General features: G+C 46.2%; 55 protein-coding genes (1 of these 55 running past the window's edge). 39 read left to right on the forward strand and 16 right to left on the reverse strand.

Going from position 1 to position 57,671, the window contains the following annotated elements:
- Positions 1–734, forward strand: a 734-nt coding sequence (locus ACTRWF_RS09270; RefSeq protein WP_462835451.1) for a DUF4136 domain-containing protein, incomplete at its 5' end; no start/stop codon positions are given.
- A 380-nt stretch (positions 735–1,114) separates the two neighbouring features.
- On the opposite strand, the gene groL is transcribed toward ACTRWF_RS09270, so the two are convergent.
- The 3 genes from groL to ACTRWF_RS09285 all read right to left on the reverse strand — a co-directional run bounded on the left by groL (position 1,115) and on the right by ACTRWF_RS09285 (position 3,912).
- On the reverse strand, positions 1,115–2,755 hold the full coding sequence (groL, locus tag ACTRWF_RS09275) for a chaperonin GroEL (protein WP_462835452.1): 1,641 nt from the start codon (positions 2,753–2,755) through the stop codon (positions 1,115–1,117).
- A 40-nt stretch (positions 2,756–2,795) separates the two neighbouring features.
- Entirely contained in the window at positions 2,796–3,086 is a 291-nt protein-coding gene (locus ACTRWF_RS09280) for a co-chaperone GroES (protein ID WP_015068434.1), read from the reverse strand.
- Positions 3,087–3,375: 289 nt separating this feature from the next.
- A complete protein-coding gene (locus tag ACTRWF_RS09285; protein WP_015068435.1) occupies positions 3,376–3,912 on the reverse strand; it encodes an FxsA family protein in 537 nt (178 codons plus the stop codon).
- Between the two features lie 213 nt (positions 3,913–4,125).
- Here ACTRWF_RS09285 and cutA point away from each other — a divergent pair, with 213 nt between their 5' ends.
- The 8 genes from cutA (at position 4,126) to ACTRWF_RS09325 (ending at position 11,738) form a co-directional block, all read left to right on the forward strand.
- Positions 4,126–4,440, forward strand: coding sequence for a divalent cation tolerance protein CutA (gene cutA, locus ACTRWF_RS09290; protein ID WP_462835453.1), 315 nt, complete (start codon positions 4,126–4,128; stop codon positions 4,438–4,440).
- Positions 4,441–4,478: 38 nt separating this feature from the next.
- Entirely contained in the window at positions 4,479–6,359 is a 1,881-nt protein-coding gene (locus tag ACTRWF_RS09295) for a protein-disulfide reductase DsbD (protein WP_462835454.1), read from the forward strand.
- Complete coding sequence (locus ACTRWF_RS09300) at positions 6,343–7,242, forward strand: peptidoglycan DD-metalloendopeptidase family protein (RefSeq protein WP_462835455.1); 900 nt, start codon at positions 6,343–6,345, stop codon at positions 7,240–7,242. Before ACTRWF_RS09295 ends, ACTRWF_RS09300 begins: the two co-directional genes overlap by 17 nt.
- A 218-nt stretch (positions 7,243–7,460) precedes the next feature.
- Positions 7,461–7,901 carry a type II 3-dehydroquinate dehydratase gene (aroQ, locus tag ACTRWF_RS09305; RefSeq protein ID WP_462835456.1) on the forward strand — a complete coding sequence of 147 codons (441 nt, stop codon included), beginning with the start codon at positions 7,461–7,463 and terminating at the stop codon, positions 7,899–7,901.
- A gap of 14 nt (positions 7,902–7,915) precedes the next feature.
- The gene (accB, locus tag ACTRWF_RS09310; RefSeq protein WP_015068439.1) at positions 7,916–8,383 is read left to right on the forward strand and encodes an acetyl-CoA carboxylase biotin carboxyl carrier protein; all 468 of its coding nucleotides are present in this window, start codon (positions 7,916–7,918) and stop codon (positions 8,381–8,383) included.
- Positions 8,384–8,397: 14 nt separating this feature from the next.
- Complete coding sequence (gene accC, locus ACTRWF_RS09315; RefSeq protein ID WP_012520095.1) at positions 8,398–9,741, forward strand: acetyl-CoA carboxylase biotin carboxylase subunit; 1,344 nt, start codon at positions 8,398–8,400, stop codon at positions 9,739–9,741.
- Positions 9,742–10,120: 379 nt separating this feature from the next.
- Positions 10,121–11,059, forward strand: coding sequence for a hypothetical protein (locus ACTRWF_RS09320; RefSeq protein ID WP_012520097.1), 939 nt, complete (start codon positions 10,121–10,123; stop codon positions 11,057–11,059).
- A 238-nt stretch (positions 11,060–11,297) separates the two neighbouring features.
- A complete protein-coding gene (locus ACTRWF_RS09325; RefSeq protein WP_462835457.1) occupies positions 11,298–11,738 on the forward strand; it encodes a hypothetical protein in 441 nt (146 codons plus the stop codon).
- A 70-nt stretch (positions 11,739–11,808) separates the two neighbouring features.
- Here the strand turns inward: ACTRWF_RS09325 and ACTRWF_RS09330 are convergent, their stop codons facing one another.
- Both ACTRWF_RS09330 and ACTRWF_RS09335 read right to left on the reverse strand, forming a co-directional pair.
- Entirely contained in the window at positions 11,809–12,072 is a 264-nt protein-coding gene (locus ACTRWF_RS09330) for a TIGR03643 family protein (protein WP_041703668.1), read from the reverse strand.
- Positions 12,073–12,168: 96 nt separating this feature from the next.
- On the reverse strand, positions 12,169–14,316 hold the full coding sequence (locus ACTRWF_RS09335; protein WP_462835458.1) for an exonuclease domain-containing protein: 2,148 nt from the start codon (positions 14,314–14,316) through the stop codon (positions 12,169–12,171).
- Positions 14,317–14,331: 15 nt separating this feature from the next.
- Here ACTRWF_RS09335 and ACTRWF_RS09340 point away from each other — a divergent pair, with 15 nt between their 5' ends.
- The 4 genes from ACTRWF_RS09340 to ACTRWF_RS09355 all read left to right on the forward strand — a co-directional run bounded on the left by ACTRWF_RS09340 (position 14,332) and on the right by ACTRWF_RS09355 (position 16,207).
- A complete protein-coding gene (locus ACTRWF_RS09340; protein WP_462835459.1) occupies positions 14,332–14,586 on the forward strand; it encodes a hypothetical protein in 255 nt (84 codons plus the stop codon).
- Positions 14,587–14,864: 278 nt separating this feature from the next.
- Positions 14,865–15,056, forward strand: coding sequence for a zinc ribbon domain-containing protein (locus tag ACTRWF_RS09345; RefSeq protein WP_012520102.1), 192 nt, complete (start codon positions 14,865–14,867; stop codon positions 15,054–15,056).
- On the forward strand, positions 15,049–15,678 hold the full coding sequence (locus ACTRWF_RS09350; RefSeq protein WP_024017228.1) for a flavin reductase family protein: 630 nt from the start codon (positions 15,049–15,051) through the stop codon (positions 15,676–15,678). Before ACTRWF_RS09345 ends, ACTRWF_RS09350 begins: the two co-directional genes overlap by 8 nt.
- A 235-nt stretch (positions 15,679–15,913) precedes the next feature.
- A complete protein-coding gene (locus tag ACTRWF_RS09355) occupies positions 15,914–16,207 on the forward strand; it encodes a high-potential iron-sulfur protein (RefSeq protein ID WP_012520104.1) in 294 nt (97 codons plus the stop codon).
- A 96-nt stretch (positions 16,208–16,303) separates the two neighbouring features.
- Here the strand turns inward: ACTRWF_RS09355 and ACTRWF_RS09360 are convergent, their stop codons facing one another.
- Positions 16,304–17,938 (reverse strand): amidase, encoded by a 1,635-nt coding sequence (locus tag ACTRWF_RS09360; RefSeq protein WP_462835460.1) that lies wholly within the window; start codon positions 17,936–17,938, stop codon positions 16,304–16,306.
- A 140-nt stretch (positions 17,939–18,078) separates the two neighbouring features.
- Complete coding sequence (locus ACTRWF_RS09365; RefSeq protein ID WP_015068446.1) at positions 18,079–18,834, reverse strand: substrate-binding periplasmic protein; 756 nt, start codon at positions 18,832–18,834, stop codon at positions 18,079–18,081.
- A gap of 219 nt (positions 18,835–19,053) precedes the next feature.
- Between ACTRWF_RS09365 and prmA the strand changes: the two genes are divergently transcribed.
- From prmA to ACTRWF_RS09400, 7 genes are all read left to right on the forward strand, one after another.
- Positions 19,054–19,932 carry a 50S ribosomal protein L11 methyltransferase gene (gene prmA, locus ACTRWF_RS09370; protein ID WP_012520107.1) on the forward strand — a complete coding sequence of 293 codons (879 nt, stop codon included), beginning with the start codon at positions 19,054–19,056 and terminating at the stop codon, positions 19,930–19,932.
- Positions 19,933–20,280: 348 nt separating this feature from the next.
- A complete protein-coding gene (dusB, locus tag ACTRWF_RS09375) occupies positions 20,281–21,279 on the forward strand; it encodes a tRNA dihydrouridine synthase DusB (RefSeq protein WP_012520108.1) in 999 nt (332 codons plus the stop codon).
- Positions 21,280–21,309: 30 nt separating this feature from the next.
- Positions 21,310–21,603: a DNA-binding transcriptional regulator Fis gene (fis, locus tag ACTRWF_RS09380; protein ID WP_012520109.1), complete on the forward strand. Its 294-nt coding sequence runs from the start codon at positions 21,310–21,312 to the stop codon at positions 21,601–21,603.
- 82 nt (positions 21,604–21,685) lie between these two features.
- Positions 21,686–23,284 (forward strand): bifunctional phosphoribosylaminoimidazolecarboxamide formyltransferase/IMP cyclohydrolase, encoded by a 1,599-nt coding sequence (gene purH, locus ACTRWF_RS09385; protein ID WP_024017231.1) that lies wholly within the window; start codon positions 21,686–21,688, stop codon positions 23,282–23,284.
- A gap of 285 nt (positions 23,285–23,569) precedes the next feature.
- A complete protein-coding gene (locus ACTRWF_RS09390) occupies positions 23,570–24,385 on the forward strand; it encodes a class I SAM-dependent methyltransferase (RefSeq protein ID WP_015068450.1) in 816 nt (271 codons plus the stop codon).
- A gap of 27 nt (positions 24,386–24,412) precedes the next feature.
- Positions 24,413–25,705, forward strand: coding sequence for a phosphoribosylamine--glycine ligase (gene purD / locus ACTRWF_RS09395; protein WP_348669995.1), 1,293 nt, complete (start codon positions 24,413–24,415; stop codon positions 25,703–25,705).
- Between the two features lie 457 nt (positions 25,706–26,162).
- Positions 26,163–26,915 carry a glucosaminidase domain-containing protein gene (locus tag ACTRWF_RS09400; protein ID WP_462835461.1) on the forward strand — a complete coding sequence of 251 codons (753 nt, stop codon included), beginning with the start codon at positions 26,163–26,165 and terminating at the stop codon, positions 26,913–26,915.
- A gap of 170 nt (positions 26,916–27,085) precedes the next feature.
- Here the strand turns inward: ACTRWF_RS09400 and ACTRWF_RS09405 are convergent, their stop codons facing one another.
- On the reverse strand, positions 27,086–27,847 hold the full coding sequence (locus tag ACTRWF_RS09405) for a sugar-binding protein (protein ID WP_015068453.1): 762 nt from the start codon (positions 27,845–27,847) through the stop codon (positions 27,086–27,088).
- A 157-nt stretch (positions 27,848–28,004) separates the two neighbouring features.
- On the opposite strand from ACTRWF_RS09405, the gene ACTRWF_RS09410 reads away from it, so the two are divergent.
- The 5 genes from ACTRWF_RS09410 (at position 28,005) to envZ (ending at position 33,582) form a co-directional block, all read left to right on the forward strand.
- Positions 28,005–28,940, forward strand: a complete 936-nt coding sequence (locus ACTRWF_RS09410; RefSeq protein WP_462835462.1) for an ion transporter — start codon at positions 28,005–28,007, stop codon at positions 28,938–28,940.
- Between the two features lie 110 nt (positions 28,941–29,050).
- Positions 29,051–29,956, forward strand: coding sequence for a phosphoribulokinase (locus ACTRWF_RS09415; RefSeq protein WP_012520116.1), 906 nt, complete (start codon positions 29,051–29,053; stop codon positions 29,954–29,956).
- Between the two features lie 138 nt (positions 29,957–30,094).
- A complete protein-coding gene (locus tag ACTRWF_RS09420) occupies positions 30,095–31,213 on the forward strand; it encodes a DUF2855 family protein (protein WP_012520117.1) in 1,119 nt (372 codons plus the stop codon).
- Between the two features lie 213 nt (positions 31,214–31,426).
- Positions 31,427–32,149: an osmolarity response regulator transcription factor OmpR gene (gene ompR, locus ACTRWF_RS09425; RefSeq protein ID WP_012520118.1), complete on the forward strand. Its 723-nt coding sequence runs from the start codon at positions 31,427–31,429 to the stop codon at positions 32,147–32,149.
- A gap of 98 nt (positions 32,150–32,247) precedes the next feature.
- Complete coding sequence (envZ, locus tag ACTRWF_RS09430; RefSeq protein WP_012520120.1) at positions 32,248–33,582, forward strand: two-component system sensor histidine kinase EnvZ; 1,335 nt, start codon at positions 32,248–32,250, stop codon at positions 33,580–33,582.
- Between the two features lie 34 nt (positions 33,583–33,616).
- On the opposite strand, the gene ACTRWF_RS09435 is transcribed toward envZ, so the two are convergent.
- The 5 genes from ACTRWF_RS09435 to hslR all read right to left on the reverse strand — a co-directional run bounded on the left by ACTRWF_RS09435 (position 33,617) and on the right by hslR (position 40,982).
- Positions 33,617–34,795, reverse strand: a complete 1,179-nt coding sequence (locus tag ACTRWF_RS09435; protein ID WP_012520121.1) for an MFS transporter — start codon at positions 34,793–34,795, stop codon at positions 33,617–33,619.
- Positions 34,796–34,893: 98 nt separating this feature from the next.
- Positions 34,894–37,359, reverse strand: coding sequence for a TIM-barrel domain-containing protein (locus ACTRWF_RS09440; RefSeq protein ID WP_462835463.1), 2,466 nt, complete (start codon positions 37,357–37,359; stop codon positions 34,894–34,896).
- A 243-nt stretch (positions 37,360–37,602) separates the two neighbouring features.
- A complete protein-coding gene (locus ACTRWF_RS09445) occupies positions 37,603–39,165 on the reverse strand; it encodes a phosphoenolpyruvate carboxykinase (RefSeq protein ID WP_020744528.1) in 1,563 nt (520 codons plus the stop codon).
- 489 nt (positions 39,166–39,654) lie between these two features.
- Positions 39,655–40,554 (reverse strand): Hsp33 family molecular chaperone HslO, encoded by a 900-nt coding sequence (gene hslO, locus ACTRWF_RS09450; RefSeq protein ID WP_015068461.1) that lies wholly within the window; start codon positions 40,552–40,554, stop codon positions 39,655–39,657.
- Between the two features lie 23 nt (positions 40,555–40,577).
- Positions 40,578–40,982, reverse strand: coding sequence for a ribosome-associated heat shock protein Hsp15 (hslR, locus tag ACTRWF_RS09455; protein ID WP_012520125.1), 405 nt, complete (start codon positions 40,980–40,982; stop codon positions 40,578–40,580).
- A 129-nt stretch (positions 40,983–41,111) separates the two neighbouring features.
- Here hslR and gspC point away from each other — a divergent pair, with 129 nt between their 5' ends.
- The 13 genes from gspC (at position 41,112) to ACTRWF_RS09520 (ending at position 54,164) form a co-directional block, all read left to right on the forward strand.
- A complete protein-coding gene (gene gspC / locus ACTRWF_RS09460; protein WP_012520126.1) occupies positions 41,112–42,035 on the forward strand; it encodes a type II secretion system protein GspC in 924 nt (307 codons plus the stop codon).
- Between the two features lie 99 nt (positions 42,036–42,134).
- The gene (gene gspD / locus ACTRWF_RS09465; protein WP_015068462.1) at positions 42,135–44,180 is read left to right on the forward strand and encodes a type II secretion system secretin GspD; all 2,046 of its coding nucleotides are present in this window, start codon (positions 42,135–42,137) and stop codon (positions 44,178–44,180) included.
- A gap of 1 nt (position 44,181) precedes the next feature.
- Positions 44,182–45,741 (forward strand): type II secretion system ATPase GspE, encoded by a 1,560-nt coding sequence (gspE, locus tag ACTRWF_RS09470; RefSeq protein WP_015068463.1) that lies wholly within the window; start codon positions 44,182–44,184, stop codon positions 45,739–45,741.
- Positions 45,742–46,968 (forward strand): type II secretion system inner membrane protein GspF, encoded by a 1,227-nt coding sequence (gspF, locus tag ACTRWF_RS09475; protein WP_015068464.1) that lies wholly within the window; start codon positions 45,742–45,744, stop codon positions 46,966–46,968. It abuts the gene before it with no gap.
- Entirely contained in the window at positions 46,968–47,405 is a 438-nt protein-coding gene (gspG, locus tag ACTRWF_RS09480; RefSeq protein WP_012520130.1) for a type II secretion system major pseudopilin GspG, read from the forward strand. Before gspF ends, gspG begins: the two co-directional genes overlap by 1 nt.
- A gap of 5 nt (positions 47,406–47,410) precedes the next feature.
- On the forward strand, positions 47,411–48,037 hold the full coding sequence (gene gspH / locus ACTRWF_RS09485) for a type II secretion system minor pseudopilin GspH (RefSeq protein WP_012520131.1): 627 nt from the start codon (positions 47,411–47,413) through the stop codon (positions 48,035–48,037).
- Positions 48,034–48,513 carry a type II secretion system minor pseudopilin GspI gene (gene gspI, locus ACTRWF_RS09490; RefSeq protein ID WP_015068465.1) on the forward strand — a complete coding sequence of 160 codons (480 nt, stop codon included), beginning with the start codon at positions 48,034–48,036 and terminating at the stop codon, positions 48,511–48,513. The genes gspH and gspI overlap by 4 nt, the downstream gene beginning before the upstream one ends.
- A gap of 1 nt (position 48,514) precedes the next feature.
- A complete protein-coding gene (gene gspJ / locus ACTRWF_RS09495; RefSeq protein ID WP_015068466.1) occupies positions 48,515–49,141 on the forward strand; it encodes a type II secretion system minor pseudopilin GspJ in 627 nt (208 codons plus the stop codon).
- Positions 49,138–50,211 carry a type II secretion system minor pseudopilin GspK gene (gene gspK, locus ACTRWF_RS09500; RefSeq protein WP_015068467.1) on the forward strand — a complete coding sequence of 358 codons (1,074 nt, stop codon included), beginning with the start codon at positions 49,138–49,140 and terminating at the stop codon, positions 50,209–50,211. The genes gspJ and gspK overlap by 4 nt, the downstream gene beginning before the upstream one ends.
- The gene (gspL, locus tag ACTRWF_RS09505) at positions 50,211–51,410 is read left to right on the forward strand and encodes a type II secretion system protein GspL (RefSeq protein WP_015068468.1); all 1,200 of its coding nucleotides are present in this window, start codon (positions 50,211–50,213) and stop codon (positions 51,408–51,410) included. The genes gspK and gspL overlap by 1 nt, the downstream gene beginning before the upstream one ends.
- Positions 51,407–51,886 (forward strand): type II secretion system protein GspM, encoded by a 480-nt coding sequence (gene gspM, locus ACTRWF_RS09510; protein ID WP_012520136.1) that lies wholly within the window; start codon positions 51,407–51,409, stop codon positions 51,884–51,886. The genes gspL and gspM overlap by 4 nt, the downstream gene beginning before the upstream one ends.
- Positions 51,883–52,638, forward strand: a complete 756-nt coding sequence (locus ACTRWF_RS09515) for a type II secretion system protein N (protein WP_015068469.1) — start codon at positions 51,883–51,885, stop codon at positions 52,636–52,638. Before gspM ends, ACTRWF_RS09515 begins: the two co-directional genes overlap by 4 nt.
- Positions 52,639–52,730: 92 nt before the next feature.
- The gene (locus tag ACTRWF_RS09520) at positions 52,731–54,164 is read left to right on the forward strand and encodes a YdgA family protein (protein WP_015068470.1); all 1,434 of its coding nucleotides are present in this window, start codon (positions 52,731–52,733) and stop codon (positions 54,162–54,164) included.
- A 142-nt stretch (positions 54,165–54,306) separates the two neighbouring features.
- Here ACTRWF_RS09520 and ACTRWF_RS09525 read toward each other — a convergent pair whose 3' ends face one another.
- The 3 genes from ACTRWF_RS09525 to yrfG form a co-directional block, all read right to left on the reverse strand.
- Entirely contained in the window at positions 54,307–55,695 is a 1,389-nt protein-coding gene (locus tag ACTRWF_RS09525) for an NAD-dependent succinate-semialdehyde dehydrogenase (protein WP_015068471.1), read from the reverse strand.
- Positions 55,696–56,025: 330 nt separating this feature from the next.
- The gene (gene yjjX, locus ACTRWF_RS09530; RefSeq protein WP_012520140.1) at positions 56,026–56,571 is read right to left on the reverse strand and encodes an inosine/xanthosine triphosphatase; all 546 of its coding nucleotides are present in this window, start codon (positions 56,569–56,571) and stop codon (positions 56,026–56,028) included.
- A 13-nt stretch (positions 56,572–56,584) separates the two neighbouring features.
- A complete protein-coding gene (gene yrfG / locus ACTRWF_RS09535) occupies positions 56,585–57,298 on the reverse strand; it encodes a GMP/IMP nucleotidase (RefSeq protein WP_015068472.1) in 714 nt (237 codons plus the stop codon).
- Positions 57,299–57,369: 71 nt separating this feature from the next.
- Between yrfG and nudE the strand changes: the two genes are divergently transcribed.
- Positions 57,370–57,671, forward strand: the 5' portion of a protein-coding gene (gene nudE, locus ACTRWF_RS09540) for an ADP compounds hydrolase NudE (protein ID WP_012520142.1). 262 nt of this gene lie beyond the right edge of the window; only the first 302 of its 564 coding nucleotides appear in the window; the start codon lies at positions 57,370–57,372; its stop codon lies off the right edge, out of view.

The raw sequence follows: 57,671 nt of genomic DNA on the forward strand, positions 1-57,671 counted from the left end.
TAACCATGCGTTTAGTATTACTCTTATCGGTTTTGTTTATTCAGGCTTGTGTCGTCAAAGTTGGTGACCACACTCCACGAGTTAACACTTCTGTTAGTAGCCTAGCCTCAGAAGATTCTTCTACTTTCAAAAGTTTCATCTTAATACCAAGTTCCAATAGTGTTTCAATTAACGACCTTCAGTTCAAAGAGTATTCAAGCTACGTCAAAAAGTTACTCCAGAAGAATGGTTATAAGAATTCTCAAGAGAAAGAGAATCCAGACTTAATTATCTTTGTGGGGTATGGAATAGGTGAGCCAGAACAGAGCCAGTATACTTACAGTATGCCCATCTTTGGTACAACCCCAACTGGTGTATACACTATTAATGCAACTTCAACTCATAACGGTGGGACTACACAATTAAATGGGACTTTGACTCAACAAAGAGCCTTGGCTGTCACTGGTTATTCTACACATACTAACACCAGAACTAACTACACTCGTCACCTTGAACTATATGCGGTAAACCTTTCTGAATATCAACTAACTGGCGAAGTATTACCCGTTTGGCAGTCTACTGTTGTTAGTCGAGGAAGCAATGGAGATCTTAGATACGTGTTCCCTTACCTTGTAGCTGCTCTGGATGGTTTCGTTGGAATCGATAGTGGCACTTCTGTCGACGTAACTGTTAGACAGGACAGTTTGGTTAAACGCTATGTTCAAGGTTTAGAGTCAATAATGCCTTCTGACTAAGGTTGAGTGGCGGTGAAAAAGTGAGCAAAAAGTAAACTACGTTTTTTTTGAGAATCACGGAACGCCGCAATCGCATAAGAAGGGTATTACCTCGCCCCCTCCCTCCTGTACCCCACGAGAGATCCTGAGAAGCTCGATGAGAAGACTTTGAGAGTCACTGAGCCATAGGCATACCCGACCCATTACGAGATCGTAGAGACGCTTACAGAGCTTATTTTATAGAGTGAAATTTAAGGGTAGCTAATGAGGAGCGGATGGAATATTGTAAAAAGAGATTAAGGAAATGGTGTGAAACTAACCGTGATACAAAACGTACCACAGTTAGTCTCAGAAGGCTTGTAAGCCCTTGATTTATAAGGGCCTAGAAAGCAGGGCGATTCTTACATCATGCCGCCCATTCCGCCCATGCCGCCCATATCAGGCATTGCTGGCGCAGCTTCGTCTTTAGGTAGTTCAGCTACCATTGCTTCAGTAGTGATCATTAGTGAAGCAATTGATGATGCGAACTGTAGTGCAGAGCGCGTTACTTTAGTTGGGTCAAGAATACCCATCTCTAGCATGTCGCCGTAAGTGTCGTTACCAGCATTGTAACCGTAGTTACCGTCGCCGTTCTTCACTTCGTTAACCACTACTGATGCTTCTGCACCTGAGTTGATAGAGATTTGACGTAGAGGCGCTTCCATTGCACGTAGTGCAAGCTTAACACCTACTGTTTGGTCTTCGTTGTCGCCAGTTAGCTCAGAAAGCTTCGCAGCTGCGCGTACTAGTGCAACACCACCACCAGGTACCACACCTTCTTCAACCGCTGCACGCGTTGCATGTAGTGCATCTTCTACGCGGTCTTTCTTCTCTTTCATTTCAACTTCAGTTGCTGCACCAACTTTAATTACTGCAACACCGCCTGAAAGCTTAGCAAGACGTTCTTGAAGTTTCTCTTTGTCGTAGTCAGACGAAGACTCTTCAATTTGACCTTTGATTTGTGCACAACGGCCTTCAATTGCTTCTTGGTCGCCGTTACCGTCAACAACAGTGGTGTTGTCTTTGTTGATAACTACGCGCTTAGCAGTACCAAGGTCTTCTAGCTGAACTTTTTCAAGCTCAAGACCAATCTCTTCAGAGATTACAGTACCGCCAGTTAGAATAGCGATGTCTTGAAGCATTGCTTTACGACGGTCACCAAAACCAGGAGCTTTAACCGCTGAAACTTTAACAATACCACGCATGTTGTTAACTACTAGTGTAGCAAGCGCTTCGCCTTCAACATCTTCAGCGATGATCATTAGCGGCTTACCCGCTTTCGCTACGCCTTCAAGGGTAGGCAGTAGTTCGCGGATGTTAGAAATTTTCTTGTCAACCAATAAGATGAACGGGTTGTCTAGTTCAACGGTGCCGTTTTCTTGGTTGTTGATGAAGTATGGCGATAGGTAACCGCGGTCGAACTGCATACCTTCAACAACGTCTAGTTCGTTTTGAAGTGCTTGACCTTCTTCTACGGTGATAACACCTTCTTTACCCACTTTTTCCATTGCTTGAGCAATGATGTCGCCAACTTCTGCGTCAGAGTTTGCAGAGATAGTACCTACCTGTGCGATAGACTTGCTGTCTGCACAGTCAGTAGAAAGGGCTTTAAGCTCTTCAACAGCCGCGATAACCGCTTTGTCGATACCGCGCTTAAGGTCCATTGGGTTCATACCCGCCGCAACGCTCTTAAGGCCTTCAGTTACGATAGCTTGCGCTAGAACGGTTGCAGTAGTTGTACCGTCACCCGCTTCGTCGTTCGCTTTAGACGCGACTTCTTTTACCATCTGCGCGCCCATGTTTTCGAACTTGTCTTCAAGCTCGATTTCTTTCGCTACAGACACACCATCTTTAGTGATAGTTGGTGCACCGAAAGACTTGTCTAGAACAACGTTACGGCCTTTTGGACCTAGTGTTACTTTAACTGCATTAGCTAGTGTGTTTACGCCTTTTAGCATTTTGCTGCGAGCGTCATCACCAAAACGTACTTCTTTAGCTGCCATGATTAAATTCCTCTAAAATTCGTTTTAACGTTAGTTGTAATTACTCAACAATCGCTAGAATGTCGCTTTCGCTTAGGATAAGTACTTCTTCACCATCCAGCTTTTCTGTTTTAACGCCGTAACCGTCGTTGAAAATAACGGTGTCGCCAACTTTAACGTCTAGCGCTTTAACTTCGCCGTTCTCAAGAATGCGACCGTTACCTACTGCGATTACTTCGCCGCGTGTAGATTTTTCTGCTGCAGAACCAGTCAGAACGATACCGCCTGCAGATTTGCTTTCTTGCTCTGCGCGCTTAATGATTACGCGGTCGTGTAAAGGACGAATTGCCATTTTCAAGTCTCCTGAAAATTCCACTATTCAAAGTTGTGTGATTACCAACACTCAGACTGCCTGAATGTTGTGTGCCTGGGTTGCTCATTGCTGAGCAGTTAAAATCGTTTCTGCACGGATAGATGGGGTAGTACCCTGATAACTTCAAGGGTTTTTAAACAAAAAAATGTAAAAAAATTGATTTTTTCACTAAATACTTATTTTTCTTAAACAAGTAAACGCCGTTTATCGTGGTAAACGACGCTAATAACGTGAGTAAAAAGGAAAGTTGAGAAAAGCGGTGGACGCGTTATTTTAAACGCTTATCTCGGTCGTTAGTGGTATTGTCTGTGTACTCCCCCTCAATGACATCATCACCTTGTTGGTGCGATTGAGGACCGTTGCCGAATGGGGTCTGTCCAAAAGGGGATTCCCCCTGATTGAAGCCTGCGCCATTAGGGCCCATACCCGGCCCCATGCCCGGAGCCACGACGCGCATCTTCATATGCTTACTCACTTGTGCGGCGAAGAAGTGGCGAGACCCCGGCATAGCTAATAAGAAACCGAAAATGTCGGTAATAAAGCCCGGCGTAACCAAAAGAACCCCAGCCACAACCAACATTAAACCTTCTACTAACTCTTTTCCTGGCACTTCATTTCGCTGCATTTTTTCTTGCGCGGTTTGCAGCGTACTCACGCCTTCGCGTTTAACAAAATAAGCACCAATAAACGCCGATAGAATAACTAAACCCACCGTATTCCAGCCACCAATAATGCTACCTACATTGATCAATAGCGCTATTTCTAAAATAGGCAGTATGGCAAACAGTAAAAATAAAACCCGCAAAACGCTTCCTCTTTCATGTATTCATAACCTGTTATAGGGTCTTTGTACGTAATAACAAGAAAAGGTGCCCACCCTTTCGCTTAATTAGCCACTTAAAGCGACCGATAACGAGCGTGGTATACTGAGTCGTGAAAGAATAAGGCCCGTATTAAGGTCTAATAAACCGCCGTATACGCCATACCGAGGCTTGCGGAAAATCGCTAGGATTAGCCAATGACAATTAAACTTGTGTTGTGTACCACACCCGATGAAAAGTCAGCGCAAGACATTGCTACTGCACTTGTAAAGAGTAAGCTTGCGGCATGTGTGAACATAATTAAAGGCATTCAGTCTGTTTACGAATGGCAGGGCAAGGTAGAAGTTGATGCGGAATGCCAGCTGTTAATTAAAACCAATACCCAAAACGTATTGCAGGCATTTGAAAAAGTGAGTGAAATACACCCTTATGACGTGCCTGAATGGTTGGAACTAAATACAGAAGCAAGCAGCGCATATGGCCAATGGTTGCAAACGACACTACAACAATAATGCTTGAATAAAACACGATAAAAATGAGCTGTAACTTTATGACTACCCTTACTCAATTTTCAAGTAAATCGGCACCACTTTGGCGCCGGTTTATGGCACTGATAGTGTCGGTGTTGTGTTTATCACAACTGCTTAGTGCACCAGCCTTCGCTCAGATGCCTAGCGCCTTTGACGACCCTTTTGTAGATGAACCACAATTTTTAGACGTCGATCAGGCCTTTGTTTTCGATTTTAATCAGCAAAGAGACACACTTACCCTCACTTTCGATATCGCCGACGGTTATTACCTATACCTTAAGCAGTTTAAGTTCGTTTCAAAACAAGCAGAGATAGGCGACCCGACTTTTCCCCGCGGCGTCATGATTGAAGATGAATTTTTTGGCGAGTCTGAAGTATTTTACGACAGGGTATCTATCACTTTGCCTATCAGCTATGCCAATAGTGATGGCGTAGTAAAAGTTCGCTATCAGGGCTGCGCCGATGCGGGTCTTTGTTATCCGCCCACCATTAAAGTGGTGTACTTAAACGAGGTGGGAAGTAACGCATCAACAACGCAACCGGCAGGTGACGAGAACAACGCCGCTTCATCCCTGCAAAGTGAACAGTTTAATTTAGCGCAAAAGCTTATCGATAAAGATAACCTGCCCCTTACCCTCGCCCTCTTTTTTGCCTTAGGCGTGGGCTTGGCGTTTACTCCTTGCGTGTTCCCTATGTATCCCATTGTGTCGGGCATTGTGATTGGTCAGGGTAAACCAAAAACCGCGTCCCATTCATTTTGGCTAACCTTTATTTATGTGCAGGGTATGGCAATAACGTATTCGCTGTTGGGGTTGGTGGTCGCCGTAGCAGGCGCGCAGTTTCAGGCCGCACTGCAACATCCCGCGATATTGGGTGTGTTTATTGTGCTCTTCGTGGCCCTCGCCATCGCCTTATTTGGTGGTTTCGACATCCAGCTTCCGGCGAAGTATCAAGAAAAACTCACTCACATGAGTAACAGCCAAACGCCTGGCAGTTTCGCAGGCGTGTTTGTTATGGGTGTGCTGTCGGGTCTTATTGCTTCGCCCTGTACTACCGCCCCGCTCACCGGCATATTGTTATTCATTGCGCAAACTGGCGATATGACGCTGGGCTTCATTTCCCTTTACTTACTGAGTATTGGTATGGGCGTACCGCTTATTTTGTTTGGCATGACAGGGGGTAAGCTTTTACCAAAAGCCGGTAATTGGATGAATGTAGTTAAGGTGACATTCGGCTTTATGATGCTTGCTGTGGCTATTGTGTTTATTGAGCGCTTATACACCAGCCCATACACGGCATTTTTGTGGGCGCTACTTGGCTTTGGTTTATTCGGCTATTACTGGGTTATTAATCGCGCTTCGCCAAACTCGTTAATGAAACTTGCCCGCGCGGTTATTGTGGCCATGGGTATTATGGGCAGCGCCGGGCTTACCTATCAGGCGGGTATCAATACTGGTCTTTGGGGCGAGCACGCTGAGATAGTCCACTCGAGCCACCCAGAGTTTGTTGTGGCAAGAGATTTGACTGATTTACGCCATAAAATAGCGGCAGCCAACGGGGAAGGAAAAACCGTGATGGTCGACTTGTACGCCGACTGGTGTGTGGCGTGTAAAGAGTTTGAGAAATACACCTTCCCAGACGAAAAAGTGGTTTCAGCGCTTAGCAATACGGTTTGGATGCAAATGGATCTTACCGACAACACCCCTGAGCGGCAGGAGATTTTTGATACTTTTAACGTGCTCGGCCTTCCCACTATTTTATTTTTCGACGCAAACGGCGATGAACTGACTAAAGCCCGGGTGACAGGTTTTATGAAAGCAGATGCTTTTGCCCGTCACGTAAACGAATGGCTTAACGATGCACCCGTAACTCGTGACAGCAAGCATGAGCCCGGTAACTAGGTTGTCATCACACAGTACTTGCCATCCGGCCTTTATTGTTAGCGATAAGGGCCGCCTTAGAGCGAGCTTCTTATTTTTAGCCTTTTTGTGTGTTTCACTTTTACGGCCTTCGCCCACTTTCGCTGAAACAGAGGTGAAAACGTCGGGGTGCTTTGATAAGGCTCGGTTCTGCTTTGAACTTACCCCTTCGTCGGATTCACTTTATTTAGTCTCAGTAAAACGAAAAATTGCGATGCCCGTCGCGCTTACTTTGTATTCAGATAAGCTGTTTCAAATTCCATCTAGCTTAGAAGCCCTTAAGCCCAAGGCTCACGTAAATGCATTTTTAAATACGGATGATGCGGTGCCTTTAGGTGTGGTAAAAAACGCGAACGCTTTCTGGCACACTATGCGCGTTAAGTGGACGGCAGGGCAAATTGATGCCCAGCATGACCCCGATTATGCTTATTACTCCCCTTTACAGCCAGCGAGCGCATACCGCATTGTTCAAGGCTTTAACGGCAGCTTCAGTCATTCGGGAGCATCGCGGTATGCATTAGATTTTGCCGCGCCCGTGGGTACGCCTATTTTGGCCGCGCGAGCCGGAGTGGTAATAGATACCAAAGACGATGGCACGAAGGGTGGGCCGCACAGTCGATTAGCTAAACACGCCAACTATGTCGCCATTTTGCATAGCGATGGCACTACGGGTGAGTATTACCACCTCAAGCACGAAGGCGTCGTGGTAGAACGAGGGCAAACCGTACAGCAAGGCCAGTTGATTGGCTATACGGGAAATACGGGCTTCTCTTCTTTGCCTCACCTTCACTTTGGTATTTATGTAGCCAAATTCCACGGTAAATACGTCAGTGTTCCCTTTTCACTCACCGACACCTCTCAATAAGGCAGCATGCTGCGCTTTCAGGCCAAATCCGCACACAAACTTTGCGGCGAAAACACCTGATTAGACCAGTATTTTGCTGCGAAATCTTTATCTATCACTATAATCAGCAGTTAATCTAATAAACGAGCAAATAAATTGGCTTTTTTTCGTGCAACTGTCATAAAAGTTTGTTGAAATGGCAATAACAATGACATTTTCCCGAAGATAGCAGCAAACTAATGAATATTTTGTTATTAAACGGCCCTAACCTAAACATGTTAGGCCAAAGAGAACCCGACAAATACGGCACACAGACCCTGAAAGACATCGTGGATGATTTGCAGGCGCAAGCTGAGTCGAGCAACGTGACGTTAACGCATTTTCAGTCTAACGCGGAACACGCGCTGATCGAACGTGTGCACGCCGCTATGGGTTCTGTCGACGCCATTATCATTAATCCTGCTGCCTTCACGCACACCAGTGTCGCCCTTCGCGACGCGTTGTTAAGTGTCAATATCCCGTTTATTGAAGTGCATTTGTCGAACGTTCACGCCCGTGAGCCGTTTCGTCACCATTCCTATTTTTCTGATGTTGCAGCCGGCGTCATTGTTGGCCTTGGTGCCATGGGTTACTCGCTCGCGCTAACTGCAGCAATCAATTTAACGAAATCGCAAAAATAACGCAGAGACAGAACATGGATATTAGAAAGATTAAAAAACTCATCGAGCTAGTTGAAGAATCTGGCATTGCCGAGCTAGAGATCACAGAAGGCGAAGAGTCTGTACGCATCCACCGTGGTCCTACTGGTGTTCAGGCACCTATGAATTACAGCTTTGCTGCCCCTGCTGCACCACAAATGGCCCCAGCGCCAGCTGCGGCTGCAACTACCGCGTCAGAAGCGCCCGCTGCCGAGCCTGCTCAGCCAGATGGTCACGTAGTTAAGTCTCCAATGGTAGGTACATTCTACCGTGCGTCTTCTCCTACGGCTAAACCGTTCGCAGAAGTAGGCCAGCAAGTAAAAGTTGGCGATACGCTGTGTATCGTTGAAGCAATGAAGATGATGAACCAAATTGAAGCAGATAAAGCAGGTGTGGTTAAGGCAATCTTGGTTGAAAACCAAGACCCTGTAGAATTCGACCAACCTATGTTCATCATTGAATAAGCGAGTGCTTAACTATGCTAGATAAAGTACTTATAGCTAACCGTGGCGAGATTGCCCTACGTATTTTGAGAGCCTGTAAAGAACTAGGCATCAAAACCGTAGCCGTGCACTCTACGGCGGATAAAAACTTGAAGCACGTGTTGCTAGCTGATGAATCAATTTGTATTGGTAAAGCATCGGCAACCGAAAGCTACCTTAATATTCCTCGCATTATTGCGGCGGCCGAGGTCACAAATTCAATCGCTATTCACCCTGGTTACGGTTTCCTAGCGGAAAACGCAGACTTCGCTGAAGCGGTGGAAAAGAGCGGCTTTATTTTCATTGGCCCTAAAGCTGAAACTATTAACCTTATGGGCGACAAGGTTTCTGCTATCAACGCCATGAAAAAAGCTGGCGTACCTTGTGTACCTGGCTCAGACGGCCCGCTAACAGACGACGCCGAGCGCAACAGAGCCATTGCAAAGCGCATTGGTTACCCAATCATCGTTAAAGCCGCTGGCGGCGGCGGTGGTCGTGGTATGCGCGTAGTTCGCAGCGAAAGTGAACTTGTAAAGGCCATTGAGACCACGCAAGCGGAAGCTGGCGCAGCCTTTGGTAACGCAACGGTTTACATGGAAAAGTTCCTTGAAAACCCGCGTCACGTAGAAATTCAGGTACTAGCCGATGGACAAGGTAACGCCATTCACCTAGGTGAGCGTGACTGTTCAATGCAGCGTCGTCACCAGAAAGTGGTTGAAGAAGCACCGGCACCGGGTATTTCTGAGCAAATGCGTGCAAAAATAGGCGATCGCTGCCGTCGAGCCTGTATCGAAATTGGTTATCGCGGCGCAGGTACTTTCGAGTTCCTATACGAAAACGGCGAGTTTTATTTCATTGAAATGAATACCCGTATTCAGGTAGAACACCCAGTATCTGAAATGATCACTGGCGTTGACCTTATTAAAGAGCAGCTTCGCATTGCCGCAGGTCAGCCACTGTCAATTGATCAGTCGCAAATTCAAATTCGTGGCCACGCTATTGAATGTCGAATTAACGCAGAAGACCCACAAACCTTTATTCCTAGCCCTGGTCCTATCGATATGTTCCATGCGCCGGGTGGTTTAGGTATTCGCTGGGAGTCGCATATTTACGCGGGCTATCACGTACCGCCTTACTACGATTCAATGATTGGTAAGCTTATCACTTATGGTGAAAGCCGCGACGAAGCGATTGCTCGTATGCGCCATGCACTTGAAGAGATTGTGGTTGAAGGTATTAAAACGAATATCCCGCTTCAGCGCGCCATTATGGCCGATGAAAACTTCTTCGCAGGTGGAACCAACATCCACTACCTAGAGAAGAAGCTAGGTTTAGCCTAATCCCCCCTTTGGGCTACACGGTGTTTTTTGTGTAGCCCAATTTTCTCCCTTTCATACCCCTATTCGCTATTCGCTATTCGCTATTCGCTATTCGCTATTCGCTATTCGCTATTCAGCGTGTTCTATTTTTCCGATTAGCACAATCAAATTTTAACGATTTTACTATTTAATATACCGCTTTATACTGCATACAAGTTTTAAGACATCTCCCTAAGTTCAATCTTTTTGTGTGTTTACCCTTATTGGAGTCCCACTCCACTTGTGCCGGCATCCCTGCCGGCTTTTTTTTGCAATTTTTGCGTTAAACGACGTTGCGTATGCACTAATTAATTAGATTTAATGTATAAACCAATTAATTACGTTGTTTAGGGCTAGACAGGTGCGACCCCCTTTCTTATTTGTTTTACTGCTCATCACTATTACTGGTACCAAAGCGTTTGGAGAACAAATAGCGCCCACCTTCTCACAGAAACTCGATATTCAGGTACGCTACGACAATCGCTCCAACCGCCCTAGCCGCGAACAATATCGACTGCGCTATTACCCGTCTATTGCGCTAAACGCTTCATGGTCTATCAATAGCTTTATCGTTACAGGTGAAGATTTTTCTTCTAGCCACAATACTTTTGGCAAAGAAAGTACGGGTTACTTTTACGCAAGGCGCCTTTACTTAAGGCACGAAACCCATTCTGGAAAAACCGAGCTAGGTGTTATTCCTACTTACAAAGGCAGGGTTTCTTCTACCGGCCTATCAAAAGACGGCTGGATAACTGGAGTTCGCCATGTAAAGCAGTTGAAAAACGACTCGGCCATAGAAGTGGTGTTGGGCCAATTAGCTAATGCACAAGCCAATGAGGCATTAAGTGTAGGCGGGGAAGATCAATACTTTGAAGTGGAATACTCGGCGAATATGGGGCAGCGCCATAGCTATGAAGCCAGTTTCGAACGCATGCTAGACGGCACGTTTGTTAGAGGAGAGTATCGCTTTCGTATCAACCAACAAGACACTGCATTTATAGAGTGGGTACAGCGCACCGATAAAGGTGCTGCAAAAATTGTGGTAGGCAAAAGTGGCGTGTTTAGCACGAACGTTCTCGATACAGCCTACCCCATTGAATACTTCGCCTATTACTCGTATATCAATAGAAATTTCGGGGCCCGAGCGGAACTTATCGAAGACTTTCTTGGTACCGGCCATGGCGGCTCACTTGAATTCAGCGGCTTAATTTTACAAAAGCATGAAGTAGAGTGGTTTGTAAGGGCCGATGTCGTAGATAGCATAAGCCGCTTACTTGCGGGCGTTAAAGTGGCGTTTTAAGCGCAATTTTCAACAAATAAAAAAGGCCCATCAAACGATGGGCCAAACAGCAAGAACGCGTACACACTTTAACAGTGCATAATAGATTACGGGTGGTCGCTTCAAGGGGTTCAAACGTAGTGGATTACGTATTTTTAATGTCACTGGCTTTATTCGCCATGCGGCTTTTATTACAATCAAAGTGTAGGGCTGATATTTTCAGCGCGTAGATAGTGATTTACCCAAAAAAGGTGTTTTTGTGCCTAGCCGATACGCCCAATTTAAAGAAACGCTTCCCATTTCCCTTCTTTCAGATGAAACTCTGCTCGCTTTTAGGGTGCTCTTAGATGAGCCTTTGGATATTGTTGACTTTGCCCAAGATATTGCAGATCTAGCCCAATATCCCGAACGCTTGAAAGACAGCTATCGAAAAGAGTGGGAAGCCTACGTCATTAAAGCATTGGCTTTCGAGATAAGGCAGCACGACGATCTTTCACCGGCCGAGTTTATCGATTTGATGATGGAGAAAGTCGAAGACGTTCAGCAAAATAACGACACCTACCACAATTTATTGCGTCAGGTTCATCATGCTAAAGGTATTTTGCAGTCAGAAAATACCATCGTATTTCCGACGCCACTGCGCCAACAGCTTACTGCCTTTCTGCTGCCAATCACCACAATACCGACGCCAAAAAAGTGATGTTTATAAAGGCATGCGCGAATATTACGCTGCGAAAATAGGTAAGCATTGCGGCGGCGCTATTTGCGCGCTACTTATTTGCACTTTTATATTTATACTGTGAAGGGCAATAACCTCTGTCTACGCCTTCAGGACGCAAGCTTGCGTGTTTGGTTTTTCTGCCAGATACACGCTCTCGCCAATTCTTAAACGTTTTCTGCTTAAGATTTTTGCGCATGAGCTTGATCACCTCTTTTTCAGGTAGTCCGAACAGGCGCTCGATTGCTTCAAACGGCGTGCGATCTTCCCACGCCATTTCAATAATGCGTGACTCTTGTTCTTCTGATAATGCCATCTCTAACGTCTCAACATACATACTTAACCCCCAATAAATACTATATTAAAGGTCATTTCGTTCAGTTATGGCCCGTGAAAAGCGCCTGCGATAAAGCTAAACATTATCACCAACACTGAAGCCTTCATCATCTTTCTCAAATGCTAGCTTAAGAAGCTCTGCAGCCGCTTTAGCGTCGCTTAGCGCGCGGTGATGTTGCTCCATGTCGATATGAAAATGCTTAGTCAGGTTTGCCAATGAATAAGAAGATAACCCCGGGTGGGTGCGGCGCATCTCCCGCACAGTACACATTTTAGGCCGCCTGAACGACTGCTCTAATCTCGCAAATTCCTGTTTAATAAACCCATAGTCAAAATTTACGTTATGCGCGACAAACACAGCATCTTCGGTAAAGCTGGCGATATGATCGGCTACTTCTGCGAAAAGCGGTGCATCGGCAACCATATCGTCAGAGATACCCGTAAGACGCGTGATACTACTTGGTATTCGTCGCTGTGGGCTGAGTAAGGTTTGAAACCTATCTACCTCTTTTCCCCCAACTAGCTTAACCATGCCTATTTCAGTAATACGGTTATAGCTGTTATTCCCGCCCGTAGTTTCAATGTCTACCACAACATAGGGCTGCGCTGGGTCGCGAACCCAATTTACCGTGGTAACAGCCACGTCGAATCCGGCTTGCTGTAGACGCTGAATAGAAACCAATTGATTCCGGCGCAGTTGATCGCCCGGCGCCTTTATTTCTTCAAAGCGAAGCGAATCATCCAATACCATAATATCGGGAAAACCGTCTCGCAGGCTTTCAAAGTCTTTGCTCATCATGCGAAGTAATGCGTATATCGCACTCAGCGAACCGTGCTCTATAAGCGCCTCAATAGGAGTCAGCAAATGGCTCGACCACATAAATAAGCTGTTTACTTTACCGTAGTGTTGGGTCGCCATTTTATGTATGTGAAAGCGCAGCTTTTCTTTGCTATCAAGCGCATCGAGTAAAGTCTCGATGCTATCTTCAAACTTTGCATAAAAATTATTTTGCTTCAGCGACAGCGGCCTTCTATCAAATTCCGTGACCAGAGTATCTTCTTCATAAAGCTGCTTCCAAAAAGTGAGGCCAAACAAACTGCGCCATAAACGGTTCTCTGTTCGCCACCCTTGAACTCCCTGTCTGGCATAATGCGCCAGCACTCCCCGCTCTACCTGCTGATTTTGACTAACATCTATGGCTAAGGTTCTACTTGCGTTTCTCAGCATGTCGGTAACGGTGCTGGTGCGCTTTTTATGATATTTGCGGGCATAAAAGTCTTCCGCAAAAGCCAGCAAGGTATCTGACTGGGGATTATCTATGATGTGCTCTAAAGCGCGTCGAACTTCACCGTCGTTACCGTCTTTATAGCTTTCTCTTAGCCACTTTTCTTTTGCTTTATCGCTTTGCGCTAATGCCAGTATGTTAAGCCCCTTATCGCGGTTAACCTCAAGTACTTTAAGCCCTAGTGCGTAAAGTAGCTGGTCGCGATAAAAACTGGCTGACACCCCTTCTGTTTCTGGGAATTCGCTATCTGCAAGCGATAACAATGTCTCATGGTTATAGAAGGCAAGCTGGCTTGAATGATTGGCATAAAACCACGCGGCCAGTGCATCGTCTTTACTTTCAAAGCGCGCGGTGTCGGTAACAGAATCAGAGCGTGTTCTCATTACCCCAAGGTCGCGCATAGAAAACTGATTTAAACGGCTTTTTGTGTTACCAAAATAAATAAACAATAAGAAGCGCAGGGCACTATCGAATAAACACACTAAGTAGCTTTCAAGTGAAAAACTTTCTGGCCATCCTCGGGCAGTAATTTGCTCACTAAGTAAGTTGACGAGTTTAGGTTTTCTCTGAGAAGCAAGACCTTGAATGCTGCCGTATTCTGACAAAAGCGCGAGCAGGGCATCTTTTGTCAAAACCCCAGCAATGTCATTAAGCGTAGCGTGAGTTAAATCGCCAAACCAGCCGTCCTTAATTAAACAGTCAATTTGATGTTGAGGGGCAACAATTTCACCATAATTGAACTGCATTCTATCTATCACTGCATATTTGCGATTAGCCGCGCGAACCACAATACACTGCTTGTCCTCATCAAGGGCTTTGAAACGCTGGATAAAGCGCACAGCTTCACTGCTTAATAACGACTGGCTCGCCCCTTCAAAGAACGCGAGAAATTCATGAAAATGTGTCAGGTAATAACGGGGCGGTAAATCTTTTCGCATGGTGCATCTTTGGCTATGAAATCGGCAACAGTGTATATTTATACAGCCCAATTAATCAAATTAAATACGCCTATTTTAGTTATTGATTCCCTGTTTAAACTCGCACTCGCTGTTTCGATACCCATTGAAAAAAAGCCGCAAGCTGCGAATCGTCTAATAGATGCTGTAAACTATTGTAGTGTTTGGCCAGCGCCATTTCATTGTAGAATCGGTGGACACCGCTATGACATTGCCGGCAAATATATATGCCGGATTGAAGCTCTGCTTTAGTGTAATGCTTTTTGAAATAGTTACGCCGATGCATTTTTTTGGGGATGAGATGATGAAACGTTAAACGGGTCTGTCTTTTACAGCACGGGCATACGCCTATCTTATTCACCACAATTCACCTTTAATAAAATCTACTTCCGTCTGCATCTAGCTTGCGTATGCCTAATCTCGCTCTCGCTTAGGCGCGCCTATCGCTTACACTTCTATGCCAGTGAGTAAATCCAGTCTTCTTTGCATTACGTAATAACACCAAATAATGATTACGAAGGCGAACTATTATGAGCTTAACCCGATCTATGGGCTTCTCTTGCCCCTACTGTATGGCACCAAACGATGTGGAAATAGATGAAGTTAACGACGTAGGTCAAGTACAGGTTCTTGATTGTCAGGTATGCTGCCAACCCATAGAGTTAACCGCATACCAAGACGCCGACGATATACACATTGAGGCAGAACGAGAGAATGACTAAGCAGTTTACTCGCAGTGATATAGATGCACTAGCGCAGCGCTATCGGGCCAACCTAATTAACAGCCTATCAGGTTTTAAGTCAGCTACCTTAGTTGGGACGAGTGACGGACAAACCAATAACCTGGCTATTGTCAGCTCTGTTGTTCACGTAGGCGCAAACCCTCCTCTTCTTGGCATGATCATGCGACCTCACACAGTAACGCGCGATACACTTAGCAATATTAAGCAACAAGGTTTCTACACACTCAATCATGTCTCAGCTGATTGGGTAGACAAAGCGCACCAAACCTCTGCACGCTACGCGCCAGAAGACAGTGAATTTGATGCCGTAGGCTTAACGCCTGTGTTTAGCGAAACGTTCAGTGCCCCTTACGTTAAGGAGAGTGAGATAAAAATGGGGCTTAAGGTAGCGCAACACTTTACCTTACTAAATGAAACCGAAATGGTCATTGGTGAGATTCAAGAACTTTTTCTGCCTGAAGAAATTATTGATACCGAAGGTTACGCCGATATCGAACAAGCGAAAACAGCGTGCATCTCCGGGCTAGACAGCTATCACGGTACCTCGCGTATCGCACAGTTTGCCTACGCTAAGCCGGGCGTAGATTTATCGCAAAAATGAACCTTTTAGCGCAACTTCGGTCTTATTTGCATCAATAAGGGTTGCTACTGCCATATCGAACTCTGAAGTTTATTTAATCTAGATCAAAGGAAAATACGACTTTTCGTTCGATCTTTTTTCAAAAAGAGATAGTATTTAGATATGTAATAAAACCTGCCTCTTTGGGCAGGTTTTTGCGTTTAAAGCGCCGAATAAAAAAGAATCATTATCGTTTCTATCCCTTAAGGAGAATGTTATGAAATCTGTAAACCGCCGAGATTTCTTGAAGTTATCAGGCTCTACAGTTATAGGTCTGACGCTAGGTGGTGTAGCGTTGCGCGCACAAGCTCAAGAACAGCTAAGTGCCGACGACCCAACAGCGAAAGCATTAAACTACACACCGTCGTCTACCGTTGAAGGTTCAAAGTGCGCTAACTGCATGTACGTGCAGGGAGCTGATGGTGAACAATACCGTCCTTGTAACATTTTCCCTAATAAGCTGGTAAATGCGGATGGCTGGTGTAGTGCTTGGGTTAAAAAGCCGGGCTAAGATAGCGGCCACGCTGATAGACGATTGAAAGCCCTCGATATTATCGAGGGCTTTTTTATTGCTTGAAGGATGTATTCACTCCCTTGCGGCAAATGCTTAACGAGGGTCGCTAAGGCCTGCTTCTATACCTTTTAAACGCGGGTTATCAAAGCGCGTGGGTAATAAACCGGGCTTGATAAAAAAGCCGTGTTTTGCTTCAAAAATGCTGCCTATTTCTAGCACTTTCTTATCTTGCCATTTGCCGCCTATGAAACTAATGCCTACCGGAAGATCTTTTACTTGCCCAGCAGGCACAGTTAAATGCGGATAACCGGCAATAGCGGCCAAATACCCAATACCGATGAAGCCCACTGGTGAGTGGTCGCCATATACGCCATCAATTAAAAATGAAGGGCTATTCGAAGGTGCAACCAATACGTCAACATTGTGCTTTGACAATAAGGCGTCTATACCGTTTTCCCCAGCGGTATCTCGGATAAGACGCAGTGCACGTTTGTATTCGTCACTGTCGATAGCAGAAGAGGCTAAGGACTTCTCAAAGATATCTTGGTCAAATAGCGCTAACTCTCTGGGTGTAGCCTGGTTGAACTCGATGAGCTCAGACAGATTTTTAGCGGGAAGCGATGCAGGAGAGTTCGACAGGTACTCGTTAATGCTGTGATGGAACTCGCTTAGCAACACATTGTATGAATCTGCCCAAAAGGAATCCGGCTGAGAAAAATCACTGATATCTACGAGGGTTGCACCAGATGCTTCCAACTGCTTTAACGCTTTTTCATAAACAGCCAATACGTGAGGGTTATCACCTTGTCGGTAGCGCACCACACCAATACGCTTACCTTTTAAGTCTGTGGCAAGCAGCGACGAAGAGGGGACTTCAAGAAGGTGGTCGTCAGCGTTTTTAGTTGCGCTATCGTTTTTATCGGCGCCAGCCATAACTGAGGCCATTAACCACGCGTCTTGTACACTCGATGTCATTGGCCCAGCGGTGTCCTGGCTAAATGAGATAGGTACAATATGGGTTCTAGAAAGTAAACCTACGGTTGGTTTGAAACCTACCACTCCGTTAATAGAAGCTGGACAGATAATAGAGCCATTGGTTTCCGTACCCACGGCGAGGGACGCCAAGCGCAGCGACATAGCCGCTCCCGAGCCCGACGAGGAACCACAGGCACTTCTCGATAGCATGTGCGGGTTACGAGTAAGCCCGCCTACCGCGCTCCAACCACTTATTGATGATTCAGAGCGAAAATTTGCCCACTCCGATAAATTAGTTTTACCCAGAACAATGGCACCGGCTGCTTTCAGTTTTGCCACAATGGGTGCATTTCGCCCAGTGTTATTGTTAAGTAGCGCCATCGAGCCCGTCGTTGTAGGCAGTTCATCGCTTTCGATATTATCTTTCAGCAAAACAGGTATACCTGCTAACGGGCCCAGCGTCTTGCCGTTCGCCAGTTGCTTATCAATAGCATTCGCTTCTTCTAGCGCATTGGGGTTCACTGACAACACACTATTTACCTTGCCATCTAGCTGTTCAATACGCGCTAAATAACCTTTTACCAAGGCCGCAGACGTAATCTCGCCACTGGCAATAGCCTGTGCTTGCTGATGTGCGGGTTTACCCAAATAGTATTGCGTTTCGTTCGCTTGGTTTGAGTTAGAGGGGGTTGAGTGAGAAACACACGCCGTACAAATTACGGCAGCGACCAGTAAATACCACTGCTTCAACATAAATCTTTCCTTAACGCATAATCCCAGTGCCTGTTTTTTTACTGTTAAACAAAAACAGCAAGTCACAGACGTTAGAGTAATGATAGTTTGTTATACGTTGTATCAGAAATAGTTCACTGGCTACACAATAAAATGTGTATTTACTGAGTTACTGGGGTTGGCAGCTTATAAAGAAGATTATCCAGTTTATATTTATCTAGCAGCTTCTGATAACGCCCATCATCAATAAAAGCGTGAAGCGTGGCGTTAAATGTTGCTCTTAATTCTGGGTCAGGAATGGCGGCACTATAACTAGAGATAGGAAACAGTTCGTGAAAAACAATGTCGTCATCGGCATAGGCACGACTTTCAGACTTAAAGAAATTAAAGATATTTCTATCGAGAATAGCCACATCTACACTGCCTAGCATCAACATGTCTACTTGCCTATCTTGTCTTGCCATCTCTATATAGGTGGGCTGCGCTGAAACAATCTCACCAAAAGCTTCTCCAAGAAGTGACTGAGCGGTTTGAAAAGCAATAACACTTTTGCCACGCAAATCTTCAATACTATTTATTTCAAGCTTTCTATCAGCCCGAGTCACCGCGACGTTTTGATAAATAATATAGGGGTCTGTCAAGATAGCTTCATCTACGCTATGCGCTGAATTTAGCGTTAGGCCAATATCTACCGTGTTATCTTTAAGCAACCTACTCGTTCGCCCAAAGGGAACATAAATAGGAGACAGGCTATGGCCCATATCGGCCAAAATAGCGCGAATTAAATCGACTTCAAACCCCGAGTGCTCTTGTGAAATAACGTAAGGAGGCTTATTCCATCCAACCACCACGTCGACGTCCCTTGCGCTAGAAGGTATGACGGTAAACACTAAACACAGTAAAAAAAGTATACGCATACGGTTCCTATTGGGTTGAAAACCACACAGCCCGCTTCACTATAGGCGTTTTTTAACATCGCACAACTCGACAAAAGATTAACATTTTAATTATTTTTATTTATTAAGAATATGGCCTTGCCTCTTCCCTTACCTAACTTGTATCTTTTGGCTTACTTGCATTTTGTTTCATGCAATCCAAAGGTACAATAGCCTCAAAGGTCTCAACGAACGATAAATATGGCTTGGCTACAACTTAGAATAAACACCTCATCTGAATATGCAGAATCAGTTGGCGATATGCTTAGCGCCAATGGTTCTCAAGCTGTCACCTATGTCGATGCGAAAGACACCCCCATGTACGAACCCAAGCCGGGTGAAATAATGTTGTGGCCGGATACTCAGGTGGTAGGGTTATTTGAAGCGGATGCGGATATGAAAAGCATTCTGCAGCGCTTAGGGAAAGCGAAAGTGCTTGGGCCTGATTTCAAATACAAGCTAGAACCACTTGAAGACAAAGACTGGGAGCGGGAGTGGATGGACAACTTTCATCCAATGCAGTTTGGCGAGCGTTTATGGATTTGTCCAAGTTGGCGTGATGTACCCGACCCCGATGCCGTAAACGTTATGTTAGATCCAGGCCTTGCCTTTGGTACAGGTACACACCCTACCACGGCCCTTTGCTTACGTTGGTTAGACGGCATAGATATGGCCGGTAAAACAGTAGTCGACTTTGGCTGCGGCTCAGGTATTTTAGCCCTAGCAGCATTAAAGTTAGGTGCCGAGCGTGTAGTTGGAGTCGATATCGACCCTCAAGCGTTACAAGCAACGAAAGAAAATGCCCGCCGCAATGGTGTCGAAGACAGGCTCGATGTTTACCTTCCACAAGACCAGCCCGAGCTTGAAGCCGATGTGGTTATGGCTAATATATTGTCGGGCCCGCTTTTAGAGCTTCAAAGCGTGATTACCAACTACTGTAAATCTAAAGGGTTGCTTGTGCTCTCTGGCATACTTGCTGAACAAGTATCAAAGATAGAAGACGCTTACTCACAAGATATTGTTCTAGAACCAAGCGCGATTGATGGCGAATGGGCCAGAGTCTCGGGTTCGAAACGCTAAACCCTCTCGTTAATTCGGCAAATTTTTACACTACCGCCTTTTGCGAAAGGCGGCTTGTATTGAAAAAAACATTCAGAAAAAACAAACCCGCCCTGAATAGTTGTTAATTTTTTTCACATTACAGCCCTTTTAGCACGTGGGCTGTAAGACCTTCGTACAATAATTAAACTAAAAAATGCCGTTAGCTTACTAATGTGACAGTTTTTTTTCACTGTCAAGACCACCAAGTGAAATTTTGTGTGATTTTTAGCCTTTTCAAGTATTGCGAAAACACGTACACTTAGCGCCCCGTTTTAGCCGGGTGTATAATTTCTGTGCAGTTTTAGATGGCGAGCTATACAACTAACAATGCGAATTGGACCTTACGAGTTAGAAAACAATTTGATGTTGGCCCCCATGGCTGGCGTGACTGATAGACCGTTTCGTCAACTATGCAAACGCTTGGGTGCAGGGCTTGTTGTTTCCGAAATGCTTTCGAGTAATCCGAAGGTTTGGAACACTGCCAAGTCACAAGCGCGCATGAACCATGAGGGCGAAGAAGGCATTCGCTCTGTACAGATAGCTGGGGCAGACCCTGAGCTTATGGCTCAAGCAGCACAATTTAATGTAGATAACGGTGCGCAAATCATCGATATCAACATGGGTTGTCCTGCGAAAAAGGTCAACAAGAAGCTGGCAGGCTCTGCTTTGCTTCAGTACCCAGATACGGTGGAGGCAATCGTCAAAGCAGTCGTTAATGCTGTTGATGTACCCGTAACACTGAAAATTCGTACCGGCTGGAATCCAGAAAATCGCAATGGGGTAGAAATTGCCCGCATTGCAGAGCAAAACGGCATACAGTCGCTTGCAGTTCACGGCAGAACGCGAGCTTGTATGTATAAAGGAGAGGCTGAATACAGCACCATACGTCGAATAAAGGCGGCAATTTCAATTCCTGTTATTGCAAATGGTGATATTACCTCTCCACAGAAAGCACAAGAGGTGCTGAATTACACTGGTGCAGATGGCGTAATGATAGGTCGCGGCGCGCAAGGTAAGCCTTGGATATTCAACCAAATCCAACATTATCTTGAAACGGGCGAGAACCTAGCACCACCGCCGCTGTCAGAGCAATATGAGATTTTGCACGAGCACGTAGCCAATGTGCAGGATTTTTATGGCGACATAGCCGGTGTAAGAATTGCCCGTAAGCACGTGGGCTGGTATCTCTCGGAGCACGATACGGATCGTCAGTTTCGTAAAACGTTTAACGCTATCGATGATGCAAATGAGCAACTCGATGCACTAAATGCATATTTTCAAGCGCTGCAGACTCGAGAAACCCGACAGATTTCTCCCGCAGCATAGTGATGACTAACTTAAGAGCAACACAGTATTATGTTCGATCAAAACGTGACTTCACCTTTTACTACGACAGTAACTACGCCTTCACAAACGCAAGCGCAAAAGCCATTGCGTGACTCTGTAAAGCAAGCGGTTAACAAGTACCTAAAGCAATTAGATAACGCAAACATCGACAACCTGTACGAAATGGTACTGGCTGAAGTAGAAGCGCCGCTTCTAGAAGAAGTCATGACTTACACTCGCGGCAACCAAACACGCGCCGCTATCATGATGGGCATCAACCGTGGCACACTTCGCAAGAAGCTTAAGCAATACGGCATGAACTAAGATTCCAAGGGCTTCGCCCACCAAAGAGCACCAATCGGTGCTCTTTTTGTTTCAACACTACAACATTAGAAACTTAAAATTTATGCAAACACCAAAACCAATTAAACGTGCTCTTCTTAGTGTCTCTGATAAAACCGGTATCCTCGATTTCGCGACAGCGCTGCATAACGCTGGCGTTGAGCTTCTGTCGACGGGCGGTACCGCAAAACTCCTGGCTGAAGCTGGTTTACCTGTAAAAGAGGTGTCTGATCATACAGGTCACCCAGAGATTATGGCTGGTCGTGTTAAAACGCTTCACCCGAAAATTCATGGTGGTATTCTTGCTCGTCGCGGTGTTGACGAAGCGGTGATGGAAGAAAACAACATTGCGCCTATCGATCTTGTGGTGGTTAACCTTTACCCGTTTGCTGCAACCGTGGCAAACGAAGACTGCACGCTTGAAGATGCGATTGAAAATATTGATATCGGTGGCCCAACCATGGTTCGCGCGGCAGCTAAAAACCACAAAGACGTGACTATCGTGGTTAACGCGTCTGACTACTCTCGCGTTTTAGCTGAAATGAACGACAACAACGGCTCATTGACATACAGCACCCGTTTCGACCTAGCCATTAAAGCGTTCGAACACACGGCTGAATACGACGGTATGATTGCCAACTACTTTGGTGCGCGTTTAGACAGCACAGGATGCGAGGCAGACTGTGACCACCAGCACAGTGAATTCCCGCGCACCTACAACATGCAGCTGACTAAGAAGCAAGACCTTCGCTATGGTGAAAACAGCCACCAAGAAGCGGCGTTCTATGTTGAAAACAACATTCAAGAAGCGTCGGTTGCTACTGCTACGCAGCTTCAAGGTAAAGAACTGTCGTTTAACAATATTGCTGACACCGATGCAGCGCTAGAGTGCGTTAAAGAATTCGAAGAGCCAGCATGCGTTATCGTTAAGCACGCTAATCCATGTGGTGTTGCGATTGGCAACGATATTCTAACTGCCTACGATCGCGCGTTTAAAACAGACCCAACATCTGCGTTTGGCGGCATTATTGCGTTTAACCGCGAGCTTGATGCGAAAACAGCACAAGCGATTGTTGACCGACAATTTGTAGAAGTGATTATTGCGCCAACAGTTAGTGATGAAGCGAAAGAAGTAGTAAGCGCGAAGAAAAATGTACGTCTTCTAGCATGTGGCGACTGGGCAGGTCAGCTTACTGAAGGTTATGACTTCAAGCGTGTCAACGGCGGCTTATTAGTACAAGAGCGCGACTTCGGCATGGTTGAAATGGAAGACCTAGAAGTTGTGACTAAGCGTAAACCAAGCGAAGACGAACTACGCGACCTTATGTTCTGCTGGAAAGTCGCAAAATACGTGAAGTCTAACGCGATTGTTTACTGCAAAGACGGCATGACAGTAGGCGTGGGCGCAGGCCAAATGAGCCGCGTGTATTCGGCAAAAATTGCCGGCATTAAAGCGGCAGATGAGAACCTAGAAGTGGCAGGCTCTGTTATGGCATCTGACGCTTTCTTCCCATTCCGCGATGGTATAGACGCTGCTGCTGAGGCGGGTATTAAAGCGGTTATTCAGCCAGGTGGCTCTATGCGCGACCAAGAAGTGATTGATGCCGCTGACGAACACGGCATTGCCATGGTGTTCACAGGTATGCGTCACTTCCGTCACTAAGAAGCATAGAAAGCATCTTGTGAGGGGTGATTAACGCTTTACTAAACACGCAGTATGCCAATATTTTAAAGCATACTGCGTGCTTTATTCCCCCTCATCAAACCAACGCGTGTATTTCAAATTTTCTGGTATCTTAGCGACAAAATCGCGAATTTCTCTGCTAAGGCGTAAGTGCAAATAAGGGTTAGCTGATAGGCTTGATCTAACCTGTGGTAATTTGTAGTAATAGTGTTACTAATAAATGTTATGTTATTTGCCTACCCTCGACAGAAAAAGGAAATAAGAATGAAAAAGTTAGCCCAAATTGTGTTAGCTGCAACACTTGGTGTAACAGCAACCTATGCCAGTGCCGATGCTATTTCTGACGCCGTGACGAGCGATATCCGCTCTGATAAAGCCAAAGTGCGCGACGAATATCGCAATCCGCAGCAAACCTTGCGCTTCTTTGGCCTTAAGCCAAACATGACCGTTGTGGAAATCTCGCCAGGCGGTGGCTGGTATGCAGACATTCTTTATTCTGTTGTAAAAGAAAACGGTAAATACGTTGCAGCACACTTCTATGTTGATGAAGAAACCAGTGGCTACTACAAAAAGTCAGTGGAAGGCTTTAAAGAAAAAATGAAGCCAGGCATGAAGTACGAAGGTGCAGAACTTACTGCGTTCGACCCTATGAAAGCGCTAGATATTAGTGAAGCTGGAAGTGCTGATATGGTGCTAACCTTTCGCAACGTACACAACTGGTACATGCGTAACGGTGACGAAGGTATCGACAACGCATTTGGCGCTTTCTTCAAAGCACTTAAGCCAGGCGGTGTGTTAGGTGTAGTAGAGCACGAGCTGCCTGAAAGCGCTGATGATGAAGCGATGAAGAAAAGTGGCTACATGAAGCGTTCATACGTTGTGGCTGCTGCAGAAAAAGCAGGTTTTGTACTTGAAGCAAGTAGCGATGTAAACGCAAACCCAATGGATAGTGCCGACCACCCGAAAGGTGTGTGGACGCTTCCTCCGCGTTTGGCGCTTGACGATGAAGACCGCGAAAAGTACATGGCGATTGGCGAGAGCAATCGCATGACGCTAAAATTCACCAAACCAAAATCATAATATTAAACACTCAAAACGGAACAGTTAATGAACGTACTTGTAATTGGCGGCGGTGGCCGCGAACACGCGCTAGCGTTTAAAGCAGCGCAGTCTTCTGATGTTTCAACAGTATTTGTAGCACCGGGTAATGCCGGCACCGCTACAGAGCCTAAGCTTGAGAACGTAGCGATTGATGTAAACGACATCGCGGGCTTGGTTTCTTTTGCACAAGGCAATGATGTTGCACTTACTATTGTAGGCCCAGAAGCGCCGCTAGTTGCAGGTGTAGTAGACGCGTTCACTAACGCGGGTTTAATGATTTTTGGCCCCACTCAAGCTGCCGCGCAGCTTGAGGGTTCAAAAGCTTTCACCAAAGACTTCTTGGCTCGCCACAGTATTCCTACGGCTGAGTATCAAAACTTCACGGAAATTGACCCTGCGATTGCCTATGTTCGCGAGAAAGGCGCGCCAATCGTAGTGAAAGCTGACGGTCTTGCTGCCGGTAAAGGCGTTATCGTTGCGATGACCCTTGAAGAAGCTGAGGATGCTATTCGCGATATGCTAGCGGGCAATGCCTTTGGCGAAGCGGGCAGCCGCGTAGTTATTGAAGAGTTCCTAGACGGCGAAGAAGCGTCGTTTATTGTTATGGTAGACGGTAAGAACGTCCTGCCTTTTGCCACCAGCCAAGACCACAAACGTGCAGCTGACGGCGATAAAGGGCCAAACACGGGCGGTATGGGTGCCTATTCACCGGCTCCGGTTGTAACACAGGACATTCACGACCGCATTATGCAAGAAGTGATTATGCCAACGGTTGATGGCATGGCCGCTGAAGGCAACGATTATGTTGGCTTTTTATATGCGGGGCTAATGATTATGGCCGACGGTACACCAAAGGTCATTGAATACAACTGCCGCTTTGGCGACCCAGAAACCCAGCCTATTATGCTTCGCTTAAAATCTGATTTGGTTCCACTTTGCCAAGCAGCGTGCAAAGGCGAACTTGCTGGCAAAACGATAGAGTTTGATGAGCGCGCGTCGGTAGGTGTTGTGCTTGCAGCTGGCGGCTACCCGGGTAGCTACGACAAAGGCGACGTGATTACCGGTTTTGAAGAAGCCGCTAAGTTAGATGGAAAGGTTTTTCATGCTGGCACAGCCCTTCAAGATGGAGATGTAGTGACCGCCGGTGGCCGCGTACTTTGTGCAACTGCGTTAGGTAATAACGTAACTGAAGCGCAGCAAAAAGCCTACGAGCTGCTAAAAACCATTCAATTTAAAGATGTATACTATCGCACTGACATTGCACACCGTGCAATTGCCCGTGAAGCTGAAGCCAAGTAGCCGAAAGCCTCATAGAAAGTGCTAAATGAACGCAGCTTAACGCTGCGTTCTTACACAATTACATAAAGCCAGGGTGTGAATTCTACGCCCCCACTTCTACATTTACCACTCACTCACCATGCTAACGTGCAGTAAACGCAGAAATTGTAGTTTCCCAGCTACATATCACTGTTTAACCTGATACTAACGCTCAACACAAAAGAAAACTCGCGCTCAGTACATAAGCAATAAGGTATTGAATTTCACATCGAGTCTGATTTGGTAATTGCCGATAGTACTGTATACATTATAAATCTTTAATTTACTGGCTCTCTCCATATGTTGCAGCGCAGACAAGAACCTGTATGGTATTAATATCAATCCGCATAGATGATTAACCACTTAGCGAGATTTAATAAACTCAGGTAGTCCGCTTAAAAAGCGTATTATTTCATTCTAATAAAAGAGGTATCACCTGATGTCGAACACTAAACTTATTGCTGTGTTGCTTGTAGCAGTAGTGGCGAGTACCGCAGCGTGGTTCGCCTTTTTTGCCAAAGAGTCTGCTCCAGACTTTACTGCTTATGCCGCAGGCCCTGACCGAAAAGCGGCATTTTTTGAGTATTTCACTCCTATTGTAGTCGAGGTGAACAAAGAGCTAGCCACCGACAGGGAGCAAATTCAAAGTTCATGCAACGCGGATGAAGCAGACAATCTAGACCAGTTCCTGACAAAGTTTCGCGTTGACGATGCTGACCTTGAACGGGAGTCAGCCTGCGAGGTGTTGTTAAGGCGTGCCGACATTGTTCCTGCGTCGTTAGCTATTGCACAAGCAGCGAATGAAAGTGCATGGGGTGCCTCTCGTTTTGCAAAATTAGGGAACAACTTTTTTGGTCAGTGGTGCTTCTCTAAGGGCTGCGGTATCGTTCCAAAATCGCGTGACACTGACAAAAATCATGAAGTAGCTGATTTCCGTTCGCCTGCCGACTCAGTAGAAAGCTACATGCTAAATTTAAACACCCACGATGCTTACAAACCATTGCGTAACATTCGCCAATCCCTACGTGAAGACGACAAGGCTGTCACCGGGGTTGCGCTTAGCTATGGCTTAGGGAAGTATTCTGAGCGTGGCGATGAATATGGAAAAGAAATACGTGAGATGATCAGTTTTAATAAACTTGCAGTGCTGGACAAGTTAGATCTGAGTAAGCAGGAAGGCGAAGACAATTAACTCAACCAGCTAGAGCGTGACGAGCTCTGTTGCGCATTTTCTTATCGCCAAATGGCATGGCTTTTAGCCAAGGAGAGTGATTGCAAATTAAAAAGGAGTGGCATTTCTGCGACTCCTTTCAATTACGCGCAGCAAGTCAATCAATTAAAGTAGCGACAAATTATGGTTCACTACTTTGTCAGCTTCACCTTTCCAAACACCGACGCATCTTTATACCCCAAGTTTTTATCGCCGTTTACTGGGGTGATCTCATGAGAGCCTAAAAAGTGCTCTCTGTCGCCACCATCCGCATCGCAATAGGCAAGCATAAAGCCAAGTGTCATGCCTTTTTTTAAGGTTACTGGTGAATTGTCTTTCCCGTACTGATAGCTATCATCAAATACACGTACCGCTGCTTCCCAATGAATCTTATGAGGCGCCAATATATCTCGCTGCCATTTGTTCTCTACGTGATCATTGTAGAGTTGTGGTACAGCCTCTCCTGCTTCGTTTGGACCTATATCAACAACCTGATTATCTAACGCTAAGTGATAGGCAAACGCATTGTAGTTATTAAAGTGATCGCCACCAGAGGCGTCTGCATCAATGAAAATTTCTAAACAGTCATCATCCCAATAACGTTCAAGGGGATTGGCATAGGTATCTGAGAGGTGATCGTCTTGTATTTCTGCCAACAGATACAGCGCATCCTTGTTCCATCGCAGTTTATATCGACCAGAAAAATCACCGGACTCAGGAGCCGAGCCCCACATAAGCGACGTCATATCATGCCAATCGCCCCCTTTCCATGCAGCGTCATTGGCTACACCATCTATAACAGGTGGCGTTGATGAAAAAAGTACGCTGTCAGACTTAGCTTGTGCTGTGGGCACAGACATAGCCACAAGCAGTGCCGAGGTTAGTACTGACCCTAAATGTTTTGCACTTTTCAATTGGATACGCTCTTTGTTTGCTTATTTGTATTTTAAACTACCACGTTTTGACCCCATCCGCGCTTGAAAATAGCGCCGAACACCTCCTTCTTTTTTAGAAGCATTACCAATTTGCAACGGTAATTGGTATAAAAAGGACATTCGTTCCCTGACTACCATGGCTATGTCATTTCAAAACGCGTGCTATCACATCCTTGCGCCTGCCAGCGAGGCTCACGAGTACAAAAAGCTCAGCAAAATATTTGATGTATTTCTTATCGCGCTAATTATCGTAAATGTAGCGGCCATGATGCTAGAAACCGTACCGGGCATCCCTGCTGTTTGGCAGCATGAGCTTCATATTATCGAAATAGTGTCGGTACTGATATTCACCGTTGAGTACTTGCTTCGCCTATACAGCAGCGCTTCGGCGCCGAATCGCCCTTCCCGCGCACAAACTACGCCTTGGCAGAAGCGTTGGGCTTATATAAAAAGCCCTATGGCGCTGGTCGATTTAATGGCGATTTTGCCTTTTTACCTAAGCGTGTTCGTGGCCTTTGATTTACGTATTTTACGGGTATTTAGGGTACTGCGAATTTTGAAAATTGGGCGCTATTCCCGTTCAATGCAAACCCTTGTCACCGTTTTGCGCAACGAATCTCATAGCCTTATTGCTGCAATCAGCGTACTCCTGCTGTTTACCGTCATTGCGGCAACCTGCATTTACTATATCGAGCACACCGCCCAACCCGACGTTTTCAGCAGTATTCCTGCCTCATTGTGGTGGGCTCTGGTCACGCTCACTACGGTAGGCTATGGCGATGCCGTTCCCGTTACAGCGTTAGGCAAGGTATTTGGCGGGCTTATTACCATTTTGGGCATTTGCTTTTATGCACTGCCCGCAGGCATTTTATCGTCAAGCTATACCACCCAAATGCAGTTAAAGCGCGACCGGTTTAAAGACACGGTAAGAAGCGTATTGGACGATGGAAAGCTTAGTGAGCACGACGTACACCACCTTGAACACGTGCGAGCGCTACTGGATTTAGATGAAGAGGAGGCAAAGCTAATTGTGCGCTTATTGCAGCATCACCATAAAGGGCTAGACAATTGATTATACGCAGGCTCACACAGCATTTGCGAGGTGAGCGTTCATACGCCCCCCTTGATTCTTAGCGCACATCAGCTTATAACTAGTACCCGTCATTTCCAAAAAGAATTTCTATGTCTGTCAAACACCCTATTATTGCTATAACAGGTTCTTCTGGCGCGGGTACTACCACCACGACCAATGCTATTCGCCATATATTCAGGAACTTAAATGTTAATGCTGCAGTAGTCGGCGGTGATAGCTTCCACCGTTTTACCCGTCCAGAAATGGAAGTGGAAATTCGTAAGGCCCAAGAGCAAGGCAGGCATATCAGCTACTTTGGCCCCAAAGCCAACGACTTCGAGTTACTCGAGACGCTGTTTAGAGAATACGGAAGTTCAGGTACTGGCCAGTTCAGACAATACCTACACACCTTCGATGAAGCTGTACCTTTCAACCAAATGCCAGGTACCTTTACACCGTGGCAAGATTTGCCTAATAACACCGATTTACTGTTTTATGAAGGGTTACACGGCGGCGTTAAAACAGAAGAAAATGACGTTGCAAAACACGTTGATTTACTGGTAGGCATGGTACCCATTGTAAATTTAGAGTGGATCCAAAAAATTGTGCGCGATACCACTGACCGAGGTCATTCCCGAGAAGCGGTAATGAGTAGTATTGTGCGAGGGCTTGATGACTACTTCCACTACATCACGCCGCAATTTTCGCGCACTCATGTTAACTTTCAGCGCGTGCCTACAGTCGATACCTCCAACCCGTTCAGCGCCCGGGAAATTCCAACCCAAGACGAAAGCTTTGTTGTAGTGCGTTTCAGACGGGAAATGAAAACCGTCGATTACCCCTACTTGCTTCAAATGATTGATGGGGCTTTCATGTCTAGGATCAATACCCTTGTTGTGCCCGGCGGAAAAATGGGGCTAGCCATGGAGCTTATCTTAACCCCGCTGCTTGAAGACATTTTGAATAAAAAACGTCGAGCCGGTCATCAGATGGATTGGCTAAATAGCGACGGCTAATTACCCGCTTTTACCTGCATACCCCCTATACGTTTCTTCTATAGGCATGTATTTAAAACCGTAAGTCGTAATACTTTTGAGCCTGCGCCAATCTAGTTTTGTTGAATTCGCTATTTTTCACTAAAGCAGGCCTTAATAATGACCACAATACACAGCCAACAAATTTGGATAAATCAGCAAGACCTTGCCGATACCAAAGTCGTCGAACGGGAATTAAGTACTAGTGACTTACAACCAGACGAGGTATTGCTAGAAACAGACAGCTTTGGCTTTTCTGCCAATAACATTACCTATGCGGCACTCGGCTTTAAAATGGGGTATTGGGGGTTCTTTCCCGCCACAGATAGTCACGACAGCAGCGATACTGGCTTTGGTATTGTGCCTGTATGGGGTTTTGCTACTGTGAAGGCGTCTCGTCATAGCGGAATCAAAGAAGGTGAAAAAGTATTTGGCTATTTGCCCATGGCAAGTCACTGGGTAATAAAAGCCGGTAAAGTTGCACCCCACGGTTTTTCAGATATACACGAAAAGCGCAAAAGTATCAGCCCGGTTTACGACCAATACCTTCGCTGCTTTGCCGACCCCGGCTACGACGCTAGCCGTGAAGCATGGCAACTTAACTTCAGGCCACTTTATATGACGTCGTTCGTTCTGGATGACTTTGTCGCCGAAAAGGCTCGCGATGAAACCTTGTTACTTTCTAGCGCTTCAAGTAAAACAGCGTTAGGAACTGCGCAACTTCTCAAAGATAAAAAAGCGCCACGAAAAGCCAGTTACCGCGTTGTTGGGCTAACCTCAAAAGCGAATGTGGATAAGGTAAAAGCCTCTGAATGCTACGATGCGGTTTATAGCTATGATGACCTATCTGAACTTGGTCACGATTCTCGCTATTGGCTACTCGACTTTGCTGCCAATGGCACGCTTATCAATAACCTCGCTAAACAGCTTGGCGATAACTTAAGCGCAGTAACGCTTATCGGCGCTACCGATTGGAAAGCACAAGAAAAACCCAACCCCAAGCTACTAGATGCAGAGATCTTCTTTGCGCCGGCGCGGGTGAAATTACGTCAAAGCGAATGGGGACACGATGAGTTCTTGACCAAATATGCCAACGCCTGGCAGCGCTTTGCAAGCAAAGTTAGCGATCAGTTTTTCGAGCAGTCTCATTGCGGCACTGAGGCTATAACACAGTTATATTTAGACACGCTTAACGGTTCTGGCCAAGCGAGAGCCCTTAACGTGGCGTCCTTCGATTAACATTGTCTTAATGCCGTTGTAATTGACGTCAAACCACTTGTGAGCACAAGGGCTGACTAACGCTTCAGCCTTTGCCTTCTAAGCGAAGGAGTAAGAACGTGTTTCTTTAGACACTATTTGTAACAAACATACCGCCCCTTTTGCCGCTTTCTCGCTTTTGTATTTCACATCTAGTGGTTATAGTGAAACAAAAGTAAAACTAAAGGTATGACTATGGGTCAGGAAACCTCAAAAATTCTCGTTGTTGATGATGATATGCGCTTACGTAGCCTGTTAGAGCGTTATCTGCTAGAGCAAGGTTATCAAGTGCGCAGCGCGGCAAACGCTGAGCAAATGGACAGATTGCTAGAACGTGAGAATTTTCATCTTATGGTTTTAGACCTTATGCTGCCCGGTGAAGATGGCCTGTCTATTTGTCGGCGCTTGCGCCAGCAAGAAAACGACATGCCTATTATTATGCTTACCGCCAAGGGCGATGAAGTAGACCGCATTATCGGCCTTGAAATGGGCGCAGACGATTACTTACCTAAGCCCTTTAACCCTCGTGAACTGCTGGCGCGCGCTAAAGCGGTGTTGCGCAGACGCAGCAGCGAAGCGCCCGGCGCGCCTTCAAAAGATGTTCAAATAGTCGAATTCGGTGACTATAAGCTTAATTTAGCCACCCGCGAAATGACCGCTGGCGATAAACCGCTAACCCTGACTAGCGGCGAGTTTGCCGTATTAAAATCGCTGGTGACTCACCCCCGCGAGCCGCTTTCGCGAGATAAGCTAATGAACCTAGCTAGAGGCCGTGACTACAGTGCATTAGAGCGAAGCATCGACGTTCAGGTTTCTCGTTTGCGTAGAATGCTAGAAGAAGACCCTGCTAACCCACGCTACATACAAACCGTATGGGGCTTAGGCTATGTCTTCGTTCCAGACGGTGAGCAAGTATAGGTATTTATGCGTGATGCAGCGGGTGTTAAAGGCTTAATTACAACGATAAGCCTTTTTTTTAGAAAAGGCTGTCTTATGACGCAACGAAACGGTGAGCTATGCGTTTAATTCCCAAAAGTGCATTTGGCCAGACCGTTATGCTGATTGGTGTGCTTCTGCTCATTAATCAGATAGTGTCCTACATCTCTGTCACCTATTACTTTATTCAACCTAGTTACCAACAGATCAATAGCCTATTAGCGACGCAAGTTAAGTCAGTATTGGCCAACGACTTACTCGTCACTAACCAAGAAACCCGTGACCGGTATTTTCAAAAAACCCAGGTGCACGTCTTCGATGAAAGTGTTGCTAAACAAAACGGGTTAGAAAGTGCCGTTTACTATGGCTATATATCATCTCAGGTTAGTGAACAACTTAGTCAGTTAGCTGACGTACGCATTAGCACTACCACACAGGCCAGCGACGAAAACGCCCCTTACATTGTGTGGATATCTTTAAACCGATATCCAGATACATGGATTTCAATACCGATTTCAGGGTTAAACGAAGCCAATATTTCACCGCTTACCATGTATTTAATGGTAATTGGTATATTAAGCGTAGCCGGCGGCTGGCTGTTTGTACGACGTATGACCCGCCCCTTATCTGCCCTTCAAAAGGCAGCTATTTCCGTGGGTAAAGGTGAACACCCGGCGCCGCTTCGCGAGCAAGGCAGCACCGAAATGATTCAGGTTACCCGCGCGTTCAACCGCATGAATCAGGGTATTAAGCAGCTAGAGAACGACAGAAACATTATGACGGCGGGTATTTCACACGATTTGCGCACCCCACTTACCCGAATTCGCCTTGCCTCTGAAATGCTGCCTGAAGACCAGGACTGGATAAAAGATGGCATTGTAAACGACATTGAAGACATGAACGCTATCATCGATCAGTTCATTGATTATGCCCGCTATGACACCGAAGAAGTAACCCAAGAAACCGATTTAAACACCATTATTGCTGAGCTTGTTCAAGCAAGGCACCTTGACGACAAGCACCATATTGAGCTGAAACTCAATACTATTCCCCCGTTGCCCTTAAGACGCATTGCAATGAAGCGGGTAATAGATAATCTAATTGAGAATGCATTTAAATATGGGTCTGATGAAATTGCGATTAGCAGCTTTTATAACCGCCATGAGAAACGGGTTTATTGCAAAGTACGTGACTTCGGGCCGGGCATTCCACATGAAGAATTAGCAGGTGTATTCATGCCGTTTGCCCAAGGCGATAAGGCGCGTAATTCGTCCGGGTCTGGGTTAGGGCTTGCCATTATAAGACGTATTATTGAAGCCCACGACGGGGAAGTCACCTTACGCAACCATCCTCAACAAGGCCTTGTCGCTGAGTTTTACCTGCCCTATTTGGCGGAACTACCCGATAAAAAATAAGCCCTGGTCGCCCACTTATTTTAAAACCCCAGCGTTAAGCTGGACTGTTGCGGTACTTAATTTTGCGACTATAACCGTAAGACGCTAACCACAGCAAACACCCGCCAATAGGAATAACCCAAAACGCCGTGGTAAGCGGCGCAAAGTTTGCCCATAATCCAGTAGAAAATGACGCCACCTGTACACCTGTTGAATTGCCAATAATAGCTATACCGGAAAGGACCGGCCCATTATCACTATCGATATTCATTGCTGCAGATAACATTAGCGGGAACAAGCCGCCAAGCCCCAACCCAAGTAAAAGGTTACCCGCGCCTATGCCGTACAAACTAGGCATAAGCTTAAGCGTAAACACACCGGCTAAAGACGCCGTCGCCATTAAAACAATTAAGCGATGCACAGATACAAAGCGCAGTAAAAAAGGAAACGTTAAGCGGCTAATCACCATGCCCGCTGTAAAACAGGCCAATAAGTTACGAGACTGCTCACCGCTAAACCCTAATCCGTTTTGCGCATAGCTAACAAACCAGTTCGCGTTACCAAACTCTACCGCACCGTACCCAAACGCAAGTAGCGCCATAAAAATAAACACGGGCTGCTTGATAATGACGCCAAACGCCAGGGTCTTTTTGGGCGCTTTCGGTTGCCCTTTAAGTACTTTAGCCTGAGAGCGCGCCGCAATATAGGTATAACAAGATAAGATCATCATAACACCGGCGAGTACTTGGATTGGCAAGCGCCAGTTGTGTTCGACAAGATATAACAGCGTTACAAAAAACGAGGCTGCAAAGGTACCTAAGCTAAACATAAAGTCCATTAAGCCCATCATGGTGAATCGCTTTTCAGCGTACATACGTGCGATAAGCGTGTGGCCTATAGTAAAAATAGTTGAACTCACCACACCTATTAATACTGCCAATACTAAAAACCACTGCCATGACGACAACACCGACACTAAAAGCAGTAGCACGGTATTGATGCTTAATAGTGCTGCCAATAAAGGCATGTATTCAAAGCGACTGGCGTACTTCCCTCCAATCACTGCGCCTAACATCATGCCTACTGAAAAAAGAGAGAAAAGCGCGCCACTGATGAGTTCCGACATCTGAAGATCGGCGGCTATATCAGGTAGTAGTATTCCCCATAAAAGAAATAACTTACCTATTAGGAAAAAACCGGCAAAAATGACGATAGTGGCGGGAAGTCGGCTCATTAAAGCTCCATGGTTGATATCGTTGAAGAGACATCTTTTTAATGTTCAAGGGTACACGCACACGCCGTACCCTTTACCATAAAGTGAACCGGCTATTATTACATGATCACTATCTCTACAGATTGCTGATAATCGCACGTAAATGCAAGTGAAAGCGTTTTCCCTTTCTCACTCCAGGTAGCAGGCGCAGGCGCCCCGTCTACCAATACTTTCTGCGGCCTTTCAGTGAGTCCGTGAACCACGTAGGTTATATTTCGCTGCTGCGGCATACCGATATAACTACCTTGACTATCAAGTGTCAGGGTGAGATCAGCGCTCTCATCTACCGATGCGTTAAGCTGCAACGTCGTGTACAAGCCCTTTTCAACAGAGTTAGGGCTTTTGCCGTCATCCTCATAATAGGTGTAAGACGATGAGGTCACCGAATGGTCGTGCCAGTAATGCATTTCTAGCTCCCGAGCATCAAAATGTTCTGTGCGCGAAAGTCCCTCAGACATAGGCATAAAGCTTCCCGCTTTTACCCAAACCGGAAAATTATCCTGAGTTAGTGGGTAATCAACCGTTTTACCTCCTTGATACTTGGCACTTGAGAAAAAGTCGAACCAAATGCCAGGTGGCAACTCAACGGCCCATGTCTGTTGGTTCGGCTGAGTCACAGGTGAAACTAACAGGGCATCGCCCCACATATAGCTTTTTGCGCTTTCGAACCACTTATTTTCATTAAATACCATGGCAAGCGGGCGCATTAACGGCGTGCCGAATAGCGCGTTTTCAAAAGCCAATGAATAGTTATAGGGCAGCATGTCATAGCGAAGCTGAATAAATTCACGCGCAATAGACTTTACTGGGTCGTCGTGAAAAACCGGTTCTGGCGCAATATTATCTTGGGCATGAGGCCTAAATACCGGTGAAAAGGTGCCAAACTGAAGCCAACGCGTGTAAAGTTCTGCGTCAAAGGTGTCGCCTCCTGCAAAACCGCCTAAGTCGGAGTGAGTATAGGCTAAACCAAACACACTCATTTGAAGTGCGAGTTCTACCTGCGGTTTAAGCCCGCCCCAGCTTCGGCTTACATCGCCCGTCCACGGCACCATACCGTAACGCTGGCTGCCCAAAAAGCCTGAACGCATGAGCACGAACGGGCGCGTATCGCTTTGAAGTTCAGTTAAGTTGTTATACACGGTTTTCGCCCACTGATGGCCATAGCCGTTATGCACTTCGGTACCGCTCACCGTCTGATTACCAAGGCCTGCTTCGCTCCAAGCGTGCTGAATATCATCAGGATGAACCTCCGGCTCTCCTAAGTCTCCCCACCAGCCAGCAACGCCTTGTGCGGCTAGCTTTTCATAATATTGCCAAAACCAGTCTTGGCCCGCTTCGCTGAACACATCAACAAGACCAGTATTGCCAAAATAGAAGTCAAAGGTGTACGGCGTACCTTGATCATTTTGAGCAAGGGCGTTATTTTCTACCGCGCTGTCCCACTGCTTTGATGTAGTAAGAATAAATGGCTCGGTAATAAGCACGGTTTTCACGTCTTGCTCTCGAAGCTCGCTAATCATCTTCTCAGGCTCAGGGAACGTGGCAGTGTCCCAACTTAAGTTCCCCATGTGTCCTTTTATGTCTTTGCCAAACCAATATAAATCCAGAACCACTGCATCCACTGGAATATCTTGCTTGTTAAATACATCCACAACATTCATTACTTCATCTTGGGATTTATAGCCAAATCGTGACGCGAAGTTACCTAATAGCCAGCGTGGCGGCAGCGGCTGTTTTCCCGTTATGGCAACCGTAGATTTCACAGTGTCAGACAAGCTTTCACCCAACACCATAATGTAGCTGGCCCGCCCGCCTTTGGCAGAAAACAACAGTTCGTCGGGCGTACTGCTGCCCATATCAAGCTCACCTGATGCCGTGTTATCAAACAGTACACTGTAGTGCTTCGATGACATGACCGCAGACAGACCAAAATACATCTGGTTCGATGACGTGGTGTACCCATAATGCGCTTTGTTATAAAGCGGCATGGCGTTTCCGCGACGATCCATGCCCAATACACGCTGACCACCGCCATAGAGCTTTTCATCATCACTAAGAGCAAACGATAAACTCACGCCGTGGCTATTTATCGAAAGACCGTCCCGCTCTTTGGTAACCACTTCACCGTTAAGCGAATAGCTTATTGCATGACTTTGTTTATCGATACTCGCTGAAGCATTGTCGTAGGTAAGCGTAATGGTATTAGGTGTATCAGATACGTCTACGGTTAGTTCATTAGCCGCCACATGTTCTGGTAACGCCATAGACGGCAGGTTCTCATAGGGTTTACCGCTGTTATCCGTTACGTAAGTGACTTGAAAGCTCTTATTGCCTAATGCTGTTAGCGTAAAATCGTTAGTGTCTGTATCAATGTAAAGCGTGTTGCCCTGTAAAGAAAATTGTTCAACGACGGCCAACGCATTCCCTGATATCAACGCGAGAGCCGGTAACGTAGCCAATAAGCGGCGAGATAGGGTTGCGCTAACTACGGCTGATAAAACTGAACGCTTGTGCTTTTTCGACATACTAAAACCTTTCTTTTCGTTTCAGCATCATGCAATTTCGTCGCACGCTGAAAACCTTATTATGTTAACCAAATGATAACGGCAGGCAGTGTCGACATAAATAAACATACGTATTCATTGTGTGAAAAATGTTAATGCAAAGGTAAGTAGCAATGTTCAGCCATAAAAAAGCCCGCAACACGGTGCGGGCAAAACATCAATCACGTTGAGTGTGATGAACGTTGGGAAGGGGCGAACCGAGTTTTAGTTACCCGGACCGGCTTTAACGATAGCGTCGCTAACGTCGTATTTTTCAAAGTTCTGTTTAAAGTCGTTAACTAAGTTAGCGGCGTATTCGTTGTATTTTTCTTTGTCTGCCCATGTGTTTTGCGGCACAAGCAAATTGCTGTCTACGCCTTCAATGGCGACAGGCACATCAAGGTTTAACGCATCAATGTGCTGAGTTTCAACATCGGCCAAATTACCCGACACAATCGCATCGATAATGGCGCGGGTAGTAGGAATATCAAAACGGCTACCTGTGCCGTAAGGGCCGCCTGTCCAACCGGTATTGACTAAGTAAACCTTAGCGCCAAACGCTTTAACACGCTTAATAAGAAGCTCTGCATACACCCCTGCTGGACGCGGGAAAAAAGGCGCACCAAAACAGGTTGAGAAGGTTGATTCAATATCGCTTGTAGAACCAATTTCAGTAGAGCCTACTTTCGCTGTGTAACCGCTTAGGAAGTGATACGCCGCCGCTTCTTCACTTAATACTGAAACGGGAGGCAATACACCACTTACGTCACAGGTTAAAAATACGACTGAGCGCGGCTCGCCGCCTCTGTTTTCAGCTACGCGCTTTTCAATATGAGAAAGCGGGTAGGCTGCACGCGAGTTTTGCGTTAACGATGTGTCGGTATAGTCTGGCGTGCGTGTCTCGTCTAACACAACGTTTTCTAATATAGTGCCAAACTTAATCGCGTTCCAAATTACCGGCTCGTTCTTTTGAGAAAGGTCAATACATTTAGCGTAGCAACCGCCTTCAATATTAAATACGCTACCAGGTGCCCAGCCATGCTCATCGTCACCAATTAAGAAACGCTTAGGATCAGCTGAAAGTGTGGTTTTACCTGTCCCTGAAAGACCAAAGAACAAGGTCACATCGCCTTCTTCACCCACGTTGGCTGAACAGTGCATAGGTAGCACGTCTTTAGCTGGAAGCAGGAAGTTCTGTACTGAGAACATCGCTTTTTTCATTTCACCCGCGTAACGCATGCCAGCTAGCAAAACACGCTTTTTAGCGAAGTTGATGATAACTGTGCCGTCGCTGTTTGTACCGTCACGTTCTGATTCGCAAGTGAAACCTGGCACGTTTAAGATTTGCCACGGCGTATCGCCTTTAACATTCCATTTTTCAGGAATAATAAATAGATTACGGGCAAAAACGTGCTGCCAAGCGGTTTGCGTTCTTACCTCAAGTGATAACGCATGTTCAGGATCTGAACCTACTTGAAGGTGTGATAAAAAGTGTTCTTGAGTAGAAAGATAAGCCTCCACTCTATCCCACAGCGCGTCGAATTTGTCAGCGTCGAATGGTTTATTTACCTTGCCCCAATCAATATCCTTCTCTGTCGAAGGTTCTTTGACGATAAATCGGTCATTTGGAGAGCGACCGGTACGCTTACCGGTTTCAACAACAAGTGCACCGTTTTTATCGAGAACGCCTTCGCCGCGCAATACAGCGCGTTCGATAAGTTCTGCGTTCGGCAGGTCAGTAAGTGGCGTTACTTTCAGTTCCGTTTGAATTGAGGCTGCTGCGGTCATGGCTGTTACCCTATATGTAATTTTTCAAAAGCACTTTCAAAAAAGTATCACCTCTTTGAGTGTAATGTAAACAAGGCTTGAAGGGCATTTTTAAAACACATACTCACTATTTACTCGTCTACAATTTCATAAATATTGTAAATTAATTACAAGGAAAGCCTTTTCCTTCGTTAAAAATGTAAAATAATGGATTTGTAAGACCGTATTGATCGATGAATTTCAAAATAAAAAGCGGGCAAAAAATTTTAAAAGAAAGAGTGAAAACTTTCAAAAGGAGAAAAAATTAAATAAGGGAGCCCGTGGTGAAAAGTTAAACACTTACTACTGAGTGCTTTTTAACCAGATGTTAAGTGTTAAGCCCATGCTTGAAGCTTTCAATCATAGCAAGGAGAAACAAAAAAGCACCACGTTCAGCGCTATCGCATCCGTTGGTGCTTTTATCTATGACGTAAAGCCGCTACCTTCTTGGCAGGCTTTAACCTATAGAGGTTATTGGTTTGATGACGATACGTCGAAGTTACCGTTATGAATAGCTTCAACGTCGATACTGTCGAAACGGTACTCTGCATGGCAGTACTGACAGTTCATTTTTATCGCCCCTTCTTCGGCAATAATGGCGTGCAGTTCAGATTTTTCCACATGACGCAGCGCTTCTGCGCTTCGCTCTTTAGAACATGAGCACGCAAAGGTTACGTCTTTTGCTGGGTACATTTCCACGTCTTCTTGGTGGTAAAGGCGATACAAAATGTCTTCAACCGACAAAGAAAACATCTCTTCTTTGGTCAGCGTTTCGGTAAGCTTTGAGATGTGAGCAAACTCATTGGCTTGCGATACATCCGTGGCGCTTGCATCGGTAGGTAGAACTTGTAGCAACACGCCCGACGCTTTAGCATTTTTAGGGTCGCTCATATCTGTTATTAGGTGAACACTGGTTGCTAGCTGTTCTGACTGTGCAAAGTAACCTTCGATACACTCAGCTAAAGATGGCTTATCTAATGCCACAACGCCCTGATAGCGCTCGCCTTCATCTGGGGTAATGGTGATAACCAAAACGGCTTGGGTCAATAGCTCAGAAAACGTGTCAGGTAGGGTTTCAAGTGTTTCGTCCCAACGTGCTACACCGCGCAGTGTTTGCTCGTGAGTGGCATTTAACACTGCATAACTTACCGGGCCTTTGCTTTGAATTTGAAGTGAAATCTCACCTTTAAATTTAAGCGTTGCCGTTAACAGTGACGTCGCTGCCGCCATTTCACTCAGTAACGTTTGAATTTGCACAGGGTATTCATAGCTGTGCACAATGTTCTTTAAGCTCTCATCTAGGCGAACTAATTCGCCGCGAACGTTAGCTTGTGTAAATAAGAAGCGGTGTAATTTATCGAAATCACTCATAAATAATCCTGTTGCGCAGCTCACTATTGCTGCTTAAATTTAATAATCTGTCGTCGCTGCTTTTTATCAGGTCTATGATCTGGTTTAGGGCTGTGAAATGCGCTCAATTTACGGGCAGCTTGGTTTTCTTCACGTTTTGTTACACTTTCAGCCGTTTCTTCGAAAAGTGCTTGTGCCAAAGGCGCACTCAAGCGCTTGTCACTTAAGCCTAGCACCTTTATTTCACGATTATCCCACCCTGCGGGAACTTTAATCATGGCACCAAGCTCTACATGTTTACCAGGCTTGGTTCGCTGCCCGTTGTACTGGACCTTTCCCGACTGCACCATGTCTCTAGCAATGGCTCGGGTTTTAAAAAACCTTGCAGCCCATAGCCACTTGTCCAGCCTGACGTTTTGTGTTGTATTGTTGCTTTCCGATTGGCTCATGTAATAATTTCGTAATGGTGTAGCTTTAGTGTTGTGACCCTCACCTTTACTAGGCTATTATGGGTTTGCTAAAGCACGGTTAACCAAAAATTCACTATATTATAATAAAGCAGTACCATCAGTGGCAGCATGACATTTAATAGACCCAACCCACAACCTCTGGTTGTTTATCTAAGCCAGCATCAAAAACAGCTACATACCATCGTAGTGGTTCTGCTTAGCCTGTATTTAATTGCATTCGCTGCCAAATTTGTGTGGCGAATTATACCCGAACCTCAGCTATCTGCGACACCCACAATAAGCCGTGCTCCAGTTATTTCTTCGTCATCAGGCAAAAGTGGGGTCAACATTGCCAAAATACAACAGCTGAATTTATTTGGTAATGCGGCAGCAAAGCCAGCCGAGCCCGTAGCGGAGGTGACTGACGCACCAGAAACACGCTTAAACTTAACGCTAACAGGGGTGGTGGCAAGTTCAGACCAAGAAGCAGGCACCGCTATTATAGAAAACCGCGGCAGCCAAGCGGTATACGGTTTAGGCGAAAAAATTGAGGGCACCAACGCCACGTTGCAAAAGGTGTATAACGACCGTGTAATCATTAAAAATGGGGTGAGAAACGAAACCCTAATGTTAGACGGCATTGATTATGACGAAGCCAACAGGCGCCGTGAAATGCAGGCAAGACAGCGCCCTGCACCTCAAGAAGATGAATATGAAGACGATACCGTTGAACTAAGCGAAGAAGCGATAGAGGCCACTGCGGCACTAAGAGAACGCCCAGCAAGCTTTACTGACTTTATTTCAATATCGCCAAAAACAGAAGAAGGCCAACTTATTGGTTACCAGGTGAGCCCAGGAAAAGAGCCTGAACTGTTTAAATCGGCAGGTCTTGAAGCTGGCGATGTCATTACACAAATTAACGGGCTAGACCTTACCGACTTGCAGCAATCGCAAGAGGCACTGTCTGAGCTACGCAATGCACAAAATATAGAATTAACGATTATTCGAGATGGCAGTTTAACCACGCTATACCTAGATTTACCCGAGGCGTAACAACAACTAAAACGGTAACGGCTCATTTGTCATCAGGTAGGCATTAAAAATTGCAACGCAAACCAGCCATCGACAAGTTAGGAAATGAAGGAAGTTAGAATGAAAAGGCGCACTAGCCAAAAACTATTATCTCGCTTAGGCACAGCAATGTGTACAGCGCTTCTGTGTTTCTCGGTGACCGCTGCTGAGTACATGCCTAATTTCAAAGATACTGACATCAATGAATTCATCAATATCGTTGGTAAAAATCTTGAGCGCACTATTATTGTGGACCCCAACGTACGCGGCAAAATTAGCGTACGCAGCTACGATATGCTCAATGAAGATCAGTACTACCAGTTTTTCCTGAACGTATTACAAGTGTATGATTTTGCCGTTGTAGAAATGCCTAGCGGAATTTTAAAAGTCGTTCGCTCAAAAGACGCAAAGACATCGAATATCCCGGTTGTTGAAGGCGCGCAGCAAGACGGCGATGAGTTTATTACCCGCGTTGTGCCTGTTTATAACGTACCGGTGCGCGAACTTGCGCCTATATTGCGCCAGCTTAATGACCAAGCGGGCGGCGGTAACGTGGTTAGCCACGATCCATCAAACGTGATGATGCTAACGGGCCGTGCTGCGGTGGTTAATCGTCTTGTTGAAATCATTGAGCGCGTAGACCGCGCTGGTGACGAAGAAGTAGAGATTGTTAAGCTTCGTTATGCTTCAGCTTCTGAGATGGTACGTATTATTGAAAGTATCAACAAATCACAAGGTAAAGCCAATACAGGCGCTAAATCTGAACCTCGCGTTGTAGCAGACGACAGAACGAACTCTGTGATCGTAAGCGGCGACATTAAAGCGCGTCAGCGTCTTATCAATCTTATTCAACGCATGGACCAAGAGCTGGAGTCCAATGGCAACACTCGCGTACTGTTTCTTAATTACGCTAAGGCAGAAGATTTAGTCAAAGTTCTGCAAGGCGTATCGGCCAGTATCCAAGCAGAAGAGCAAGGCAGCGGCGCCACATCGCGCAGAGCAAGCTCAAACCGCGAAATTAGCATCGACGCACACGAAGATTCTAACGCCATCGTTATAACTGCAGAGCCAGACATGATGCGCTCGCTAGAAGAAGTGGTGCGTCAACTGGATATTCGCCGTGCACAGGTACAAGTTGAAGCCATTATCGTTGAAGTTTTTGAAGGCGACGGCAACACATTAGGTGTGCAATGGGTGTCAGAAGAGGGCGGTGGTACACAGTTCAATAATGGTGTTATAGGCGTCGGTTCATTAGCTGTGGCACTACGACAGGCCGAAGATAGAGAGACCACGCAAACCAACATCACTGCCAACGGTGAAGTGGTAGAAACAACGGACACGATAGAAGGCGACTTCACTGCTCTTGCAAGCTTACTTGGCGGTGCAAACGGCCTGATTGCTGGCGTTATCGAAAATGGCTGGGGCGCAGTGGTACAAGCGGTAAGCACTGATACCAATTCAAATATTCTTGCCACACCTCACCTAACTACCATGGATAACGAAGAAGCGTTTTTCATTGTTGGTCAAGAGGTACCTATTATTACCGGTACGACAACCGGCTCGAACAACTCTAACCCGTTCCAAACGGTGGATCGTCAAGAAGTGGGTATTAAACTTAAAGTTACGCCGCAAATTAACGAAGGCGATGCCGTTCAGCTTCTTATTGAACAAGAAGTGTCTAGCGTTAGCGGTGCGACATCAGTAGACATCTCTATCAACAAGCGCGAAATCAAAACCACAGTGATTGTTGACGATGGTGGTACTATCGTACTAGGCGGCTTGATTGACGAAGACGTACAAGAAAGTGTGTCTAAAGTGCCACTTTTAGGCGATATCCCTGTTCTTGGTCATCTTTTCAAGACGACGTCTACAAGCAAACGTAAGCGCAACTTAATGGTGTTCTTAAAGCCAACTATTGTACGTGACGGTGCAACCATGAATGCCATTAGCCATCGTAAATATAACTACATTCGCGCACTCCAGCTTAAACGTCAGCAAGAGGGTGTATCGTTAATGCCGTCAGCTGAAACGCCAAGCATGCCGCAGTGGGACGATGCATTAGCCCTTCCACCGTCGTTTGAAGAGTACCTGACTGAGAAAGAGAAGCAAAAAGAAGGTAACGAGTAGTATGGCGGATGAACAACTTACTCAAGCACTAGAGGCCCAAGAAGAAGCCCTAGAAGCCATGGGTGATGACGCCGGCGTACCTGAAGCAGAGGCCGGCCCTAAGCAGCTCTCTTTTAGCTTTGCTAAGCGCAACCAGGTGCTGCTTGAAACCAACGAAACGCCAGCGGTGCTGTATTTTACAGAAAACACGCCGTTTGACGTGTTTGCAGAAGTGCGTCGCTTCTACGGCGAGCCTTTTGTACCGAAAACTATACCCGCTGACGAATTTGAAAACTTACTGACTAGTGCGTTTCAGCGCGATAGTTCTGCAGCGAAGCAGTTAATGGAAGACTTAGGCAACGAAAGCGACTTATTCGCCCTTGCAGAAGACTTACCCGACACTGAAGACCTGCTAGATAGCGAAGACGACGCCCCTATTATCAAGCTTATTAACGCCATGCTAGGTGAGGCAATTAAAGAAGGCGCGTCAGATATTCATATCGAAACGTTTGAAAACCAGCTTGTGGTTCGCTTTCGGGTAGACGGTGTGTTGCGGGAAATTTTGCGCCCCAATCGCAAGCTTAGCTCTATGCTGGTATCGCGTATAAAAGTAATGGCCAAGCTAGATATTGCAGAAAAACGCGTCCCCCAGGATGGCCGTATTACGCTGCGTATTGCCGGGCGAGCGGTAGACGTTCGTGTTTCGACGATGCCCTCTAGCCACGGCGAGCGAGTGGTACTGCGTCTTTTAGACAAAAACAACGCCCGCTTGAACCTAGAAGATTTGGGCATGACGCTGCAAAACCGTAACCATTTCTCGACGTTAATACGAAAACCACACGGTATTATTTTGGTTACTGGCCCTACCGGTTCCGGTAAAAGTACCACCTTGTACGCAGGGCTTACCGAGATAAACTCCCGCGATAGGAATATTTTAACGGTAGAAGATCCTATCGAATTCGACCTGCCAGGCATCGGACAAACGCAGGTTAACCCCCGTGTAGACATGACCTTTGCACGAGGCCTTCGCGCAATTTTGCGTCAAGACCCCGATGTTGTCATGGTCGGTGAGATTCGTGATATCGAGACTGCGCAAATTGCCGTTCAGGCCAGTTTAACCGGTCACTTAGTGCTTTCTACCCTGCATACTAACACCGCCGCTGGCGCCATTACTCGCTTAGAAGACATGGGCATAGAGCCTTTCCTTTTATCTTCCAGTTTATTGGCAGTACTGTCACAGCGACTCGTTCGTACGCTATGCCCAGACTGTAAAAAGCCGCATACGCCGGATGCGTCTGAACTTGAAATATTAGGCCAAGGGGCCACCAGCAGCACCACAATTTACAAACCTCACGGCTGTGCAGCGTGTAACCAGACCGGCTATCGCGGGCGTACGGGTATTCACGAATTGCTTTTAGTTGATGAAAAAGTGCGTGAAATGATGCACGAAGGTGTCGGCGAACAAGCCATTGAGCGCTACATCAGAACCTCTACCCCAAGCATCCGTGAAGATGGCTGTAGTAAAGTGCTTATCGGTGAAACCTCTCTTGAAGAAGTGCTTCGAGTAACGAGGGAAGACTAGATGGCGGCGTTCGCTTATAAAGCGGTTAATGCCCGCGGTAAGAACACAAATGGCGTGCTTGAAGGCGATAATGCCCGTCAGGTGCGCCAACAGCTGCGCGAAAAGGGCTTAATTCCTTTGGAAGTAGAGCAAGTTGCCGAGCGCACACAAAACGAAGGCAAAGGGCTTTCATTTTCACTGTTTAAACCACGCATTTCAGCCTCCGATTTAGCGCTACTTACACGGCAAATGGCTACCCTTGTAGAGTCGGCCCTTCCGGTTGAAGAAGCCTTGCTTGCCGTTGCGGAACAATGCGAAAAGTCCCGCCAGAAAAACATGATGATGGCAGTACGCAGTAAAGTCGTGGAAGGTCACGGGCTTGCTGATGCCCTAGGACAGTTTCCCAGTGTGTTTGACGAGTTATACCGCGCCATGGTGGCGGCAGGTGAAAAGTCAGGCCACCTTGATACCGTGCTTAACCGCTTAGCCGACTATACCGAGCGCAGGCAGCAAACCCGAAGCCAAATTACTCAGGCGATGATTTATCCATCGTTAATGCTGTTTTTTGCAATGGGTATCGTACTGCTGCTTTTAACCGTGGTAGTACCAAAAATTGTGGGGCAATTCGACCACATGGGGCAAGACCTTCCGGGTATTACCCAATTCCTTATTTCAGTGAGCACTTGGCTTCAAAACTACGGGTTGTTCATGCTAATCGGCATAGGCGTGCTTATAGTTATTATACAGCGCGTATTGCAGCAAAAGCATATGAAGCTGCGCTATCACAAAGCGCTTTTAACCTTACCTTTGATAGGCCGCGTGTCGCGCGGTCTAAACACGGCCCGCTTTGCACGTACGTTAAGTATATTAAGTGCCAGCGCAGTGCCGCTACTTGAAGCTATGCGTATTTCAGGCGATGTCCTTGAAAATCAGCATATTAAAAATCAAGTAGCCGACGCCGCTATTAACGTTAAAGAAGGTAGCAGTTTGCGGGCTGCGCTGGATAACACGAAAATGTTTCCACCTATGATGATGCATATGATTGCGTCAGGTGAAAAGTCGGGCGAATTACAGCAAATGCTAGCTCGCGCCGCAGATAATCAAGATAGGGAATTTGAAGCGCTTATTGGTGTCTCACTTAAGGTATTTGAACCCTTACTTATTGTATCGATGGCGGGCATTGTTCTGTTTATCGTTATGGCAATATTGCAACCAATCTTAGCATTGAACAACATGGTGAATATTTAATGAAAACACTTAATCGCAGTTCTGGTTTCAGTTTGATTGAAGTCATGGTCGTACTTCTAATCATCGGTATTATGGCCTCTATGGTTGCACCGCAAATCTTGGGTAACCAAGAAGAAGCGCAGCTTAAAAAAGCCGCTGTTGATATACAGCAAATGGAAAGTGCGCTTGAAATGTACAAGCTTCGCAACAACCGCTTCCCAACCACTGAGCAAGGCTTAGACGCCCTGGTAACCGCACCTACCATCGACCCAATTCCACGCAACTACCCTGAAGGCGGCTTTATCAAGCGTTTACCTGAAGATCCGTGGGGCAACCCTTACGCGCTAATTAGCCCGGGAGAGCTTGGCGTAGTCGATATTTTCTCAAACGGTCCAGACGGTGAGCCAGGCACTGATGATGATATTGGTAACTGGAATATCAACGAGTATTTGAACTAACTCTTATGCAAAGCAGCGGCAGTACCTACAAACACAATATAGGCTTCACCCTTTTAGAAGTCATGTTAGTACTGCTACTAATGGGTCTAGCCGCTGGCTACGTCATGTTTAACGCTTTTGGGGCGAGTAAGTCTGACTTACTTAAATCACAAGCCCAGCGCCTGCAGGTCATTGTTGACATGGCCAGTGACTTCGCAGTGTTAAATCAGCAGCAGCTTGGTGTACGCTTTGAAGCGGACAAAAATGAGTATTATTTTGTTTATTTAGACGACGATGACCAGTGGCAGCGCATAGAAGGTGAAAAGACCTATGAGCCCTACACCTTGCCCGAGCCCTTCACCTTCACCTTAAACCTTGATGACTTGCCGTGGGACGTTGAAGACCGACTGTTTGACCGTGAGTTGTTTGACGAGAATTTAAGCGTGTCTGACGAAGGCGTTGAGATAGGCAACGAAGAAGAAAAGAAGCTTCCTCCCCCACAAATTCTCATTATGTCGAGCGGCGAAATTACCCCTTTTACGCTGTCGTTTAACTATGAAGGTGATGATGGCGACGACCCCGTCTATTATAGCCTTCAAAACCAAGATCTACCGCCTTTAGTGCTTGAAGGGCCGCTGGAGCGTCCGTTATGAAGGCATCCATCTCTAAGCGCAAAGCAGCTGCAAAGACACCGTTGACAAGGTCGTTTTTCAAACCTGCACTGGATAAAAGCAGCAATTTACCCTATGCCCCGCGCTACCAAACTGGCTTAACCCTGCTTGAAGTGATGGTGGCGCTACTTATTTTTGCGCTTACCGGCACCGCCGTACTCAAAGCGGCAGGCGAGCATTTATCCAGTGTTGGGCAGATAGAGTCGGTGACCTTCGCCAACTGGGTGGCAAGCAACCGCTTAAACCAACTTCAGCTAGATACTACGTGGCCGCCTAAGAACAATTTGAAAGGTACCATGGAGATGGCCGATCGCACCTGGTACTGGCAACAAACCGTCACTAAAACCAATGACAATGATTTACGGTCTGTCACCGTTTCTGTCGGCGAAGACGACAGCTACGACAGCTCCGTAACGTCTGTGACTACCTTTGTCGCAAAGCCGACGGCGGGAAATTAGTATGCAGCGCGGTTTTACGCTTATTGAAATACTGATAGCCATGGCCATTTTCACCCTCATCGGCTTGGCATCAACAGGTTTACTCACCACGGTTATCGACAGTAACGATATTTCAGAAGAGCGCTTTGCAAAGCTTCAACTATTACAGCGCGCCATGATCACCATTGAACGAGACCTTCAACAAGCAGTGCCTCGCGCAGTAAGAGTTAACGGTGAAAAACAAGAAGTGGTAATGGCGGGCGGCGAAACAGACGACAGCGATGATGATGGCATTGGCTTTGTGCGCGGAGGCTGGCACAACCCTCAGCTAATGCTCCCAAGAAGTACCTTACAGTACGTCGCTTACCGCTTGAAAGAGAACAAGCTAGAGCGTTTATACAGTAACTATGTTGACAATGTTATTGGCTACGAGCCCAAAGTACGGGTGCTGCTAGAAGACGTAGAAAGTTTAAAAGTGGAGTTTCTTGCCACCTCGAACAGCAGTTCATTAGATGAGGATGACGATATCTCTTGGAGTGAGAGCTACAAGGGTTCAACACTTCCTCGCGCCGTAGCGGTGGAGTTTGTTAGCAAGGACTTTGGCAAAATTCGCAGGGAATTCACCTTAACAACGGGTGAATCATCATGAGCATAACAAACAATAACACGCCGCTAAAAAAGTACAGACAAGCGAGCTCAGCTATTGCAAAGCCGCAACTTGGCAATGCACCGGGCAAGCAGCAGGGTGTGGCGCTAATGATCGTTTTGATGATTGTGGCGCTAGTTGCCGTGCTGGCTACCGAAATGGGCACGCGGCTACAGCTTCAAGTTCAGCGCACCATGAACTTAAAAGACAATAATCAAGCCTACTGGTATGCCATGGGAGCAGAAGCGTTTGCAAGAAAGTCCATTCAATCTCTTGTTGAAGAAAGCCCTGAGGTCATTTCTATTGATCAACCTTGGGCGCAAGAATTTAGCTATCCGTTAGAAAACGGCGGCCTAACGGCAAACTTAGAAGACCTACAGGCCTGTTTTAATCTTAACGCTATCACATCGGGTAGCGCTTCGAATAACGCAAATAGCGCCTCGAGCAATACCACTGAGGCTATGGAAGCCTTTCACACTATGCTGCTATCACTTAGTGTTGATGGACTAGATAACTACACCGCTGACACGCTACGCGACAGTCTTGCCGACTGGGTGGATGACGACGACAACATGCGACCGTATGGGGCAGAAGACAGCGAGTATGAATCGAGAGAATTTCCATACCTTGCAGCTAACGGACCACTGGCATCAAAAAGTGAATTGCGTATTATTAACGGAGTGTCACCAGAATGGCTAAACGCATTACTGCCTTTAGTGTGTGTGATCCCAGATTACAGTGAGTTAAAAATTAACGTTAACACGTTAGAAGAAGAGGATGCACCGCTGCTGGCAGGGTTAACAGGGCTTGATATTCAACAAGCTGCAAGTTTGCTAAGCAGTCGCCCACAAAATGGGTGGGACGATACCAACGCGTTTTTAAGCGAACCGTCTATTCAGGCACTGAATTTAACAAGCTCTCGACAAGACTGGTTTTCAGTTAAAACTGAATATTTTATGTTGCATACAAAAACACAATACAACAAAGCAACCTTTAAGCTTTCCACCGTGTTTCACGCTAGCGCCGATAGCGGCGTTAATGTTGTGAATCGCGAGTTTGGGGGAACCTATTAATGGAACAATTATTGGTGCGTTTAGGCGCCAACTACACCGATCCGATAAGCTGGCTGGTTTATTCAAAAACAGAAGATGAAATTATTGCTTCTGGTGAATTGCCAAGTGCAGAAGACTTATCTACGCTAACCGAACGCGCAGGCCAGCGAAGCGTTATTGCTTTAGCCCCTAGCAGTGACATATTGCTCAAATGGGTAGAGCTACCGCCTAAAGCGGGTCGCAAGATAATCAGCGCTATCCCGTTTATGCTTGAAGACGAGTTGGCTACCGACATTAGCCAACAGTTCTTTGCCATTGGCCCTAAGCGTGGCGATGAGCAAGCGGTGGCGATAGTCAGTCACGAAAAGATGCTTCAATGGCAAGCTTGGTTAAGCGAAGCTGGTCTTTTCTGCGACACCATTATTCCTGACGTTCTCGCCGTTCCTGCAACGCCTAATGGCTGGTCGGTGCTCACAATAGGCGAGCAGTTACTGGTTCGCCAAGATGAGTTTAAAGGCGTTCAGGGCGAGCAAGCGTGGTTACTACCAACCCTTGTGCACTTCACTGCGCAGCAGGAAGCCCCGGTGACTATCACAAACTACGCGGGTATCGATTTAAGTAGCTTGCCCAATATCGAAGAAGCACAGGCACCACTTGAATTGCCCATGCAAGTATTGGCTAAAGAAGCCATGCAAAGCAGCTTTAACTTATGCCAAGGCGAGTACAAACTTAAACGCAAACGCAGCGGTGTGCTAAGCCAGTGGCGTGTAGCCGCTGTGCTCGCGGTACTTGCACTGTGTACCAGTCTTATTGATAAGGGCGTTACCCTTTATCAGCTAAAATCGGAAAACCAAGCGCTTAGCAGTGAAATAAATGCTGCGGTAAAAGCAGGCTTCCCCAATATTGGCACTTATCGCAACGTTCGATTAAAGCTACAAAGTGAGCTTGCAAAGCTAGAGCAGGGCGGCGGTGATGCCTCTATGCTTATTATGCTAGATCAGCTTGCGCCAGCATTCACAGCAACAGACGTTAAGCCTCAAACCTTGCGCTTCGACGCCTCGCGCACTGAAATTCGCATTCAGGCACAAGGTAAAAACTTTGAAGCGTTAGAGCAGTTTAAACGCAGCGCCGAAAACGCGGGTTTTGTGGTTGAACAAGGTGCTATCAATAACCGTGACAACGGCGTTGTAGGTACAGTGTCAGTAAGGAGTACGTCGTGAACGCACTTTTAGAAAAATACAAAGCCCTCACTGAACGTGAGCAAAAACTGGTGCTTATTTCCGCTGTTATGATTGCGATTGCGCTGTTCTATTTTGCTGTTTGGTCGCCACTTAATACTGCTTTAGACAAACAGAAGCAGCTGCTTGATAACCAGCAGTCGCTTTTAGTTTGGGTAAAAGACAGCGGTGCACGCGCACAGCAATTACGCCGCAGCACGGGCAGTAAACGCGCCTTTTCTGGCTCTTTACCCCAAGCGGTAAACCGCACTACCGCTCAGCACGACATTGCTATTTCACGCATGCAGCCTCAGGGTGATGAGCTTCAAGTGTGGGTAGATCAAGCGCCTTTTAACGCGGTTTTAGACTGGCTAAAAGCCATGGAAAACATGGGCGTAGTTATTCTTCAAGCCGATATTGCCGAAGCAGATGCCCCAGGCTATATCAAAATTCGCCGACTACAGTTAGGTAAAGCATGAAGTCGAAAGTTAGTTGGATAATAGGCGGCATTCTCGCCTTTTTATTGTTTGCCATCGCATACATGCCTGCAGTACAAGTGATTGGCCGACTGTCGCTGCCAAATAATGTTTCTATCAGCGGGGTCAGCGGCAGCTTATTTTCGGGTAAAGCGCAGACGGTGGTAGTGAATAGCCTTCCAATTAATAACGTAAAATGGGAGCTTAATCCGCTACACCTGTTACTGGGTAAAGTTAAGCTTGACCTCAAAGCAGGTAACATTCGCGATAAAAACGACATTGCCTTTGAAGGGCCTGTTACCACCGGGCTTTTTAGCCAAAATACGGTTAATACTGAAAACTTTACCCTTTACCTTCCTGTAGACAGAGTGCTTGCGCAGGTTCGCTTACCTCTGCCCGTTAACGCAGGCGGGCGCTTTAAGGTCTCGCTTAATGACCTAACCTTTGGTCCAGCGTGTGAGTCGCTTGATGGTACGGGAGATTGGCTTAATGCAACGGTAGCAGGTACCCAAGGGCCCATTGATTTCGGCACCTACTCTGCGACACTTCGTTGTGAAGGTGAAGATATTGGCATAATGGTGAACGAGCCTAACTTGCTTAGCTTATCTATGGATGCGGTTATACCGACAAACATGAAAAACATTCGAGTAAGCGGTAAATTTAAGCCTGATGCGAGCTTGCCCAATGAAGTACATCAAGCGGCACGCTTATTTGGCGCACCGGACAATAGCGGCTATATTGCTATTAAGCTTTAATTGGTAAAACACGTCAGTAATTACAACATAATGCGGACCCTGAGCCCAAACGATCAGGGTCAACTGGAATACACTCAACAAAGGATTGTACAATGAACAAACCTCTTTTAGCCGGCGCAGGTATTACTTTAGTTGCGCTTGGTGTTGCCCCTTACTTTATTGGCTCTAGTGTTGAAGATAATATCAACGCAGCAGTAAACGAATTGAATGAACAAGCCGTCTACTCGGCCGAAGTACTTTCGTACGACAAAGGCTGGTTTTCGACAACAGCAGAAATCAAACTTGCTGTCGACTTTCAAGCGCTAGTCAATGCACAAAATGTCGATGCAGCTGAAATGCCTATTGAAGAAAACCCTAGCGTTACCGCTACCTTGGTTGCTCATCACGGCCCTGTATATTTTGGCGACGGTGTAGGATTAGGCCGCGTTCACTACACGGTGTTTATTGATGGCGACAAATTAAGAGAGTACGTTCAATGGGATGCGCAACAACCCATTTATCACAATGAAGGCGTGGTTGGTTTATTTGGTGGTCTCAGCTACGCAGATGTTATTCCAGCCCTTAGCGCAACCAATGAGGAAGAAGGTTTCACCCTGCTTTTCTCTGGCTATAAGGGTGAAGCTGCACCTGATGGCGACCAGACGTTATATACGTCTTTTGGTGAATCGCTAAGCATCAACGCTGATGAGTTCTCGATGAAATTATCCAATTTATCCATAGATGTAAGCTATGACGGCAGTATGGTAGAGGCCTTCAAGGGCGACCTGTTTGAATCGAAAGTCAAAGCACTTATCGAAAATATGGAAGTTACCGGCCTTGAAGCAGGAGAAACGGTAAAGCTTGAGAATATTGCCCTTGTAACAGACACCGAAATTGATGAAGACAGCAACACAGCCAATGTTTACGTGGAATACGCTATTGATAAGGTAACGGGGCCCGACCTTGAAGCCTCTGACATGGTGTTAGGTGTTGCCCTAAATAACTTAGACGTTGATTTCATCAAAGCTTACCAAGATTTTAGCAATACATCACTGCTCGTGCCCTCAGAAGAAGTCCCCGCCAAAATGATGGAATTTATTGAGGCTAACTTGCTTACTCAGCTTAAAGCAGAGCCTGAGCTTAACATTACCAAGCTTAAAGCAACCTTACCTGAAGGCTCGTTTAACGCCTACGCAAATACCAAGTTAGTTGGTATTGATGCGCTGCCAGGTACGATGGAAGATGTGGCTTATTGGGTAACACACTTACTGGCCGATGCACAAGTAACCGCCGACAAAGCCTTTGCGCAAAGCGTAGCGTCTGGCTACATGATGGGGCAGTTAATGGCAACGCCGCAAGCGCAAAATATGTCGGCAGAAGAGCTTGAAGCCGCTGTCGAGCAGCAAACCCCAATGGTTTTAAGCACCTTTGCTCAGCAAGGCTTGATAAAAGAAACCGAGAATGGTTACGAGACAAAATTAGTGCTTAAAGATGGCAAAGCCAGCGTTAACGGTACGCCTATTCCGCTACCATTTGCGCCTCAATAGCAAGTAACAACACAAAAGGCGCCAGACATGTGCAGTGTCACCCAATACAGCTAGCGCCAAATTCTAGCTTATTTAGCCTAAATAAAAAAACGGGCACGTAATACGTGCCCGTTTTTAATTCACGATATTAAATAGCTAATGACTATTCAGCAGCCTTCTCCGCTACCATAATGGTTTTAATGTTTACGAATTCACGCATACCATATCCACCGTGCTCACGACCATAGCCGCTATCTTTTACGCCACCAAAGGGTAGGTTAGGCTGGGCTAACGAGTAGCCGTTGATATTTACCATGCCCGTATCGAACTCGTCTTTAGCAAGTTCTACCGCTTTGTCAGTATCTGTACTAAAAATACCGCCGCCTAAACCATAGCGAGAGTCGTTCGCTACCTCCATGGCTTGCTTATCATCACGTGCGCGTATTAATGAGGCTACGGGACCGAAAAGTTCGTCATCGTATGCAGGCATACCAGAGGAGACGTCTTCAAGTACCGTTACCGGGTAGAAGTACCCATCCGAATCTGGGATCTCGCCACCTAACGTTAACGATGCACCGGCATCTAGCGACTTTTTCACTTGCTCATGAAGCTCATCACGTAAATCTTCTCTCGCCATTGGACCTAAGTCGGTATTCTCATCGGTGGGGTCGCCCACTTTAAGCTTTTTACACTTCGCGACGAATTTATCTCTAAATTCATCATATACGCTATCGACTACAACAAAGCGCTTCGCAGCAACACAAGTTTCGCCGTTATTGATCACACGACCTTGGATACACATCTCTACCGCATTATCGATATCTGCATCTTCAAGTACCACAAAGGCGTCGTTACTACCTAACTCCATTACGGTTTTCTTCGATAAACTGGCGGCTTCTTTTGCTACCTGTTTACCAACTTCATCACTACCGGTAAAAGTTACGCCACGAACATATTTGTGTTTTATTAAGTCACTGGCCGTACTGCCGTCTATAAGCAGCGACTGATAAACATTTTTCGGGAAACCCGCATCTTCATACATTTGTTGAATAGCCTGGGCCATACCAAATACATTCTGCGCGTGTTTAAGTACCGTTGTGTTACCCGCCATAATGTTCGACACACTGTAGCGAATAACTTGGTATAGCGGGAAATTCCAAGGCTGAATACCTAAGATAACGCCAATGGGTTGATAGGTAATAATAGCGCGACCACCTTCGAAGATACGGTGCTCATCTTCTAGCATTGATGCACCATGCTCGGCGGTATAACGACATATTTGTGCACATAATTGCACTTCTTGCTTACCCTGCGCCGTTACTTTCCCCATTTCTCGGGTCATTAAGCTTGCAAGGTCATCAATGCGTTCTTCCATTAAGTCAGCAAGGTTGTTTAGCAAATCGGCGCGGGTTTCAAATGATGTACGGCGCCAGTTCAAGTAAGCTTCTTGTGAACGTGTTACGGCTTGCTCTGCGTCCTCAGCTGACATCAAATGATAATGATCGATCTTTTCACCTGTAGCAGGGTTGTAGGTATTGATTGTCTCACTCATTGTCACTCTCCTTAATCCGTTTGGTCTAAAGATGGTGCAACTAAAAAGCCAAGGTGCCACAAAAGTTTTTAGTCAATATTTTCAATGGGTTAAGATTAAAAGCAAGTGTAACGCGTAAAAGATAAAGTAAAACTAATTGGAAAAGATTCCCTAACGCAGTAAAGATTTCAGAGCGAGTGCTCAGTATTTGAGGCTGATCACAATGTATTGCTTAAACCCAAGAAAAACTCACCATTATCGAAGATGTTAGTGAGTTTTCGGTGAATTCCAGCCTTTTTACTGTATCTAAAAGAAGTAACCCAGATTTACAATATTTTTATGAAAGGGAGGTTAGTCGGTATAAAGATCGGGAAAGTGGAACTTCGCCATAGCGAGGGTTAACGCGACTTCATAGACGCTTTGTCGCGTGGCGTGATTTAAGGTGAGAAGACCTATAGCTCCGCCTTTTTGTTTCACGTTGACCGTATCGAAAAGCTTATCCATTACTGCCCCTAGCTCTTCACCGCGCTGCAATGCCTGATACACACTAACGGGGATAGGCAGGCTGGCGCTTCTTGAAACCGACCAATGCCCCTCGTGATATATCGCTACATAAGCAAACGTTGCAGGGCCATCTTCGAAAACGTCGACACCGCCTTCAATCGCCACGTACCAAGCATCGGTTAACCCGCCTTGATGGTGTGCAAGCATGGCTTTAATACGATTGATGGCACCTAGGCGGGTTTCATCTTCATTCATAGGCTGGTCAGGTACGCCACTTGGCACTGCCACACCTTGTGCATCAAAATCATGCTCTAACGTGTCAGATAGAGTGTTGAGTGCCGCATTCACTTTTACCGGGTTTATCGACCCAACGTAAATTGTATCTGAGACCATTGGCTTTCGTCCTTCAAAAACGTGTTTTTGCGACATTAGTCACTGGATTTGCTTTGATATCTTCAAGCATCAAGCGATAGTCTCGCACTGCCGGGAATTCACTAATATTGCGATTAGGCAACGTGCTGTCTGGGTTATCTACTGCCAGTAAATGCTTAATACCGTAAGTCTTAGCTGCATTCAATATGGGAAGAGAGTCATCGACGAATAACGTGCGACTGGCGTCAAATTCAACCCGGGCTTGTAATCGCTCCCATAGCAGCTGAGATTCTTTTGTCACACCAAACTCATGGGTAGAAATTAAGTTATCAATGTGAGAATCAAGCTGAGTATGCTCAATTTTAAGCGCCAAACTATGAGGGTGAGCATTGGTGACCAGTACAACTTCTCTGCCCGATGCATGGAGCGCATCAAGGAATGGAATGGTGTCTTCGCGAAGTGCCAATAAATGGGCGAGTTCCCGTTTTAGCGGCATAAACTCGTTTTCTAAGTCGAGTGTCAGTGACTCGGCCCAATAATCGAGGCAATACCACTGAATTTGACCAAACACTGCCTCGTAGCGCTTAGACATTTCTTGCTGAGTTTGCGCCTCTGAAACCCCTCGTAATTCAGCCAGACGCTTTGGTAAATGATGCAACCAGAACTGATTGTCATAGTGAAGGTCCAACAGGGTACCGTCCATATCGAGTAGTACAGTGTCTATTTCATTCCAGGGCAGAAAGGGCAAGCGATTTTCCTTATAATGAAGTAAGCTAATAAATTGTATACAAGTATGATAACAAAGTTGTAGCGAGAGACATGCCGAAAATTGATCCGAACAAGCCGTTACCACACATTCATTCTCGTGAAATCGTAGCCCAAAGCAAGCTCTTTAGGGTAGAACGCCTAGACCTTGAGTTTTCTAATGGCGCCACCCGTGAATTCGAAAGAATGGCAGGGGGTAACCGGGGCGCTGTAATGATTGTGCCTATGCTAGATGAAAATACCATGGTTTTAATTCGCGAATATGCTGCGGGCACACATTCGTATCAACTTGGTTTCCCAAAGGGCCTTATTGACCCCGGCGAGACCGCTATTGAAGCTGCCAACCGCGAACTTCA

The sequence above is a fragment of the Alteromonas sp. G5_S2_22_S1 genome, assembly GCF_054968525.1.

Coding starts and splice junctions, on each gene's coding strand:
- ACTRWF_RS09515 (WP_015068469.1), top strand. CDS start 51,883: ATGAAGTCGAAAGTTAGTTGGATAATAGGCGGCATTCTCGCCTTTTTA.
- ACTRWF_RS09520 (WP_015068470.1), top strand. CDS start 52,731: ATGAACAAACCTCTTTTAGCCGGCGCAGGTATTACTTTAGTTGCGCTT.
- hslO (WP_015068461.1), bottom strand. CDS start 40,554: ATGAGTGATTTCGATAAATTACACCGCTTCTTATTTACACAAGCTAAC.
- accC (WP_012520095.1), top strand. CDS start 8,398: ATGCTAGATAAAGTACTTATAGCTAACCGTGGCGAGATTGCCCTACGT.
- ACTRWF_RS09445 (WP_020744528.1), bottom strand. CDS start 39,165: ATGACCGCAGCAGCCTCAATTCAAACGGAACTGAAAGTAACGCCACTT.
- ACTRWF_RS09345 (WP_012520102.1), top strand. CDS start 14,865: ATGAGCTTAACCCGATCTATGGGCTTCTCTTGCCCCTACTGTATGGCA.
- ACTRWF_RS09400 (WP_462835461.1), top strand. CDS start 26,163: ATGTCGAACACTAAACTTATTGCTGTGTTGCTTGTAGCAGTAGTGGCG.
- gspL (WP_015068468.1), top strand. CDS start 50,211: ATGGAACAATTATTGGTGCGTTTAGGCGCCAACTACACCGATCCGATA.
- ACTRWF_RS09335 (WP_462835458.1), bottom strand. CDS start 14,316: ATGCGAAAAGATTTACCGCCCCGTTATTACCTGACACATTTTCATGAA.
- ompR (WP_012520118.1), top strand. CDS start 31,427: ATGGGTCAGGAAACCTCAAAAATTCTCGTTGTTGATGATGATATGCGC.
- gspK (WP_015068467.1), top strand. CDS start 49,138: ATGAGCATAACAAACAATAACACGCCGCTAAAAAAGTACAGACAAGCG.
- purD (WP_348669995.1), top strand. CDS start 24,413: ATGAACGTACTTGTAATTGGCGGCGGTGGCCGCGAACACGCGCTAGCG.
- groL (WP_462835452.1), bottom strand. CDS start 2,755: ATGGCAGCTAAAGAAGTACGTTTTGGTGATGACGCTCGCAGCAAAATG.
- dusB (WP_012520108.1), top strand. CDS start 20,281: ATGCGAATTGGACCTTACGAGTTAGAAAACAATTTGATGTTGGCCCCC.
- ACTRWF_RS09435 (WP_012520121.1), bottom strand. CDS start 34,795: ATGAGCCGACTTCCCGCCACTATCGTCATTTTTGCCGGTTTTTTCCTA.
- ACTRWF_RS09365 (WP_015068446.1), bottom strand. CDS start 18,834: ATGCGTATACTTTTTTTACTGTGTTTAGTGTTTACCGTCATACCTTCT.
- fis (WP_012520109.1), top strand. CDS start 21,310: ATGTTCGATCAAAACGTGACTTCACCTTTTACTACGACAGTAACTACG.
- ACTRWF_RS09280 (WP_015068434.1), bottom strand. CDS start 3,086: ATGGCAATTCGTCCTTTACACGACCGCGTAATCATTAAGCGCGCAGAG.
- accB (WP_015068439.1), top strand. CDS start 7,916: ATGGATATTAGAAAGATTAAAAAACTCATCGAGCTAGTTGAAGAATCT.
- gspC (WP_012520126.1), top strand. CDS start 41,112: ATGACATTTAATAGACCCAACCCACAACCTCTGGTTGTTTATCTAAGC.
- prmA (WP_012520107.1), top strand. CDS start 19,054: ATGGCTTGGCTACAACTTAGAATAAACACCTCATCTGAATATGCAGAA.
- envZ (WP_012520120.1), top strand. CDS start 32,248: ATGCGTTTAATTCCCAAAAGTGCATTTGGCCAGACCGTTATGCTGATT.
- gspE (WP_015068463.1), top strand. CDS start 44,182: ATGGCGGATGAACAACTTACTCAAGCACTAGAGGCCCAAGAAGAAGCC.
- ACTRWF_RS09525 (WP_015068471.1), bottom strand. CDS start 55,695: ATGAGTGAGACAATCAATACCTACAACCCTGCTACAGGTGAAAAGATC.
- yjjX (WP_012520140.1), bottom strand. CDS start 56,571: ATGGTCTCAGATACAATTTACGTTGGGTCGATAAACCCGGTAAAAGTG.
- ACTRWF_RS09350 (WP_024017228.1), top strand. CDS start 15,049: ATGACTAAGCAGTTTACTCGCAGTGATATAGATGCACTAGCGCAGCGC.
- ACTRWF_RS09410 (WP_462835462.1), top strand. CDS start 28,005: ATGGCTATGTCATTTCAAAACGCGTGCTATCACATCCTTGCGCCTGCC.
- ACTRWF_RS09360 (WP_462835460.1), bottom strand. CDS start 17,938: ATGTTGAAGCAGTGGTATTTACTGGTCGCTGCCGTAATTTGTACGGCG.
- ACTRWF_RS09420 (WP_012520117.1), top strand. CDS start 30,095: ATGACCACAATACACAGCCAACAAATTTGGATAAATCAGCAAGACCTT.
- gspF (WP_015068464.1), top strand. CDS start 45,742: ATGGCGGCGTTCGCTTATAAAGCGGTTAATGCCCGCGGTAAGAACACA.
- ACTRWF_RS09355 (WP_012520104.1), top strand. CDS start 15,914: ATGAAATCTGTAAACCGCCGAGATTTCTTGAAGTTATCAGGCTCTACA.
- gspD (WP_015068462.1), top strand. CDS start 42,135: ATGAAAAGGCGCACTAGCCAAAAACTATTATCTCGCTTAGGCACAGCA.
- ACTRWF_RS09440 (WP_462835463.1), bottom strand. CDS start 37,359: ATGTCGAAAAAGCACAAGCGTTCAGTTTTATCAGCCGTAGTTAGCGCA.
- ACTRWF_RS09300 (WP_462835455.1), top strand. CDS start 6,343: ATGAGCCCGGTAACTAGGTTGTCATCACACAGTACTTGCCATCCGGCC.
- gspI (WP_015068465.1), top strand. CDS start 48,034: ATGAAGGCATCCATCTCTAAGCGCAAAGCAGCTGCAAAGACACCGTTG.
- ACTRWF_RS09390 (WP_015068450.1), top strand. CDS start 23,570: ATGAAAAAGTTAGCCCAAATTGTGTTAGCTGCAACACTTGGTGTAACA.
- gspJ (WP_015068466.1), top strand. CDS start 48,515: ATGCAGCGCGGTTTTACGCTTATTGAAATACTGATAGCCATGGCCATT.
- purH (WP_024017231.1), top strand. CDS start 21,686: ATGCAAACACCAAAACCAATTAAACGTGCTCTTCTTAGTGTCTCTGAT.
- ACTRWF_RS09330 (WP_041703668.1), bottom strand. CDS start 12,072: ATGGCATTATCAGAAGAACAAGAGTCACGCATTATTGAAATGGCGTGG.
- aroQ (WP_462835456.1), top strand. CDS start 7,461: ATGAATATTTTGTTATTAAACGGCCCTAACCTAAACATGTTAGGCCAA.
- ACTRWF_RS09340 (WP_462835459.1), top strand. CDS start 14,332: ATGAAATCGGCAACAGTGTATATTTATACAGCCCAATTAATCAAATTA.
- hslR (WP_012520125.1), bottom strand. CDS start 40,982: ATGAGCCAATCGGAAAGCAACAATACAACACAAAACGTCAGGCTGGAC.
- gspH (WP_012520131.1), top strand. CDS start 47,411: ATGCAAAGCAGCGGCAGTACCTACAAACACAATATAGGCTTCACCCTT.
- cutA (WP_462835453.1), top strand. CDS start 4,126: ATGACAATTAAACTTGTGTTGTGTACCACACCCGATGAAAAGTCAGCG.
- gspG (WP_012520130.1), top strand. CDS start 46,968: ATGAAAACACTTAATCGCAGTTCTGGTTTCAGTTTGATTGAAGTCATG.
- ACTRWF_RS09295 (WP_462835454.1), top strand. CDS start 4,479: ATGACTACCCTTACTCAATTTTCAAGTAAATCGGCACCACTTTGGCGC.
- ACTRWF_RS09415 (WP_012520116.1), top strand. CDS start 29,051: ATGTCTGTCAAACACCCTATTATTGCTATAACAGGTTCTTCTGGCGCG.